Genomic DNA, 44,579 nt, shown 5'->3' on the forward strand with positions numbered 1-44,579 from the left:
CGGCGTGGCGCCCGACAACGAAGCTTGCTCCGCTTCCAGCTTTATGGCCGTAGCGGCTGGCGTGCCTGTGCCCGAGACGACGATGTTTTTAGCGGAGCCGCTTCCGGCCGCGACCTTGACGTATGTCACTTCGCCGTAGATATCGCGCCCCGTCGTCCAGCCTTCGCCGGATGCCGCGCGCAGCGCCGCCAGATCGCCGTAAGAGGTCATCGCGGACCCGCCAAGAGTTACGCCCGTGCCGGCTTTGCCATGGATCTTTACGATATAGCTTTGCAGAGCCGGCGTAAACGTGCCCGTTTTGGCGCCTACCGAGAAGCTGACCCCGCTGCCGCCATTATCCTGCGCCGTCAACGTCTGCTTAAAGATTTCGCCGCTCTCGTAATCGTAACTGCCGCCGTCGTCATCATAATACGTGAAGCTGGTTGCGGCCGTATCCGGGAAAACATCGACATCGACGGTCGTAACCGCGCTTTGGCCGATATAATCCTGGGGCTCTTGCGTCGGAATAATGGCGCCTTTTTTGATGAAGAGCGGGATATCCGACCAGTCGTCCGCGTTTAGCGCGTACTGAATCGTTTGACCGCCCGCATACGTTTTGCCCGTAAAATAATCCGTCCACGTACCCGCCGGCAGATAGATCGGCTTGACCGTCTGGCCCTTGTCCACCACTGGAGCAGCCAGCAGCCAGTCGCCGAACATCCAGCCGTCGACGTAGTTGCTGACCGCCGGATCGTTTGGATAATCGAACAACAGCGGGCGAACCAGACCGTTGCCCGTCTCGTAAGCTTCCCGCTCGTAGGCGTACATGTACGGGATCAACGAATAACGCAGCTTGATCGCCGACTTCGACGCTTCCTCCGCCGTAGGGCCATAAAACCACGGCTGCCGCTGATGGTACAGATTGCCGTGGACGCGGAACACCGGCGTAAGCGCCGCGAATTGCATCCATCTCGCATACAGCTCGGGGCTCGGATTGCTGTCGTTCGGGTTAAAGCCTCCCGTATCCATGCCCCACTTCGGCTGTCCCATGTTTACCGACGAGAGCATGACCGTGCGCTGCTCCTTCATGCCGGATGCCCAGCCGACCTTCTCGCCCATCTCGAACTGTCCTCCGATGTCGCCGGACCACAGCGTCGTCGCGTACCGCTGGGCGCCGGGATAAAACGTACGCGCCGTCTGCCAGACGCGGGCCTGGTTGTTGGTGTAAGCGCGCTGCCCCTCGTACATCGCTTGGGACAGATGGGTCGTCGAGAAGTTGCCGAACCACCATTGGGCCGAGCCCGAGGCGATCTTGTCCGTCTCGTCGTTCCACCAGCCCACGATCCCCTTGTCGTAGGCGTCCTCGGAGTGATCCCAGTACCAGGCGCGCATGCCCGCGTTGTAAGGATCGATGCTTCGCACCTTCACGGGGATAAAATAATCGTTGTATTCGCCATGTCCCGGATACCAATACCCCGCCGCGTTGGCGTCGTTGTATTGCGTCGTCCGGTTGCCGCCGCTGTCTTCCGTCACGATTCTCGGCTTCGTAATGCCGATCAGCTTGATCCCCTTGGCATCCATCGCCGTCTTTAGCGCCGTCGTGCCGGCGCTCGGGAAGTTGGCGGTATTCCAGGCAAACTCGCCGTAATTGCTTGCGCCGTATTGTTTCCAGTCGTAGTCGAGTCCATAGGCGTCGAGCGGAATGTCCTTCGCGCGGTACGTATCGATCATCGAGGTCATCTCCGTCTGGTTGGTATCCCATTCGAAGTTCATAAAGCCAAGCGACCACTTGGGCAGCATGGGAGACTTGCCCGTAATTTCGCCGACGCTGGCCATAATCTCCTCCGGGGAGCCGACCATGGCGTAATACTCTACGTCGGTCTTGAAGTAGCGGCGTCCTTCATCCGGCGTGCCGCCATAATAAAATTCCAGCTTGCCCGTCGTATCGGAGTATGGATAACCGCCATCGCTGTCGACAAGCAGGCCGTAACCGGCCGTCGACCACATGAGCGGACCGCCGGAATCCCCTTGGTTGCCGGCGTGCGCCGGATGGGTGCTGGAGTTGCGAAGTAAATCAGGAGCCGATTCGTTGGCGTTGTAGCTGCGAATGCCATAGATGTTGTCGCCGGAGTTCCGCATAAACCGGACGCCGTCGTAGAAGACGCCTCCGCCCGATGGCTCCCACAGCAGCGTCGTGCCGTCGGCCTTCTTGATCGTGACGCGCGCCGGCGTCTTTGCGATTTCGATCCGAATCTCGGAGGTCGCGATCGTAATGGGGTTGCTCGACGTATTAATCGTCGCCCCGACCGCGCTCCAGGTTTTGCCCGGATCAATCATAGGCGTATCGGGGCTTGGCGATACATCGTTCGGCCGGTACGACACCTTTACGATGTCGTTCTTGAGCACGTCGATAATGAGCTTGTCGTCGTTCGGTTCCGCGCCGTTGTCGATCGTCAGCGTAACCGTGTCTCCCGCTACGGAGACTCCCGTTACATTTCCCAGCGCCCCTACGTAAGCAAGCGTCGTGCCCGGAAGAGCGATACCGATCAGCGAAAAGACCATTGAGAGCAAAACGACGTAAACAATTGCGCGAGACTCTACCCTTAACACATGACATGCCACCTTCCACAATGGATTTAGACCCATGCCCATGTTCGGCTGCCGCACGAATCTATCTCTAGCATAATGGAAGCGCTATCCTATTAAAATTCCATATTATTCCGATTCGGTATCTTTTGTTATGCTCATTGCCTCTATCTGCCGGGGCCCGATCAACGTTCCTTTGGGCACTGTTTCGACAGATTTGCCGAAACTATGATACGATGACCAACATAGAGAATATTTGCAACGCCACTGAAGTTATTTCGGAGGACGCCATGATGAACGACAAGCGAAAGCTGCCGAATTCGGCCCCGGACAAGCAGATCAAATTTCATTTTGACAACCAATACATTCATGACCCCAAGCATTACGGACCCATTACACTGTATCAAATCGGCGATCTGAGCTGCGCGTCAGGCTATGAAGTCGGCGAGCATCGTCAATATTGCTATGAGATCAGCTATATCGTCTCCGGTAAAGGCGTATTTACGACCGACGACACCAGCTATCCCGTTCAGGAGGGCGACTTGATCGTACATGTGCCCGGCCAGCGGCATAACGTTATAGCGGATCGGGAGGATCCATTCCGCTATTATTACGCGGGCTTCGAGTTTCGTCAGGAGCAGACCGACGGCGAGTTTCTTCATATCTCGCGTCTGTTTCAGCAGGTCAAACATCCTGTTGTCGCCGGAAGCCGGGCTGCGGCCCCCGTGTTCACCGGGCTGCTCCAGGAAGTTCTGAACTTGTCGGACTTCTCGCCCCTCATGATCGAAACGTACCTGAAGCAGCTGATCGTGCTGGCTTACCGGGGCTTCTACGAGGACCTGGCTTCCCATTACGCGCCGACCGCCAGTTCGGACGCCGTGCGGGACCTCGTCTACAGAGTCATCCATTACATCGATCTGCATCTGCTGGAGCTGACGGAACTGTCCTCGCTCGCGAACGAGCTTAGTTACAGCTATGCGCATATTTCCCATATTTTCTCCAAAGAGACGGGACTTAGCGTCAAACAATATTACGATCAAAAGCGCTTCGAGCAAGCGACTGTTTGGCTCAGGCAAAGCCGTTATTCGATAACCGAGATTGCCGCCAATCTGCACTACCAGTCCATCCACTCATTCAGCAAAGCGTTCCGCCGCCACTTTGGCATGTCCCCCACGGAATACCAGGCAATTGCCTCCCACCTAAAAAAATGACCAATCATTCCGACAAATGAAAGCAAATCCAGCTCCTCGCGTCCTTGCTATGATAGGGACGAATAAACATATAGGAGCTGATGCGCCAATGAAACCTATGAAAGTCGCCGTAATCGGCAGCGGTCAAATCGCAACCTCAAGACATATTCCCGCTTATACGCGAAGCAAGCAGGCTGAAATCAAATACATCGTTGACCCGATTCTCGAGCGGGCACAAGCTGCCGCAGAGCAATTCGGCATCCCGATAGCGACGGCCAGTCTGGACGATGTGCTAAGCGATCCGGAGGTGACGGCCGTTTCCGTTTGTACGCCAAACCATACTCATGCCCCCGTCTCCATCGCCGCCCTTGAGGCTGGCAAGCACGTCCTCTGCGAGAAGCCGGCCGCGCTGTCGTACGCCGAAGCTTTGCGCATGAAGGAGGCGGCGGACCGGACCGGCAATATCCTGAACATCGGAGTCGTCAACCGCTTTAACAGCGCCGTCAACCACGTCAAACAGCTCATTGACGCAGGGGAGCTCGGCAAGCTGTACCATGTGTATTGCTCCTTCAGGGCGCATCGCTCCATCCCCGGACTCGGCGGACCGTTTACGACCAAAAGCATGTCCGGCGGAGGCGTGCTGATCGACTGGGGCATCCATTTTCTCGATCTCATCTTCTATTGTCTCGGCGAAGACACCAAAGCGCTAAGCGTCTCGGGCGCGGTACACGGCGAACTCGGCAGGCAGATGGAGAATTACGCCTTCACTTCAATGTGGGCCGGACCGCCAAATTACGAAGGAACCTACGATGTCGAGGACTTTGCGGCCGGCATGATCCGCACAAGCGGTCCCAGCTTGACTTTCAACGGGGCTTGGGCGCAAAACATTGCCGAATCGGCGATGTACGTGGAATTTCTCGGGGACAAGGGCGGTATCAAGCTGGAGTACGGCGGCGATTTCACCTTGTATACGTCGCGAGGCGGCATGCTGCTGGAGACGGCTGCGACCTTCAGCAAGGTCGATGCGTTCGACGAGGAGATTGAGGCCTTCCTGTCGTCTGCCGCTGGCGGCGTTAAAAACAGGGCCAACATCGACAATACGCTGACGACCGCTCAGGTCATTGATGCGCTGTACGCCTCGTCTGAGCAGGGCAAGGAAATCGTGCTATGACCAAAAAAATCGGATTAATCGACTATTTCCTTGACGAATGGCATGCCAACAACTATCCCGCCTGGCTGCGCGGGAGCGCCGCAGAGCAAGGACTGGACTGGGATGTCGCGTACGCATGGGCAGATACGGACAAGCCCGGCGGACTCCATACGGACGACTGGTGCATCGCTCACCATGTACAACGGGCAGGCAGCCTCGCGGAGCTTGTGGAACGCTCGGACGCCCTGATCGTCCTGTCTCCTGACCATCCGGAGCATCATCTCCGCCTGTCCGAGCTGGCGCTGCAATCCGGCAAACCCGTCTATATCGACAAGACGTTCGCGCCCGACCTGGCTACTGCTGCAAAGCTGTTCGAGATGGCCGCGGCCGGGGGCACGCCGATATTCTCCACCTCGGCGCTGCGCTACTCCGAGCAACTCGTCGCGTTGCCCGCCGGAATCAATGCCGACTCGATCAGCCATCTGTCCGTGACCGGTCCGGGCGCTTTCGAGAACTACGCCGTGCACCAGATGGAGATGATCGTCGCGCTTCTCGGCACCACCGTCACGCGCGTCAAAAGTTTGTCCGCGCCGAACGGTGGCCGCCAGCTGCTTATCGAGTTCGAAGGGGGCCGCCAGGCGTCGTTCCTCCAAATCAATAACGCTCCGTTCCAGCTCCTGCTTCAGCCCAAAGGAGAGGCGGAGGGTTATATCGTGCCGGAATGCACCGGTTTCTTCCCCGAACTGATGAAGCAGATGCTCCTCTTCTTCGAGAGCGGAGTACCTCCAGTCCCGCGGGAACAGACGCTGGCCGTCATGGCGCTGCTCGATGCAGGCCGCTTGGCCCTTGATCGACGGGACGAATGGATATCCGTTGCGCGATGATATAGAGAATATATGCACGATCTCGGGGACGCGGCAACCGTCTGCGAGATCGTGCTACTCCAACAGCAGTTCGTCAATTTTCCGTGCCGCCCTATCGGTAGCCTCTTCCGCCGTCATCTCGCCGGCCAGGACGCGCTCCACCATTCGTGCGAATTCCTCGTCGATAGCGGTCCAATTCGGGACGGGAGGCCGCGGTCTTGCTTGCCCCAATTGCTCCAGATAAGGCGCCAGCAGCGGATTCGTCACGTTATTCTCGATTCCCTGTATGGTCGGGATTAGACCCGTCTCCGCCATAATCCGCTGCGGTTCCTCCGAAGTCATCCATCTTATGAACTCCCATGCCTCCTGCTTATGCGAGGACTGCTCGAACATGACGAGATTCTCCCCGCCGATAACGGAAATGCCTCCCGATCCCGATTCCAATCCCGGGAACAAACCAATAACTACATCGTCCAGCAGCTCCTTGTTCGGCCCCGTTGCATTGACGGTATGGAACCAGTGCGCGTCGTCGATCATGAGCAATTGTCCCTTCAGAATGCCGTCCCACGTGCCGGGCACCTCTCCCAAAATGGAGCGGCTCATAATGCCGCGGTCCATCCAGTCCTTCATTCGGTTAAGCGCCGCGCGGCTTGCTTCGCCGTTAAGATAGCCGCTTGCCTTGGTGTACTCCGGATTTGTCATTTCTCCGCCAAGGGACCAAAAGTAAGGCAGCATGCCCCAGCCGCCCGAACAGCATACGCCGATGCCGTACGCGTCCGACCGAACGGCGCGAAGCCGCTCCGCCGCCGCCGCCAGTTCCTCGAACGTGGAGGGAGGCGCACTCAGCCCCACCGCATCCAGAAGCTTCTTATTGTAGAGAGCCGCGCGCGTATTGGCGTTGACGGGCAGGCCGTAATAGCCCCCTTTGTACACATTCGTCTGAATAAGGACGCCGATAAACGTATCTTTGATCGCGTCGAAGCCCGGCATGCCGGACAACTCCTCGAGCGCTTCCTTTTTGGCGAATTCGGGCACCCATACGATGTCCATGCGCATGACGTCCGGCTGCTTGTTGTCCGCTACCGCGAACAGCAGCGTATCCTTGAATTGATCCGTTTGGTCTTTGCGCACGGCGTTAATCCGAATATGGGGATATTGTTTCTCGAACAACGGCAGAACCTTCTCCAGGAACACTTCCTGCTCCAGATCGCTATAGGTGTGCCAGTATTCCAGCTCGACTGCATATCTCGAGGTATCGCCCTCAGGCTCCTGCTCCGCGAGCTCCCCCGGCGCAAGCGAAGGTCTCATGCATCCGGCCAGCGTTACTGTTGCCAGTATGAACAGCATCATGGGCACATAAACGGCCCAGCTTCGGGAAGGCTTCCTCGCAGTCCGTGCGTCATCATTCATTTAGACCATCCTCCCCGGGCCATGTCGCCTCCTTGGTTCTCCCCTGCTCGCACTGTTCGCGGAATTCCAGCGGCGTGCAGTTCAGCTCCCGCTTGAACAGCTTCAGGAAGTGCTTGGGACTGTTAAAGCCCGATTCCGCGCCGACATCAATGACCTTCATGCTTGTTTGCTCCAGCAGATGTTTTGCGTAGTGAAGCCGCAGGGAAATCACGAAGTCGATGAAGTTCATGCCGGTTCGCTGCTTGAACTGCTCGCTGAAATAATTTTTGCTCATGTGCACATAATCGGCCACATCCTGCAAAGATATATCTCTGCGATAATGCTCCTGAATATAGGATAACGCGAGCTGAATGACATGCGCGCCGCCGGCGTCGACCGCGACAGTTGGACGATTGTCCGGCTTCCAGAACCGGGACAGCTCCTCCCGCACGGCGCGAATCAGGGAATCCAGCCCGGCCGATTGCTCCAGGCTCCCCAGCCTCCTCATCATCATGCCCATATCCTCCTCCGTCTTCACGCGGAATCGATGCGACCACATAATCATAAGCAGGCTTCTGGCGTGCGCGACGATCTCATCGCGGCCATAACGCCGCGCTTTCCATAACGCGACCATCTCCGCCAACGCCGCCTCGCTGCCGGGTTGATCCGAAAACGCATAAGCCTTCGAGAACTTCTCCCGCAGCCGTTCGAAGCCCGCATCGGGACCGGTAATTTGCCGCCGCTCCTCCCCTCCGGAAGGAATTTGGCCGAGATAACACCGCCCCCTCCCCTCAAAAAAGGCGTTCCCGAGCGCCTTTCGCGCCCATCCGTATGCGTCCTGGGCCGACTGCAATCGGTGTACGACAGGACTGACGCCGACCGTGAATTCTCCCATGCCGTCCTCCTCCGCGAGCAGTCGATGGTAACGCGTAATATCCGAGAGAGCGCTCCCGTTATGATCCGCAAGCAGCGTCACCAGCTCGCCCTCTCCTGACAGAAACGAGTGGCCATGGGGACACCATTCGTTGAGCTTGTTCTTCGCAGACTCAAGCGAGACGATATGCCGCAAAGCTTCACCGCCCGCGGACTCCAGTCGCCAGACGGCCAGCACGATATGGCCGATTGCCCATTCCGGCTTCCATTCGAAATCCTTGCCGATGCCCCCCAAAAAAGCTTTCAGCTCTTCCTCGAACCGATTCTTTCTGCTTTTTTCCTCTTCTTCCCGCAGTCTCAGCTCCTTCTCGCTGCCGGCAAGGTCCCGCGCCAATCGATCCTTGCAAGTCCGGACGACGCGCAGCAGATCCTCCGGTTCCATGGTCGGCTTTAGCAAATAGTCCACCACGACGCCGAGCTTTACCGCCTCCACCGCATAGGCGAAATCGCTGTAGCTGCTCACCAGCACGACCTTCAGCTCCGGACGGAGCTCCTTGGCAAGGCGGATGAGTTCCAGTCCGTCCATGAGCGGCATTTTGATATCCGTTATCAGAATATGGATCTCTTCCGACCGAATGAGCGCCAGCGCCGCTTCTCCGTTCGCCGCTTCGCCGGCCAGCCTGACGCCCTCCTGCTCCCATTCGACGCAGGACGCCAGGCCGAAGCGGATCATCGGCTCGTCGTCCACGATCAGCGCGTTATATACCAATTGCCATCTCCTCCTTTATGAACAGCCTGACCGTTACGATGGTCCCGCCGCCCGGCGGACTGACGATCTCCACGCCGCTTCGTTCGCCATAATACAGCTGCACCGTCTCATGCACGTGATTGAGGCCGATCCCGAACATGCCGGATTTGGCCTCCCCCGTCCTGCCCAGCAACAAGCCCGGCAGACGGTCCGGCGGAATGCCTGCTCCATCGTCTTCGATTCGTAGAATTAATCCTGGCTCCAGCGTATTGGCCGTCTGCTCGATGGTAACCGTCACCGTCCCGCCGTCCTCCTTGGGCGCGAGCCCGTGGAAGATCGCATTCTCCACGATTGGCTGCAAAAGCATCCGCGGAATGGACACGTCCATCAGCGCTTCCTCGCATCTGACATCCAGATGGATACGGAAGTCGTATCGAAACCGCTGAATGACCATATATTTGTCCAGCAGCTCCAGCTCATCCCGAATCGTATAGAACACTCCTTGCTTCTCCATGCTTGCTTCCATTAGCCGGACCAGCGATGAGATGCCGTCATACGCGCCTTCCTTCCGCCCGAACTTGATCATCCAGCGGATGGTGGCCAGCGTGTTATATAAAAAATGCGGATTAATCTGATGCCGCAGCGCTCGCATCTCGGCTTCCCGCTTCTTCCCTTCCACCTCATTTACCTGCTCGATCAACGCCTCGATCTGGCCTACCATCTGGTTGAAGCGGCGGCTTAATTGCCCGATTTCGTCCTGGGACGAGACCGCAGAGAGCGCTTTGAAGTTGCTTCGCTCGATCTCTTTCATTTGCCTCATTAATGATTTAAGGGGTGAAGTAATGCGCTTCGAAAACAAATAACCCGTTACGGAGGCCAGCGCCAGCAAAAGGGTGGCGAACAGCCAGATCTGCTGCTGAATGCGCGCGATATCCCCGATCATCTCGCCCACGGGAACGATGCCGACGATAGTCCAGTCGTTCTTTAGTTTGCGTGTCACCGCATATTGGCGAACACCGTCCAGCTCCAGCTCGAACTCCGACTCCTCAGCCCCGATACGCGGCAGCCGTTCGCCTAACCCCGTTGTCTCAAGCGTGTCGCTCCAGCGCTCCGGCTCCGAAGCGATGACAACCTTTCCGGCTCCGTCGACGACAAAGAAGTCGCCCGTCTTCCCAAGCCGGATCCGATCGATTGCTTGCAGGATAAGCTGGCCGTCGACGTTGACCAAAATCGCTCCCGCCGGCTCGCGCGTGGCGAGGTTGTGCAGCGGCTTAACGAATGTCAACACCAGTCTCGTATTCTCCCCTCCTCCGCTGAAAGGGTCGAATTGGAGCGGCAGCCACAGCTCGTCTTGCCTGCCCCCAAGAATATCGTTGTACCAATCCCGCTCCGTCAGCGTATACCGCATGACCTTCGACGCGTTAAACAGTCCGCTGCCCCAGCTGACGCCCTGCTCCCGGAGCAGGTAGATGCTGTGCACGAACGAACTTGTGTACATGATGTTGTTGAGAATATCGTTAACGGCGTTTTTGTGATCGAACTTCTGGTCGACCGAAAGCCCGCCCTTCGCTTCCTCCTGAATAACGCCCTGAATCCGCGCGTCGCGAAAAATCTGCTGCCCCATGTCGCTGCCGACGGTCAGAATAAGCGACAGGTAGTCGGCGGACTGCTTGGCGGATTGTTTGGTGGAAACCCTTACATTTTGCAGAATAACATCAGAAGAGAGCCAAAAATAAAGCGAGCTGATCATCGCAATCGCGAAGGTAAGCAGCATGAGCAGCAGGAGGATGAGCTTCGTGGACAAGCTGCGGCCAAGTCGGTTGCGAATAAAGGATATCACGGCGCCCCGCCTCCATATTGTTCAAGGTTTCTTTATTATAAACCGGAGCCGGAGCCGCTGCACGAGAAAAAAATGGAGCCGCCGGCGTACACGGGCTGGCGATTGGCTCGCGGGGAAACGTGCTTGACAGCGCTCGGAGTCGTAGGCTCTGCAACCCGAAAAAATCGGGTTACAGAGTAAGTCCATTGTGTACGGACATGTGTGGCATGCGGCCGCTTTCACGAGACAATCTCCGAGGCGCCGCAAACGCGAATGTGTCGGTTGAAAATAAAGTTATTAGATAATAAAGTCCTAGACTGTCGCTGTCTCATATCTTATGGATTTTCATTTTCATTCGTCGTATTTTGATGATTTTCATTTAGCCTCATTAAGTTCTTTTACTTCTATAACCTCTTTATCAAACTGATACGCTACAGTAACATTTTTTATTATCGCAAGATTCTCGTATTGCAGAGAACCCTCAAACTCTAAAGTATCGTTGTCACTCCACACTATGTTATTTACATAGCTATAATTCTCATGGTCTGTGCGAATCCATGTGTCTAATTCTTGTTGTGCACCATATTTGACTCTTGCTGATTCTACTAATTCAGGACTTATCATTCTCTCTTCAGCATCATAAATTTGAACGAATTCACTTTTATTAGAGCATGTTACAATCGCAATTAACTTATGATCTGGTGAAGGAATAATTTTCGTGATATACATAGATGGTGTATCAAAATTCAAAAACTCTTCAAGCACATTGTCCTTTATCCGCCAAAGGACGTTCTGACTCCCATAATCCGAATAATTGTTAAACAACGTAAATATGATACTTCCGTCCGCTGACTTAACAATATAAGGACTCTCATAAGTTTTTGAAAGGATATCTACGGCGAAAGCAGCCGCATCAGCGATTTTTTTATTTTCACTTTCCACAAATGGCTGAATTTCTTTTAACACTTTTTCTCTCATCTTTTGATCATTAAAACTTTCTACTAGCCGATTGATTGCAATATAAACATATTCATTATTATCACTTTTTAAAGCTTTCAGAAATTTTTCCGCATCATAATGTGTGATGGGCTGTAAATCCATGCTTTCAGCTGTTAAATAGCGTATATAAGGTTCTGAATTTTGATTATTAATATAGTCTTTTGCTAATAAAACAGTAGCGATTGAACTGTATAGAACAAGACATGCAACCAAAACAGCCCACTTTTTAAAAATAATTTTCTTCCTTTTCTTTATTCCAATTTGCCCCGCTGCATCAATTAAGTTTTCATCAATTAATCCAATCTCCCTATACAACTCTTCTCTTTTCATAGGTTAACTCCCTCTTTATCTAGATGAGCTCTAAGTTTATTTCTTGTTCGAAATAATATGGACTTCACTTTACTACTACTCATATTAAATCTCATACCAAGATCCGCTATTGAATCTGAGTACCAGTACCTCCTAATAAATAAATTTCTTGCTTGCTTATCTATAGCATATAAAAATTGATTTATTAAGTTGGCTATCTCACCTGCTTCATACTCTGTTTCTACAGTATCTAGGGAAACTAAACATCCTTCTAATTCAGTTAGAATGACTTCAAACTCGCGATTACGCTTTTTCGCTGTATTATAACCATGTTTATCAAGCGCAATATTACGTGTGATCCTCCCCAAAAATACAGAGAACTTCTTAGGCATAGTTGGCGGTATTGCATTCCATGCAGCTAGGTATGTATCGTTCTCACATTCTTCAACATCCGAAATATTGGAGAGTATGCTTCTTGCAATCGCTCTACAGTATGCCCCATATTTATTCTTAGTCTCTAAAGGGGCTTGCTGTGAACGCTGTAAGTATAAGTGAACTATTTCTTGGTCTTCCATCGGTTATTCTCCTTTTGTAAATCTTATCCCCAACTCATTTTAGCTGTTAGATATACTCTTAACTATATAGTAGAAAGTTCAAAGAGCTGGTTGCACTTGCACTATAATTTTTAAATAAATAATCCTAGCCTATAGGAGTTAATAAGCTTCTTATGTGCTAAGATCGGGTACTTAATCACTCAATTATATACTTGTTTCCCCTAAAAAATTTCGCCGTCACCTGACAGAACGAACTCACCAGACGCTATTTTCGCAGCAATCGGCCAAAAAAAACACAACGGACACCAGCAGCGTTAATTGCACATTTTCACACAAGATACTGTGTACAATGGCTAAATAACGAACGCTATGTCCGTTGCAATTTTAAACCTATAATGGAGTAACCTACGCTCCATATGTCCGTTGCGCGCAGTGCAGCTAGCTGCCCGCAGGAGACAACCGCAGCCGCTCGCCCGGCGACGTTGCGATTTCTAACACCTCTCCTGCCGGAGGTGCCAGAAGCTCCTCCCTCCGACCCTCGTGAACGAGAAGCACCGCTTGCCACGGGCTATACACTCGCAGCACGGAGCCGGCTTCGCTGATAATCTCGACCTCTCGCACCGTCCCGCCTTCGAAGGATGCACTCACCAGAAAGCCGCCCACCGCGCGGAGCGTCCGAAACGCTGCCCCCTTCTCTGATGGCCAGTTGGGAAAAAGACGCATGATGCCGTTGTAACTCTGCAGCAGACATTCATTGATGACGGCAGGCAGAGCGAAATTCTCGAACCAAATGCCCATCGGCTGCATGTAGTCAAATGGGGTCGTATCCGAATAACGGCCTCCCGATTCCAAAAGCTTGTCGGTGCACGTACCGTTCGGCAGCAGGCAATATCGGATTTGCCGCTTGAACCGCTCCAGGTCGAGCTTTCCGAGCCGCGCTCCCGCTAAATTCAGAAAGACGAGCTCGTTGCCGCCTTCATTCCGGTGGTTCAAATAGGAGTTTACCGCGATCTCGTATAGTTCCGGCGGCGAATGCAGGCCATGCTCCTCCCCCGGAAAGACGGTCGCCACTCCGTTCGGCACGTTGTAGACGACTTCGGGATTTTCGCCCGGCACGGAGACGAACACGGTACCGCGCCGCGACTCCGCCGTCGGATTGTCCGGGAACCTCTCCAGAATCTCGCCAATCAGACCAAGCAGTTCTCCCTCCTCCGCTTCTCGTCCGAGCGCGGAACAAGCCTCCCCGAACGCGCGAAATAGAAACCTCGTAAGCGTCAAATCCACTATGCAGTCGTAATTCCGGCGAAAACCCGGCGTCAGTTCGTACAGCTCCGGCACGACCGTGGGAAAAATGTGAAAGCGGTCATCACCCCAAGCCTCGCCGCTCGCTTCCGGCCTGAGCATATAGTCCGCCATGAACAACGCCGCTTCCTTTATCGGCGTAAAAGCCCGTTCCTCCAGGAAGACTCGATCCATCGTATACAAATAATGCCACCACAAGCTTTGCACCGTCCAAGGCGTCTCGCACACTTCCCAGCCCCAATGCGGGACGGGATACGGCATGATGTCCATCTCGACGGGATAGGCGGAGTGGGGAAAATAAGCGCCACGCAAGCCGTAATACTCCCGCGCCCACTTTCGGCTGACGGGCAGCACGTGGTCAACCATGTTCGCATACGCCAAAAGTTTGTCTGCGTGATTGCTCGAGAAGGCAACCCAGAACGGCTGCTGCGTATTGTAGTTCATATGGTAGTCCCCGTGCCACTCCGCGCCGATTTTGCCGTAGCTCCAGTTCGCGAACAGTCCGGGGCAGTCCGCCTCCGCCTTCACGGAGCATTGGAAGAAATACAGGTTACGGTACCAAGTCTCTTCCAGCAGCTCGTCCTCCAGCTCCACTCCCGAGCGCGACCAATAGGAATCCCATACGACATCCGATGCAGCCAGACTCTCGCGAAACGCGCCGAAATCGGGATCGCTTAGCCGCAAGAGACGATCCCCCACGTCATCGCCGACCTCTTTCAGAGTTCCCTCTTCCAACCGGACCCGAACATCGAAGCTTTCTCCCGCCCCCAGCGCAAGCTCCAACTGCTTGCCGTCAGTCCAGGCCTCTACATCCGAAGAAAACCGGGCCGACAACCGAAACGCCCGGGACTTGTCTTCCATGTCCTCGGCAGCTTCCAATGAGCGCGGCAGCTTCTGCCGGAACGACAGCCCTCGAATAGCGGCGTCAACCGTCTCTTCCGGGCTCGGCAGCTCCGCCGGCGTCTCGGGATCGGGTATAAGCTTAACCCGGTTAAACAGATTGGCATGAGGAGCGCTTCCGTCCTCATTCCGAAGCGTCGCCAGCAGTTCGTCCCCCCGCTGGTCGACAAATAGCTGCAGCGTAGCAATGCCAGTATGCGTCAGAAAGTCGATCTCGCACAAGCCATTATCGACCGACAGCCGATGGCCCAATACCTCGATCTCTCTCCTGTCGAAACCGAGCAGCAGCGAGCCGCATGGCATGGGACGCGGGTACGGCTTCGCGTAGTTCGCTCCCGTCATCGTTACGTAATCCCGGTACCATGGCTCGTCGCTAAGCGACGCATAGTGCTCCGGAATTTCCTTAATCCGGGCAAACAGCTCGCCGAACGTGCCGATCTCTTCCTTGTGCTCCTCCGCTATGCGGATATCCCATACGTTGTTATGGCCAAAGTGTATGACAACCGCGTCCGGCCGAGTTGTCACGACAGCTCCAAGGCCGCCGTTGCCGAGCAGCGCCCCCTCAAAAAAATTCGCAGCCGGTCCTTTAAATACGATGGCATGCTTCCGTGCCCGTTCTCTGTTGACCATGATTCCGTCTCCTCCTGAATTAGCCACGATGTAATGACAACGCTTACTATATTGCACATCATAGCTCGAAAAGAGAGGTTCCGGGTAGGTACACTTCCTCCTATTCGCGTACGATAGTCCTGAATTTCAGGGACCAATATGCACGCCGCGCGTACGTTCACCAGTACCAAAGGCGCGATGCCGCGCAATACCGCCGGAAAAAGCGTACGTTGCTTGCCTATACGCGGCTCGGCCTGTTCAGTGCTTGGCTGACTCGACGACTGTATGCGTTAAGACAAAAAGCGGGCTACAAATAACGTCGCCCGCCCGTCGCAATTCTCCCACGCAAATTTATTGTTCCGAACCGTACAACTGGCCGCAACCCGCATTAATGTCTGAGCCGAACTGGGTTCTCACGGTCACCCGCATCCCTCTGCTCCTCAGAACTCGTACGAATGCCTCGATGCTCGCTCTCTCGGACTGACTATACCGCTCACCGGTCCCGTCCGTGGCATTGTAAGGAATTAAATTTACGTGATACAGATGTTCCCGCAAGCCTCTTCCCATAAGAAGCCCGGCGATCTCCTCCGCATGCTCCCGAGAATCATTGACCCCTTTAAGCAAAATGTACGCCACATAAACCTTCCGTCCCGTTTGCCGGACATGAAGCTCCAGCTCTTCCAGCACTTCGTGCAGCGGGAAACGGTTATTGATCGGCATTAACGCGCTTCTCTGATCCGGGAACGGAGAATGCAGCGAGAAGGTTAGATTCACTTGAGGGAACTCCTCCCTTAACCGGCGCATAGCCGGCACGATGCCGATCGTGGACACCGTGATCCGCCGCTGGCCAAGAGCGAACAATTGCGGATCCGTCAAAATCGACAATGCTTCGAACAGATATGGATTGGCTAATGCCTCCCCCATGCCCATGAACGAAACGCTGTCCAGCACATGCCCCTGCATAAGAAAATACAACAGCTGGTCGGTAATCTCGTCCGCCGTCAAATTTCGTTTCAGTCCCATCGTTCCGGTCGCGCAAAACGAGCAGCCGAACCCGCAGCCGCATTGAGAGGAGATGCAATACGAGTCCCAGCCCCGTTCGTAGCTCAGCCTTACGGCTTCTACCCGTTCGCCGTCCTCCAGCCCGAACAGCAGCCGATTCGCCTGCTTCGACGTTATCTCCGCCGCTGGCTTAAGTCCGCATACCTCATTACCCAGCTCCATCATCAGTTCGTCCCGCAAACCCTTCGGCAATATGCCCATGTTATTGTATTCGCGTACTCCCTGCTTGAATATCGCATCCGTAATTTGTTTATACCGGTAATCGGGTTGTCCCGTTTTCTTGATAATATCGCTTATTCGCTCGTATCTGTTCCTCTTTTTCATCGCTTTCTCCCTCTGGCCCCGGAGGAAAGCAATACCAAAAAGAAGCACCGGCAAGCCGGTGCTTCAAGCGCTTTTTATCAACCAAAACGATCGTGAAACTACGCCTCCCGGCGCATTAGTCACCGATAGGCGGATTCCGTCATGGTAGGATAAAGCTCCGGCGGCCGTAAAATGTGAACCATGCCCGCTGACTTGTCGTCTTGCCCGTCGAATGGCAGGTTCACGTAATCATCTACAACTTCCGGCATCACTTCATCCTCCTTCTGCCCTGCGGCACTCATGTAACAAGTACCCTAACACGGAACCGGGCTGCCGGTCAAGCTTACTCCCCCGCGCAGGAGGCAGGCTTGCAGGCATGTTGTTGACACGACACCAAAAGGTGTCCTACAATCAAAACGGCACCAAGCAGCATTTAAACCGACTATTAAAAGAGGATATAAATTGACAACTAAACGATAAGGAGTGTTTCCCTTTGACAACTAATCAAACCAATCCCAAGGTGGACGGATTTCTAAGAAAAGCGAAAACATGGAAAGCCGAATTTGAGGAGTTGAGGAAAATCGTTCTCGATTGCGGGCTGACAGAGGATTTTAAGTGGATGCATCCTTGTTACACCCATGAAGGCAAAAACATCGTGTTGATACACGGGTTCAAAGAATACTGCGCCCTTCTGTTCCACAAAGGCGCCTTGCTTAAGGACGATCACGGCATTCTGATCCAGCAGACGGAGAACGTGCAAGCCGCCCGACAAATCCGATTCACCAGCCTGCAGCAAATCGAGGAGATGCAGTTGATCTTGAAGGCATATATCGATGAAGCCGTCGAGATAGAAAAATCCGGCAGGCAAGTAGAGATGAAACAGCATGCCGAATACGTCATTCCCGAGGAATTGGAAAATAAATTCGTGGAAATCCCCGACTTGAAAACGGCCTTCGAAGCATTGACGCCTGGACGGCAGAGAGCGTACATCTTCTACTTCTCCGAACCCAAACAATCCAAAACCCGGGAGTCCAGAATCGAAAAGTACTTGCCGCAAATACTGGATGGAAAGGGACTAAAGGATTAACAGGTTAGCTGGCAAGACCGTTAGCGCCATCCCCTTCAGCAGGGAGCAGATCGCCTCAGCATCCGCTCCTATTTCCTGTTCCTATGAAGTACGTTGGGGGGACCAATCAAAAATCCAAAAGCAACGCTCCTTCCTCCCATCGCCTACCCCGCTTACCTTGCCTACCTTGCCTACCTCGCCTACCTCGTCGCCCCGTCATACGCCTTCTGCATAATTTCCACGTACCGTTCCGCATTCAAATCCCGCAGTCCGTTCACATAACCGTCCCAATCCTCGTTCAAATGTTTGTTGCCGGTAATGAACTGCAGCGAGCTTTCTTCCACATAATTGCGGATGTTCATCTGCAGGAAATTAATTTCGTCGGCAACCTCCGGCTGAATCCACAGCGACTCCACCGCCAGTACCTGCTCCGGCTCGTGTCCGTCGTACAGCTTCGTCGCCTCCATGAGCCTGCGCTCGTAGCCGTCCGGCGCGTAGATATCCGTGCCCTGCACCCAGCTGTCGCGATATTCCCTGGGCATGTAGAAGTGGCCCATTCCGCTCCAGCCGGAATTGTTGCTCTTCTTTCCGCTATCCACCGGTATGCGCGCGAATTGCGGCTTCAGCTCCGGATTTAGCGCCTGCTCTCCCGGCTTCGGCCGTCTCCAGTCGACGCCTTCTTTGCCCGTCTCGGCGAAGGCCTGCCCTTCCGGCGTATACATATAATCCACCATACGAATGAGGGCGATCTGCGCTTCTTCGCTTGCCTTGTTCGTAATGACGAACTTGGCGCCCGGCGAGACGCCGATATTGACATGGGTGGCAAACGACGCATGCGGCCCCGCCAGCGGAGGCAGCGGATTATAGTCCTTCCCGCGCGTATTGCCCGGACCCGTATTGACGAAGATATCGGGATGCATCGCCGTACCCGCGCCCAGAATCGTCGCGTCCGCGTTTTCTCCGATTTGCTTGTAGGCGACGGCGTTTTGCGTAAAAGCTCCGGGATCGATCAGCCCTTCGTCGTTAAGCGACTTGATGTAGGCCAGACCCTCCCGCCATTCCGGTTTATCCGCCGCCATGCTCACCCGGCCGTTCCGAAGCTCAAGATAGGTGCTGTCGTCGTCGTAGATGAATCCGTTCATCAAGAACGGCATGATTCGCACCCCAAAGTCTTCGGTGGAGCCGCTTAACGGAATTTCATCCGCTTCTCCGTTCCCGTTGGGATCCATCGTTTTGAACGCTCGCAGCACGTCTCTGAATTGCTCCGTCGTCCGCGGCATATCCAGATCGAGGGCATTCAGCCAGGACGTGTTGATCCACATTTTGTTCGGAAAGGAGCAATGGTAACATTCGCTATATGCGACCAAACCGTAGATGTTGCCGTCAGGAGCCGTATTGAAAGCGCGCAGCGTCTCGTTTTCCTCCATAGCGGCCTTTATATTCGGCGCGTATTCGTCTATAAGATCGTTGAGCGGAAGGAATACGCCCTGTTGTCCAAAACGGAGTACATCCGCTTGAGAGAACTGATCCACATACGTTGTCAAAATGTAGGCGTCGGGATAATCGCCGCCGGCAAGCGAGATTTGACGTTTCTCCTTGGCGCCCGCCGATGCGACGGCGTTCCATTCGAACTTGACGTTGAACCTGGACTCCAGCTCTCTCGAGAAGTCGTTTGTCGCCAGATCGCCCGACGGCTCCTGCTGGGCGAATACGCGAATAGCGACGGGAGCGGCATAGTTGGCGTCGTCGATGGCGATGTCCGGCTCCGACGTGCACGCGCCAAGAACCAGCGCGAGCATCAGAAACGCCATCGCGGAAGCAAACTTTATTCGAATACTGCTGCGGGCTGCTCTCACGCCACTCTCCCCCTAACCGTCCAATGCGGATTGTCTGAACACGCTCGGCGACACGCCCGTCACGCGCTTGAACGCCCTCCGGAACGAATGCGAGCTGTTGTAGCCTACCTTCGCGGCGATCTCGTCGACGGTCAATGCCTCGTGCTTCAGTAATATCGATGCATGCTCCATTCTAACGTTCTCCAGATAATCCGACAAATTGACGCCGGTCACTTCCTTGAATAGCTGCGAAATATATTTCTCCGGCCGTTCCACTTGCTCTGCAACCCGGTATAACGTCAGCGCGGAATCGCCGTAGGCCGATTGGACATAAGCCTTAATCGCTTCGATCGTACGCATATGGCTGTCGTTTTTCCGGCTGCGCACCACTTCGCACAGCGTCTCCATGACGTCGTCCAGTTCTTCCTGTATAACCTCCAGAGGCTCGGAAGGCTGAATGGCAATAATCCGGTTTTTCGTCTCCTCGAACGATTCGGCCTCCATAAATACCTTCTGGTCGAGCAGCTTCAGAAATGTGCCTTTCATCTCTCCTGCCAGCTGCCCCTTCATCTCGTAAGAAAGCTCCCGCTGTTCCGTATTCTGGGACACAATAGAAGCCAGGATGCGCCTGGCCTCATCCAACTCTCCGGCGCGCACCGTGCCGATCAGGCGAAGCTCCAGCTCCAGCGGATAATGGTAGGTCGCGCTCTCATGCCGCGTATCTTCAAACCAGGTCAGCTCCTTTCGGTTCTGGTGAACGGCCACATCCAGCGTTCCCTTAGCTTGCTCGTAGGATTGGCTCACCTCCGTAATCGTCTGGAACAGCCCGCCCAGCACGACCGTAACGGAGATGCGGAACTCCTCGAACGCACGACGGGACACGCTCTCCAGCGTCTTCGCCACCTCCTCCTTGCCGAGGCCCGACGCCCCCTCCAGATCCGGGAACGCGAACAGGAAGACGATCTTATCCGAGCCCGTGTCCGTCATGCGGACGGAGCTGCCGGAGTCGATAAGCGCCTGCTTCAGGATCAGCCTGGCGGCGTTCAACTCGTTCAGCACCTCGACGTTGTCGAGCAGCGGGTAGCCATTAACCTGCAGAATGCCGACATATCCGACGTCGCCGTTTAACCCCGCGTTCGACTGGACGGCCGCGGCGATAATCTCGTCGCGCGTCTGGAATTCGCCCGCAAGCAGCCGCTTGAAGAACGCATCGCGCACGAGCGGCGCCTGGCGGACGACCTCCGACTCCAGCCGCTTGTGCTGCGTCAGCATTTGGGCGATATTGCCGTGCAGGAAGTCGAACTCGTTGCGATGGGCCCCCTCCTCCTGCCCCGGTCCGAACTGCTCTTTCATCACGCCGATAATGCGAATAATGGGGGCGCTGTTCCGGTACGACAGCAGCAGACCGACGATGAGACCGACGAACAAGGCGATGCCTGTCACCGTCCAGGAGATGAATTTAATTTGGTTGGCGCTTTCCATCAGAGCAGCCTTCGGAATACCCGCGCGGTATACCCAGCCCGTCGTATCCGACTTGATCGTAATGACGAGGTCTTCTTCATAAAATTGGCTCAGCTTCCCGCCATCGAAGTCCCTGTCCTTGGCGAGCGCAGTTACCTGCTCCTCGTCCGCCCCGCGCAGTCCCACCGTGTGCCCGTTTCCGTCAGCGATATGGATCCAGCCCCCGTAACGATCCGTGAGGCCGGACAGCGGGTCGGTGATCATCTTCTGATCGATCAGGACGACGACAACCGCCGGCGAAGCTCCGTTGAAGCTGTCCAGAGGAAGAGACTGCATATAGGTTACAACCGAAGTTTCGGTCTTATTCTCCATGAACGGTCTGAGCGCCATAATTTCGCTGCGGTGGGTCGTCTCCAGCACGCCGCTTTTCCACTCCTCGAACGGCATGCCGGGGTAATGGTAGTTCTCATAATAATGCTCCGGGCGGAAGTAAGCCGAGCCCGGCGTCAGCACGACGTCGTAATTGCTTAAGTACACGTAGAATTGCTTCAAAAAGTCGTTCGTCTGTCCGAACGTCAGGACGTCCTTCATCATCTTCCAGATGCCGTATACGTTGGCTTGGCTGCCCGTGCCGTTCTCGTTCATCAGAATTCCGAGATCCTGGTTGATGGCAAGCTGCCGCGTGAATCCCTCAACCTCGGCCATTCGGCGCTCCAGCAACTCCTTACTCTTTTGCAGCTGCGTCACGCCGTTCTCGATGGAGACGGATTCCGTGACGTTAATGGCCGTTTGATACGACATATATCCCGCAATGCTGGGTATGATCAGGATGATGAGATAGGATACAAGGAACCTCCTGAATACTCTGGAATACCTTGGCAAGACGACTCCCCCTCCCGATGACCATGTACTTGAGAGCGTTATCATAACCGATTGGCGGATTTCCCGCAAGCCTCCGGCCGGCTTCTCCCATTATCTCTTATCCCGCTCCAGCAGGCAAAAGAAAAGCAACTGTCGTGTCGGCAACAGTTGCTTTCCCATGCTGACGTTTCTTCAAGCGAAGACCGTCTTAACCTACATCCGCCGCAACATTGTTGCTTGAAGCTCGCCGTCCAGCTTATACGCACGATCCGTCTCTACTTCCAGCGTCGCCGTCCGTCCGCCCGAGCAGACAACCAGCGTGCCGCTTGCGCCCGGCCGGATTGTCGCCTCCGCCAAACTCCCTTCCTCCCAGCGCATGTTAACGATCGTATTCCCTCTGGCGCGAAGCCCTTCCACCTTGCCCGATGGCCAATTGGCTGGCAGCGCCGGCAGCAGCTCGATGGCGCCGGCATGGCTTTGGAGCAGCATCTCGCCGATCGCCGACGTGCCGCCGAAGTTGCCGTCGGCCACAAATATAGGGGTCTCCGCCCCAGCGATTCCGGGCTTGGAATACGTAAGCAGATTATCGAAGCACAGCTGGCCGATCAGGTACGTCAACTGCTTATGCGCGTTATCGCCATCGCCGAGCCTTGCGAAGCTGGCCGCGAACTGAGCGAGCGTAAACTCCACGTCCTCGAGCCCTTCGCGTCCCATTCGGCGTTGCAGCGTCGTCCTTGCCGCTTCGCTCAGCTCCGGCGTCCCTTGCGGCGTAATTTGCGCCCCCGGGTACAATCCGTATAAATGCGACAGATGGCGATGATCCGGCTGCGCTTCGCCGAAGTCCTCCAGCCACTCCCGCAACTGCCCATTGCTGCCAACCTGCAACGGAGGGAGTTGCTCCATAGCCGACTTCAGTCTCGCCCGCAGCTCCTCGTCAACCGCAAGCGTCGCGGATGCATCCGCGCAAAAGTCGAACAAATCCCGAACCAACATCATATCCATTGTTGCCCCCATGGACAGCGCGTATTCCGGACCTTCCGTCCGCCCATTTGGATAGAAGCTGTTCTCCGGCGAATTGGACGGCCCTGTGACAAGCCAGCCATGCTCCGGGTGCACGACCATATAGTCCAGGAAAAACAGCGCCGCTTCCTTTAAAACCGGGTACGCCGTCTCTTTCAGGAATACCCGGTCGAGTCCGAACTCGTAATGCTCCTTTAGCTGCATCGCAATCCACAGGCCGCCCGTGACATTCATGCCCCAGTTCAATCCCCAGCCCGGCGAAGAGAAACCCCATGCATTCGTGAACACATGCGCAACCCAGCCCTCGCTGCCATAGAAGGTTCGCGCCGACGAACGTCCCGCCTCGGCCAGCTTCGCCACGAACCTCGTCAACGGCACTTGGCATTCCGCCAGATTCGCTGCCTCCGTCGGATAATAATTCATCTCCGTATTTACGTCGAGATGATAATCGCAGCTCCACGCCATCCGATTCGCCTCGCCGTCATTCCATAACCCCTGCAGGTTCAGCGGCAGCGGCGAATTCTCGCGTGACCCCGCGATGGTCAAGTAGCGTCCATACTGATAAAACAGAGCATATAAAGCAGGGTCGTCTCCCTCCCCGCTCCGAAGCAAGCGAAGCCGCTCGTCAGTCGGCAGCGCGGATTGGCCGTTATCGCCTTCGCCGAGGTCCAGGCTTACCCGTGCGAACAACTTGCCGTGATCCGCAATATGCTCCGCTCTCAGCGCCTCATAGCTTTGACCTGCTGCAAGCTCTATCGCTTGCACGCTTTCGGCTTCCCAATCGGAATCCGTCTTCCCATAGTCGGTCGAAACAGCCACATAAATAATGGCTTCGTCGGCGCCCTCGATGCGAAGCCCGTTACCCTCGCAGGCAATCGCGCCTCCCTTCGCCGCCACATGCACGATGCCGCTGGCGAAGACGCCGCAGGTGCCGTCGCTATGAATATCTTCCGTCGCCTGGCTACGGAAGCGGATATATCCCGAGGCGTCGGCGCCGGTCGAGAACAAAGACGTCCGCCCGCTCAAGGCAAGCCGGAACGACAACCCACCCGTCTCCCCCATCGTGAGGCGCGTGACTAGAACATCGGCGGCATGCGTGGCGAAAGCCTCACGTCTGCAAAGCGATCCGTTTCGGCTGTAGGCATGAGAGACAATGGCCTTCTCCAAGTCCAGCTCCCTGGAGAAACCATCCGCCCCTCCCCCTTCATCGAACAGAATCTCCAAATCCGCCAGCGTCAGATGCGTCCCGAAGTTGCCTTTCGGCGGCTCCAGCGTCGCTCTTGCCAGACGTTCGCCAGTCTCATAGTCTCCCGCGAAAAACCGTTCGCGCATTTCGGCCAGAGCCGCCTTTCCCCCTGTCGCGCTCTGCGGCTCCTCGGCACGGCCCGACCAGTATGTGGCCTCCGTCAGGCTCCAGATTTCCTTATCCGCACCGCCTTGAATGACGGCTCCCAATCTTCCGTTCCCTATCGGCAATCCCTGCTGCCAACCGGCGGCAGGACTCGTATATTGCAGCTTCATGTCTCCCATATCGCACCATCCTGTCTACACTCTATGTTAGCGCTTTCCACAAGAAAAATGGTACCGAGAATGACTCCTTCCCGTAAAGGTACAATTCCGGTTCCAATGGTACGATTCTCCACCTGTCTGCTTAAAATCCCTTGCGGGGCGCGGCATCCAGCCTTCACATCCCACAATGTCGCCCTGGCGGAAATTTCAATTCGCTTATCTAATAGTTGAAATTCTTATCCGCAAAATCCATAAAGCAATGCCAGTCGTACTCCTTCAAGTCATGTTCGCCTGTACGCAGATGATAACCAAGCTTTTTGCCGTGTATCGGCGTCTCCGGCTGCGGGAATGAATGCGTGCCAAGCCCTGGAGCGCTTAATAATCGATACGCCGGCTCAGCAAGTTTCAAGGAAAGAAATTCGGACTGCGGATCTGCCCAAGTATCTTCTGTTGCACTGGATACATAAACACAGCGAGGAGCGATTAATGAGAGCAGCATGTGCTGATCTACCGGAAGCTCATTCTCTCTGTCATTATATTTTTTGTAATTTTCCGCAAACCAATGGGGGAATCGTGTATTAATATGATAAATCGTTTCTCCTTTTTTCCCTCTGGAAATAGCGGCGCCCGTGCTGCCGGAATTATTGCTTACGATCATGGCGAATCTTTCATCCAACGCGCCAGCCCATAAAGCAGTTTTTCCGCCTCTGGAATGACCGACCACAGCAACCCGATTCGCATCAAGATCCGTATCCGTGTCCAGGTAATCCATAACCCGGCTGGCTCCCCAAGCCCATGCCGCAATTGTTCCCCATGCATCGGAAGGACGCTGCGCATCCGGCGTACCCGGTGCTTCGAAGATGCCATGAACGCCATTGCGAAAGCCATCATGCTCATCCGGGTCCACATCCTTTACATGGAATACAGCTGCCGCATACCCTCTGTCAACAATAGCCTTTGCAGGCCAAAACTCATCCTGTTCCTCTTGATCGAGGTCCAAATAATCATTATCTCTATTGTTGATCAGCAGAAATACAGGTGCCGGCTTATCGGTCTCGATGGCGTTTGGCACAAATAACAGCAGCGGAATGACGCCCTTGCCGTACGGACCTGTAAACGTAATATCCACTTTCTTGCGAGTGGCTTTGCCGCCCATATAACCTTTTTCCTCTGCCACATGAAATCTTACCGATAGTGGCTGAGGCTCTCTGCCATACACATGGGTCCGAAATAGCTCCAAAATCTCTGGGCGCCTTTTCCGTATCCAATCTGCTGCGGTTGTCACTTGAATTCCATTTTTGCACATCAATAAATCAGGCAAAGTTGCTAATCTATTGTCCATGATTAATCCCTCCTCATCATGCACATGGTAACAAGGAAGCTCCGTAGATGCCAGCCCTACTGTAAATTTCGATCCAATTTAGAGTGCATGTTAAAAAACGACAGGATGCCGCCCCTACCGTAAAGGGCGACATCCTGTCGTTTTGGTGCTATAGCGGGAGATCCCCCTACTTCACAATGCTTGCCAGAATATGGTCGATCATCTGGTTGTTCGCGATCGGCCCCGTGTACAACCAGCTCGTGTCGGCTCCGAATTCGTGAATGTTGCCGTTTTTCACGGCCGGAATCCCCTCCCATACCGGATCCTTCAGCGCCTCGGCACCGTCGCCGTCGCTATTAATAAGAAAGATATGGTCCGCGTCAAGCTGCGCTAGCTTCTCTAGCGAAATCGAGTTCCAACTGAACTCCGATGCGTCTGCAATCTCTTTTACCGTGGCCGGCACTTCCAAGCCAAGCTCCCCATACAGAACGGCTCCGCTGGATTGCGTGTCGCTCACCACGAAGAAGTTGTTCCCTGTCAGCCACAGCGCTGCCGCGGACTGGCCTGCCGCCTTGCTCTGGATTGTTGCTTTGGCCTCCGCCGCCTTCGTCTCATAATCGGCGAGCACTTGCTTCGCCTGCTCCGTCTTGCCCAACACTTCGCCGACTTTCAGCAGCGCTTGGCGCCAGTCGCCATTTACTTCGTCGCCCAGCGTGAAGGTTGGAGCGATCTGCGAGTATTGTTCGTATTTGCCGCCTTCCACCGTGCTCGCCATCCCCGTAATGATCAGATCCGGATCGAACGACAACACGGCTTCGTAAGGGAGATCGAACGGTATAGCAGGAATGTCGGCCAGATACTCTTGCAAGTAAGCTTGCGTTCCTCTTGTCACTGACCACTGCGCTACGGGCTTCACGTCCAGCGCGACAAGATAGTCTTCCAGGTAAGAGGCGATGATGCGTTTAGGCTCGGCAGGAATGGTTACCTCATGCCCTAATCCGTCCGTCAGCTTGAACTCTGTCGGTTGATCCGAAGCTGTTGGCGCATTTGTTGCTGTATTTGTTGCGGTCGCCTCTGCGCCGGTATCCGCCCCGTTATCGTTATTCGCCGAACCGCATGCCGCCAGCAGCAAGGAGAGCAATAGTATTCCGGCTAGTGTACTTGTGGATCGTTTTGTTTTTCTAACGTTCATGTTGCAAATTCCCCTTCGTTAAACATGTCCCGGTATGTATTCGTCTCCTATCCGAGCTCATTAATGATAACAATTATCATTATCGTTGTCAAACATTCTTTTAATAGTTATACAAACCTTCTTTAGAGCAAGGCTGGCGGACGCAAAAACAGCCTGCCCGTTTACGAGCAAGCCGTTAATGCCTTTGTTTCGGTGATCATCTAGCTTGCATGTTGGCCGACCAGCGCCCAGTCAGCCGCCGTGTAATTGCCCATATGCCACAACGATACGCCCTTCAGCCCGTAGTACTTGGCGAGCCATATCTTTTTGGAGATGCTTTGCGCATCCTCGTAATAGACCAAATGACTGCCCCGCTCATCCGTAAATTCCGCTTTCTTGAGCAAGTGCGGCGTAGACCAGGTCGTCTTCACGCCAGGCATGGCGAGCCGTTTTTCGACATCCGCGATCCTCGGCTTGTACACGGGTCCGGTAACGCCATTTGGCGCCGTAATCCACTGATTGGCCTGCTTGGACACGCCCAGCACCAGCTTTTCCTTCGGTATTGCCTTCAGCGCCGTCACGACCGTGTCATTGACCAGCGGAAGCGGCGCCGATGGCAGCTTGCTCTCGGCATGTGTAAAGTCGTACGCCATCAGCACCACCGTATCCGCCAGCTTGCCGATCGCCCCCAGATCGTAACCGCTATAATAATGAATCGGCGGAACTGCGACCGACAAGGTTAACGTGCCTAATTGCTCCTTCAATTCCTTCAAAAATGAAGTAAAATCCGCCGCGCTTCCCGCTTCTCTTAACCCTTCGAAGTCAATTTGAACGCCGGTGAAGGAGTAGGCCGGATTACTTAAGGTCGCTAACAAGGAATCGATAAACGCTCCTCTCGCCGGTTTGTCCCTAAGGAAGTCCTTGAGATCCGAGCCTGCGTAGAACACCATTAATTCCTTCGACGCTCCCGCTTTACCGGCCGCCTCCACTACTTCTCCGAAGCCGTTCGGCACTTTATAATCCCCCGAACCGGTGTTCAGCTTGGCCAATCCAGCCCCGTCATACTGCAAGCTGGACCAGCCCATAATGACGTTCGACAGCTTGTCCATATGTCCGATGGCCGGATAAGATTCTATCGCATAATAGCCCGTAAAATCGATTTTCAGCCCTGCGATCCGGCTGTCCAGCAAGCGATAAATGACCGCCGCGGCCTGCTTGCGAATGAGCGGCTGCTTCGGCTTGAAACCGGCAGCGTCGCCTTCCATAATTCCCAGACGCGACGCGTAATAGACATAGGGCTGCATATCGGCATCAATGGACGCAACGTCTTTAAATGCACGGGTATCCCGTTCCTTCATCCATTCCGACGACAGCCATGCCTCTCTTTGCTCAACAGGAAGCTTCTCCAGCTGCGACACGCCGATCAACATCGCGACCTCTTGTCTAGTAATGGTTTGGGACGGAAGAAATCGTCCCTCGGAATCTAGCAAGCTCTCAAGCCAGGCTCTATCGAATGCGGCGGCAATATAAGACGCGGACCAACGGTCCTTGGCCACATCCGCGGGTATACTCCCGATTGGCTGTCCGCTTTCGACTTGCTCTGCTACAACGAGCAGCTTCACAAATGCCTCCCGCGACAAATCCATTCTTGGCCTGTATGTCAAATCCTCGTAACCGTTAATGACGCCCAGCGCAGCCAACGTATAGATCGGATCCAACGCGTAGTCGTTCTCTTCGTCTTTAAACGGCTTCAGTTGGACATCGTAGGCCATTGCGGGGCTCGCGAATAACATCATCGCTATCATCGTTAACAACAGCGTTACTCTCAATTTCATTTCCAGTATCTCCTCCCCGGCGGCTTCATAGAGAAGCCACCAAGAGGTTAGACGCTGATTGGAGGCGGATAGTTGCTCTTACACATGGTTTCGCACCCCTATGATTTCTGTGTGCTTGCCGGCACCCAACACTTAAACATGCTGCCCTTGCCCGGCTCGCTGGTTACCGTAACGTGTCCGCCCATCATGGCAAGGTAGCGATGGCTGATGGCGAGGCCGAGACCCGTGCCGCCGTACTTGCGGGTCGTCGAGGCGTCGGCTTGCGTAAATGGCTGGAACAGCTTCTTCTGCTGCTCCTCGCTCATGCCGATCCCGGAATCGGCGATGATAAAGGCAAATCCCGCCTGTCCGTCTGACGTTTCCGAACAAACCTCGAATCTTACGTTGCCCTTACGCGTGAACTTGCCTGCGTTGCTGAGCAGATTAAGCAAAATTTGGCGCAGCTTCGTAATGTCCGTCTCGAATTCGCCACTCGCGGCGACCGTCTCAAGCACATTGCCGTTGTTCTCGATAAGCGGCCGGATCGTCGCCGCCACTTCCTGCATCAGATCCCCGATTTCTACCTTCTCGTAATACATCTCGACCTTGCCTGCTTCAATCTTGGAAATATCCAGAATATCATTAATCAGCATCAGCAGATGGGTGCCTGCTTTCCGAATCTTGTCGAGATCGTCAACGAACGTTTCCGCTCCCATCTCTTCTGCTTCTTCCATCAGCATCTCGCTATAACCAATAATAGCGTTTAACGGCGTCCGCAGCTCATGGCTCATATTGGCCAGAAATTGGCTTTTGATCTGATTGGCTTGGATCGCTTCGTCCCGTGCATGCGACAGCTCCATCGTCCGCTCCTTGACCAAGCTCTCCAGATGGTCGTTAAGCTCGCGCAGCTCCTCATTCATCTTGAGGATCTCCGCCGACTTGTCCTCGATCTCCGAATCCTTATAGGTGAACTTGTTGGAGATGAAGATCCCGATTAATGAAAGCCCCAACGTAAACAACGTGCCGCCCGCAATGAAATACGCCAGCCACTTCTGATCGAGAACAAGGCCGGAGCTCTCGCGCCCGCTCATCCCGTCCAGCGGGAACGACGCAGCGACCATGCCCACATAATGCATGCCGGCGACCGCTGCTCCCATGATCATGCCGCTGCCGACTTTTTTGAACCAATACTCGCGATTCTGCGTCCCTTCCCTCCGAAAATAAAACGAAAGCCACAGCGCCGTAATCGCCGCGATCAGCGCGATCAACACCGACAATCCGACGTACAACGGCTCGTACACAATATCAATCAGCATGGCTTCCATGCCGATATAATGCATAGCGACGATGCCCGCCGCCAGCAGCACGCCGCCCGACACGATACGCTTGATCCCGGGCTGTGTCCGTCCCACAATATGCAGAGCAACAAACGATGCCGCGATTGCGACGATGACCGACAACACTACGGTAGGCATATGGTAGGCGATCGGAACCGGCAGCGAGAACGCCAGCATGCCGACAAAGTGCATCGACCAGATCCCGCTGCCCATCGCACACGCGCCGAACGACAGCCACAGCCATCTTCGCGGTCCGAACGTTGTACTGATCCTATTGACCAAATCCAGCACGGTATAGGAAGCCGCGATCGCTACTATATAGGAGAACAACACAAGCAGCATGTCGTAAGTGCCGTGGTTATGGTGTTGCATCGAGTTCCCTCTTCCCGTTCCTAGTATCCCTGGCAGATAAATCCTTACTCTCATTCGACACAGAGCGAATTATTTCCTCCTAAAGTTCCACAGGTCATCCTCTATATCGCTTGTCATGACTTTTAACCTATGTCGAAAGCACAAGAATCTGGTCGTAAAATATCGAATTTACATTTATAATAGTGAGAGAATGGCAAGATTAGGATGGACAGACGGGAATCCTCTCCATTCCCCTATTACATAAGCAAATGAGGCCTACCATGGACGAGTGGAAGCAAAATGCCAAATTCCTGATCGTAGACGATCAGGAATTCAATATCAGCCTGCTGCACCGCATTCTGACTCGTGCGGGATATACAAATCTCGTGACAACTACCAATCCGCTGCAACTGGAGGCCTTGTATCGGGAGCACCGCCCTGACATCGTGCTGCTCGATCTTCATATGCCGGAGATGGACGGTTTTACCGCTATTCGATGTCTGCGTAACTGGAACGAAGGCGAATATTTGCCTATTCTGGTACTGACAGCCGACGTGACGCCCGAGGCGAAGAAACGGGCGTTGCATGAGGGTGCGAACGACTTCATCTCCAAGCCGTTTGATCGGACGGAAGTTGTGCTGCGCATTCAGAACTTCCTGGCCACACGATTCTATCATCTGAAGCTGCAAGAGCGAAACCAGGATTTGGAGCAACGCGTACGTGAGCGAACACGAGAGCTCGAGCTCGCTCAGGCGGAAATTCTCGACGTGCTTGGCCGCACGGCGGAGTACCGCGACGATGAGACGGGCCAGCATACGAAACGGGTCGGAGACTTGTCCGCTCGTATCGCTCTGGGGTTGGGACTTTCTCCCGATGAAGCTGCACTGATCGGCAGGGCCGCGCCGCTCCATGACATTGGCAAGATCGGCATTCCGGATGATATTCTGCTTAAACCCGGACGCTTCACTTCCGAGGAGTTCGCCAGGATGAAGGAGCATGCCGATATTGGATCCAGCATTCTGCAAGGGAGCGTCTTCCCCGTTCTTCAGGCAGCCGGCACGATCGCATTAACGCACCATGAAAAGTGGAACGGAAGCGGCTATCCAAACGGATTAAGCGGCGAGGACATTCCGCTCTACGGGCGAATCGTGGCAATCGCCGACTTCTACGACGCCCTCACGCATGAGCGACCGTACAAACGGGCATGGACAAAAGAGGAAGCCATCTCGGAAATTATAGCGCAGTCCGGGCAGCATTTTGATCCGCGCGTGGTTGAAGTATTCCTTGACATCATCGGAAGCGAAGCGCCGTTTAATATTGCCAGGGGGGATTAGGTGGATGAAAGAACGGAACGGGGTTAGCGATAATAGGAATGAGATAGATGTACTCCGCAAAGAGCTGGAGCTCGAGCGGCAAGCACGGCAGGAAGCCGAGCGGATCTCGGAGGAGAAGTCGCACGCGATCCATGATCTCAACCAGGAGCTTCATCAATTGAACGAACAGCTGGAAGTGCTCGTTCAAGAGCGAACGATGGAGTTGTCCCAAGCGCGCGATGCAGCCGTCGAAGCGAACAAGATCAAAAGCCAGTTCCTCGCCAACATGAGCCACGAGCTTCGTACGCCGCTTAACGCCATCATCGGCTACAGCGAGATGCTGGGGGAAGAAGCCGAGGAAATGGGAGAAGCCGCCTTCTCGGACGATCTGCACAAAATACATAAAGCGGGGCAGCATTTGCTCACGCTGATTAATAGCATATTGGACCTATCCAAGATTGAGGCCGGCAAAGTAGAGCTTTATCTCGAAACCGTCGACCTTCATTCCCTCATCGCCGAACTGGTTGCGACCGTGGATCCTCTGATGGCGGCCAACCGCAACCATTTGCTGCTGGAGGGGCTGGACGATTGTCCGGATTCGATCCGCTCGGACGCGACCAAGCTTAAGCAAATTTTGCTCAACCTGCTCAGCAACGCTGCCAAATTTACATCGGACGGCACGGTTACCTTATCCCTCGCCAACGAGCAGGAGCTGGACGTGCCTGGCATAGTCTTCCGCGTCCAAGACAACGGGATTGGCATGACTCCGGAGCAAGCGGAAAGCGTATTCCTGGCGTTTAAGCAGGCCGATGCCTCCACGACCCGCAAATTCGGCGGAACGGGGCTGGGACTTGCCATCAGCCAAAACTTGTGCACCATGCTGGGGGGCAAAATCTCCGTCGAAAGCGAGCTCGGAGAGGGTTCGACGTTTAAGGTCTGGCTGCCTCTGCAAAGTAATGGCGAGTCAATGCCCGGGGTGTCTTTGGCGTCGGATATTTCCATGCTGACTATACCCCAACCGGAGGTTCCGGCTGGATATGCCAGTGAGACTACCGATGAGGGCTCCGGCTTAACGAATCTCATCGCTGCCAATGGAGTCGGCACCGTCCTCGTCATCGACGACGATCCCGCAATGCTCGGATTAATGCAGCGTTATCTCGGTCAGGAGGAATGGACCGTTACGCTTGCTCAATCCGGCCGGGAAGGCTTGCGTCTGGCTAAACAGTTGAAGCCTGACGTCATTTCGCTGGATGTGCTTATGCCTGGCGTTGATGGCTGGAACGTGCTCACCATGCTCAAAAACGATCCCGAACTGGCGCATATTCCCGTCGTCATGATTTCAATGATGGACGAGCAGCGACTCGCTTACGCCATGGGCGCCGCGGAATACGTAACGAAGCCCGTACAGAGGGATCGGCTCATCGGTATTATCGAGAAGTATGTGCAGGAACGACAGTCCCATTCGGTGCTGGTCATAGAAGACGACGCGATTACCTCCGACATGATGACAAAGATGTTAAGCAAGGAAGGCTATAACGTGATCCAGGCCGATAACGGCCATCATGCGCTTAGCCTGCTGGAGCAGGATGCGCCGCATCTCATTCTGCTTGATCTCATGATGCCCGAAATGGACGGGTTCGAATTTTTGACGGTGCTGCGGCAGCACGACGCATGGCGGGACATCCCGGTCGTGGTCGTTACGGCCAAGTCGATTACAGATGAGGATCGCGAGCGGCTAAGCGGCTATGCCAAAAACATACTCAGCAAGAGTCAATTGGAGCGCGAATCGCTGTTGACCGAAATTCGAAGACTCATTGAGCTATCCGGCGGGTCTGTAAAGGGGGTTGCGGAGGATGGCTAGAATTCTCCTTGTGGAGGACAACGAGATGAACCGGGATATGCTGTCGCGCCGGCTCATCCGCAAAGGTTTTACCGTTGACATGGCTGTTGACGGCCGGCAAGGCGTCGAGCTTGCTTCGGCGATCCAGCCGGACCTCATCCTGATGGACCTCAGCCTGCCGGTCATGGACGGCTGGGATGCCACTCGCGCGCTCAAGTCAGATCCCGGCACAAGGAACATCCCCGTCATCGCGCTTACGGCCCATGCCATGACGAGCGACCGTACCCGAGCCTTCGAGGCAGGCTGCGACGACTTTGATACCAAGCCGGTGGAATGGATGCGGCTGCTTGGCAAGATCGAGGCGCTGCTTTCTTCTTCGCGGGCTTAGACGTTCGCGTGCTTCAGGGCCCATGCACCGCAATTAAGAAAAACCGTCAGGATAGATCGTCCTGGCGGTCCTTTTTGTGCTAGCGCCAGAAAGAAGCAACGTCGTCACCCTGTCTGTTCGGCCTCTCGAATAAGAGGAAAAACTCCCTCTAATACCCTCGTCTCCGCCCTTGCTTGCTCTTTAGAGGGAAATCCTACCTCTAATTCTGGCCGAATCACTGTTTTCGGGTCGAACCACCCCGATTAAAGGGCAGTTTTCCCTCTAAGAGGAGCCGATTTTCCGATTTTTCCAGATTAAAGGGAGATTTCCCCTCTATTTTCCGATGCGATGTACGGTGGGCCTCTTGGAGATGAGCGGCCTTAAGCTTTGCAAAGCCCTATGCAACAAAGAGTGAACAAAACGGGCTTATTGACCAAACTAAACAGGTGTGCGGAACTGAGCGACGTTATTCTCGCCAAATCAACGGTTTCGGGTACCCTTACGGAACTGAGCGTGCTTATTCCAACCGAATCGCGCTCCATCTCCCTTGTCATCAACCAATAAAGTCTCTGAGTTCCGTAAGCCCTGCCTTTCCCCCTCCATACGATGAAATAAGGGCTCTGAGTTCCGTCCCTCGCTATCGCACACGTACGCACGCCGTAGCGACAACGACTGAACTCTCGTCCACTCAGATTTCCGACAAGCTCGGGAACTTATAAATTCTATTGTGGTAAATAAAACCGCCGGACGAATCGCCCTGGCGGTTTTATTTGCTGTAGCGTTCGCGTACTATGACAGCGAAGCCCGTTATGCGCTACGACTTACACGTTTGTGTCAATTTGATAATACTGCAGGGTGTACAACGCTTCCGGCAGGGTGCTGTAGGAGTTTGTGCGTAGATATCCCCACATCCCCTGGCCGGATTGAAGTATTGCTGCCGGCGGGATACCTATAAACTCCAATATGGATTCGAATTCAGGCTTTACCGCGTTATAATCGCTCGCAGCCAAAAATTCATTTAAATCCGCCAGCTTCGCATTCAGCATGTCCTCGTAAGCCGTGATGGAGGAGTCGTATCCGCCATACGGCTCACCATTTGTTAATAGATTTAGTACTTTTCCGCCGTTGTCAATCAAACGAATACGACCTGCATTGCTGTATACGCTCATATTTTCAATGACAGCTCCCTCGGAAAGGTAGATATCCCGATAGGAAGGCGGCATCTCCTCGTTGCCCATCCACTGAGTCTCATCGTACAAATCAACGGCCTTGGATGCTCCAGCCAATTCCAACACACCCGGTCCGTTCACGTATATCATGGTGTTCTCTCCCGCCGGCAAAGTCTGCAACACTAGTCTCGCTTCATTCGGGTCGCGAACATCGATTTTAACCTTAACAGTCAAACCGTTCATGATCAGGCCTCCGCCATCGCCGGAGCTCACATCTCGAACGATGATCCATGGGGTCCCTTCTTGTTGCCCGCCTTCAAAGCGCACGCCGTCGCCCAACACAAGCGAGCCATTTGGGATATCGACAGTCAGTTCTCCAGCAATGACGACATTTTGTAAAGTGTATGTTCCGCTGCCGCTTCCCCGAATAGTCAAGGACCCTACCGTTGCCGGCTGCTCAGGATCGGTTGGACCTAACATTTTGTTCTCATTGCCGTACACGAATTGCGTTACATACCAATTATCGTTCCACTCCGCCTGGACAGGCTCTTCGATCGTAAAGGACAGATCCGCTACGTCTTCGTATAATCCAACGACCCCGCTCTCCCAATTTTCCCCATACTGGAAGCCGCCATGGACGATTACGCTGGCCTCTCCCGGATGGAAGGCGGTCATGTCCCAATCGAGCATTTCTCCACACTCGTAAGGCATTTCGATGATGCAATCAAGTCGCTGATTGATCGGATAATAACGCTCGATGACTTCATCTCCGAATGTCTGACGGATCGTAACGCCGCTGGCCTGGCGGAACCAGTCCGGCCAATCGAACCGTTCGTAACCTTCCGACCAATCGCCTTCTCCTTCACCGCCTTGTACTGGAGCAGGAATAAAGCCGCTATATACAAAACGGAATGGCTGCCCATAAGGCGTATCCTCAATCGCGAGCTCCTCTTCCTCGAAGCCGGGCGGAATGTTCGGCAGTTCGTTCCAGCTCCTCATCAAGTCTCTAATATCGAGCAGGGAGTTGATATAGCTGCCTTCACTGTAGAATTGTCCTTCCAGGAACAGCAAGTACAAATACGACAGACGGTGGGCCAACTGAAATCCCGCCGCTTCAAGCGCCTGCTTGAATTCGGACAAATCGTCGACATCATTAAATCTGATGTTATTGCCTGCGTTAATAATATCTTCCTTAATCTGTTCAATTTGATCCTGCGCCGCAAAAACCGAATCGGTTGCCCCCACCTCCTGGCCAAATCCGATGTCTAGCAATATGCCCTGCAGGTCCAGTTCGACTCCTGGGGCGTTAATCTGAAGCCGTGCCATCACTTTGGCATCAGGGGCAATACGCAGCGAAGCAGCCGTAGCATTCGGCGTAACAATTACATCTTCTTGGTACACGCCGCTCAACAGCACTTCGCCGCCGCCGGATATCTGCAAGCTGCCGGCGCTCGCCACCTCTTCCAGACGAATAGCAGCCCCGTCGGAATCTCGCAATTCAATCATGCCGTCATGCTGCGCGGAGCTGGCAAAGCCTGCGCCCGCCGCTCCCGGCGGATCCTCGTCCGGCTCCGTCACTACAACCAATGGCCTAACCCCGCCGCCTGTCGCAAAATTTCCCGAAATGCCGTCAATGTACGTATTTCCCGTTACCGTGACCGAATCCTCCAGCACGACGCTGCCAGCTGGCAAATCAATAATCAGGTCACCCGCAACGGACAGATTACGCAACGTATAGGTCCCGCTGCCGTCTCCGGCAAACCTCAGATTTCCCGGCACCTTCAGCAGCAATTCGGATTCGGACGAAGGACCGAACTCCCGATCCTCCGTGCCCATTACCGCTTGCGTAACCAATTCCATGTCGGTTAGATCTGTCTCGCCGTTCAGCCAATCCGCAGGCGACAGCACAAACGAATGGATGACATCGTCGAATCGTCCGTTTGCTGTCAGCCTCAAGGTGTAGCTGCCTGCACCTGTTTCCTCAAAGATGGAGCCGTCCAGCTCGAGACGACCTGCGTTGAGCGTCGCCAGACCGAAGTCTTGTCCTTCCACCGCATTTACGGCAACCGTGCGCAGCGGATCGCCTTCTGTTGATGATTCATGGTAAATACGAACCTCGTATACTCGCTCAACCCATTCCTGATAGTCCGGGTCTTCTCCGTCAAAAGTGAAGGACATGATCGGCATCTCGACATAAAGCTCGCCTCCCGTCTCCAACACCGGGCCTGGTTCTTTCAGCTCCAGCACCTCGGCAATCGCTGCCGACGCCAGCTCCCATGTAGCGAAACCGGCGCTGCCCTGCTGATTATTGCGCCTTGAGAGCAGTTGCTCGGCATGCCATAAATACGCGCCCGTATATTCGCCTTCTTGCAGGAATGCAAGAACAGCCTCGGCATCCGCTGCCTGGTTCAGACGGCTGAGCTTCGCATTGTCCAGAATGTCCTGATCCACCTCAATACCGGGGCCCGGCACGATTTGGCCGACTTTGTTCGATGCATCGGCAAGCGTGAATCCGTCCGCGTTTATTTCTAACGTTCCGGTAAAGATGGCGGTGGAATCTACCGTCATTGTCACATTCGGCACATTGACTTGCACCGTGCCTGTAAATTGTCCTTTCAGGACAATCGACGCGGCGTTCCCCTCAATAATCACTTCTCCATTGTAGCTGCCTTCGAGCACGATCGTTCCGGAGCCCGTAATGCGAACCGTGCCTCTGCCGGCATTCCCCTGCAGAATGACGCGAGCGCCATTATTACTGTCCTGCACCTCGATGGCGCCTTCATGAAACGCGGAGCTGTCGAATGTGTTCGACGCCACATCCACAATCGTCGTTGTGCCTGCTACAAAGACCGAATCCAGCAGCACGACGCTGCCGTTCGGAACCGTGACGGACAAGTTGCCCTCAATCCTCATATTGCGAAGCGTATAGACGCCGGTCGCCGTGTCGTCACCGACAATCGTCAGATTGCCTTCAACCGTTACTAAACCTTCAACAGGTCCGTAAATGGCGTCCGCACTCCCGCTAACCGCTTGCTCCAGCGGACCCGTTATCTCTCCCGGCTGATTAATCGCCGGAGGCGTAGGGGTCGGCGCAGGCGTGCTCGGAGTTCCGGCATTGGTCGACGCCGGCGTTGGCGTAGGTACGCCTGCCGCTTCCTCCAGCTTTTTCTTCGCCTCCAGGAAAGCCTTGAGCTTTTCTTCCTCAAGCTTCTTCAGGTACTCTTCCTCCGCTTTTCTCTTCTGCTCCTCCAGTATCTTTTGATTGGCCTCCTGCTTTTGGCGCGCCTGCTCAGCCAGCTTGGCCAGCAGCTCCTGCTGCTTCTTCTGCTGCTCCGCCAAAGCCTGTTCCTGCTGCTGCTTTAACCGATCCCGCTGCTGCTTCAATTGCTCGGCCAGACGCTGCTGTTCTTTCTCCTTGTCCGTCAGCACGGGCTCCTTTGCATTGTCGAGATCGATTTTTTTGTCGAGGCTGCGATTGGCTTCCTCCACCAGCTTCCGAATGGCGTCCGCATCGACCTTATTCTGCTTGATCGCTTCTTTAACCGCGTTCGCCACAAAATGTTCGAGATTTTGGCGGACGCGTTCCAGGTCATCTATCGACTTGATATTTAAGCCGTCCGCTTTCTCCGGATCAAGACTGTTGTTGGGGCCAAGTCCTTGGCGCAATCGCTCCAGAAGCTCTTCATTCTCCTTGTCGATCGCCGCCTTGTTCCTGATAATCGCCTCAATGACGCCGGGTCCGGCACCCTGCACAAACTGCTCCAGATTGACGAATACAACCTCATCCTTCTCGGACTGTTTCTTCTCGTCGAAATACGTATTCAACATCTGGCTCGGATAGATGGTAGACGGCCTATCGTCATTCTTGCCGTTGTTTTTAGAGAATACCTCTCCGACCCCCGAAGCGATCATGAACATCGATTCTCCGGTTAGCGGATCGACCGTCACAAACAGGTTGGTGCCGCGCACGCCCATGACCGCCGTCGGCGTCTCGACCTCGAATTCATCCTCGGTAGAGACAAGCGTGCTTGCCTTTACCCACATACTGCCCGTCCACAGCGTAAAATTGGATTTTTTCTTGCCGCTCGCATCGCGCAGCTCGGATATGTACAGCGAAGAGCCTCCGCCTAACGTCGCTTCGTCCGAGCGATCCTGCACCCTGATCGTCACGCTCGATTTATCGCCCGTTTTCAGATGATCTCCGGCATTAAGCGGCATATCCTTGTACGCCTTAAAATATTTTTTGCCCCCTGCTTTCTTGACCTCGACGGTGCCCGAAACGGACACGATGCTCGCAATGCGAACAGAAGCCGCCGCGGCGCGCTCGCCTATCGGGGCCAGCGCCACGCTCGCCAGCAAGGTAAGAAACAGGACGACTGCAACAAAGGAGACGCCCCTTCCAAAGGAATTCCTTACGCCGGCATGGACTGATCGTTCGCTTAAACGCATAACCTACAGCTCCTCTCCATCTGTTATCGGACTGCGAATGATGACCGTACGCGACGCGGCATGCCATTGCACATCCAATTCTATCAATTCGCTAATATAGCGGACCGGAATATAAGAGACGCCGTTCTGGACGAACGGAGCGGCATCCAGCATGACCGCCTCCGCTTCTCCGCCATTCCTGCGAACTTCGGCTTCCTTGCTGTCCAGCTGGAGCGTGATGTCCAGTTGCCCCTTCCGCAGCAGTACCTCGCGGGTATCCGGCTTATAGTCGACCTCGTAGCCAAGCGATTCGGTGACCGCCCGCACCGGGGCGAATGTTCTGCCGGCCAACAGTTTGGAAGGCGTCTTGAGCTCCTCCGCTGCCGCGCCGGTCACGATCCGTACCGACGTATCGCCCTCCCGCCGCTCCGGCAGACGAAGAAGCGATATGGAACGAATGCGGTTATTGTAGCTGTCCGCCGCCAGCAGCTCGCCGCCCGGAGCAAGCGCCACCGCGGAAGGCGCCTGCAGAGCATGGCTGCTCTCGATGCCGTCCAGCCAGCCGCGCACCGAGTCGCCCGCTCCCGCGATCGTGGATACTTTGCCTTCATATAAATAACGTATCGCGTGATTCAACGAATCGGCGATGATCAGCCCGCCCTCTGGCGTAACCGCTAGACCTCGCGGAAAGCTAAAGCGCGCATTGGCCGCCGCTCCGTCTGCATACCCTGCGGTCGCATAGATACTTCCCGCCTCGAAATCCGGCGTGCCGTCCGGTTTGCCTCCGGCTACCGTGGACACTGTGTTGCTCGAGAAATCGATATAACGGATCAATTGATTGCCGGTATCGCTGACATACAGATTGCCTTTGGCATCCAGCGCAAGGCCGGAAGGTTCATTAAACAGTGCCTGTGCCAGCTTGCCGTCGCGATAGCCGCCGCTCTCAACCAAGAGCCCCGGAATAATCTCGCGCCCCGCTGTCGGCGACTCGTTTAACGTCGTTACGTTGCCGTCCGGCGCGATGCGGCGAATGAGATGATTAAGCGAATCCGCGACGTATATGTTGCCGCGATCGTCAACGGCCACCGCCTGCGGGTAGTGGAACGCCGCGTCCTTGCCGCGGCCGTCCGCATCGCCGATCACGCCGTTGCCCGCCAACGTCGTCAGACGGCCTCCGGGCGAAAGCTTGCGGATCGCATGATTGCCGGCATCGGCAATATACAGATTGCCAGAGGCATCCGCCGCAAGCCCGACCGGCTCGTTAAGAGCCGATTCCCCGGGGAGCCCATCGTTATATCCCCCGATTGGCCGATACAGCTCGTTCGTCAGAAACTTCAGTCCGGCTGCGGTGCTGATCTTGCCGCCCGTCAACTTCCTTATCTGATGGTTGTCCGTGTCGGCTATGTATACCGTCCCGTCCGGCAGCGCGGCCACGCCTTGCGGGGCTCGCAAAGAAGCGATATCCGCAGCGGCGTCCCCGTCGCCCGGCTCTCCCGAGCCTGCCAACGTGCCGACCTGAAGCAACAGCTGCCCTTCCTCGCCTCGCACTCCGTCCTTAATGCCGAACGGCTGCTGTCCCGCCGCAGACGCAGCAGCAGGAGCCATCGACAGCCCCCAGGCCAGCGTGACCCCAAGCAACGCCGTTCCCCACTTTCGCGACATACGGCTAAAGTTCTCTGCCCTATCTCTCATATGCATTTCTCACAACCTCCAGACTCTTATCTACTATCCTTATTGAAATCTATCGCGAAATAAACAGGATGACATCTATCTAGGGCGTGTCTGAATACTCCTGAGCGGGTTTTCAGACATGACCTAATTGTACAACAAATTTCGACGTTATTTTCGAAAAATATCTTTAAGCATTCCCGAATTATACCACCAATGCGCTACCCCTGACTGTAACCCCGATTACAATATTGAAGCTTCAAAAGATTATTGGGCAGACTTCAAATCTACCACCTCATAAAGCTTGACGGGCACGCTTTTGCCTTTCATCATCCGCTCGCCGATGCAGTTGTACACGAAGCTCCCCTTCGTTCGCTCGTACGTCTCCTCCGATACCAGAATCTGGTTGGGCTGCGTATTGGACTCGATTCGCGCGGCGATGTTGACGTTGTCGCCAATCGCCGTATAATCAACCCGCAGGAAGGAGCCGATATTGCCGACTACGACCATCCCGGTATTGACGCCGATGCCGACGCTCACCGTGATGCCGTGTTTCTCCTCGATCGTGCGCCGTACTTCCTTCATCGACTCCTGGATATCCCATGCCGTCCGCACGGCGCGATACTCATGATCCGGCACATCAAGCGGAGCATTAAAAATAACCATCGCGGCGTCGCCGATAAACTTGTCAATCGTCCCCTTGTTGTCGAGCGCCTTGCGCGTAATCATATCGAACATCGTGTTCAGGAAGTCGAGCACCTGCTCCGGCGGCAGCTTCTCCGACAATGTCGTAAATCCGCGAATGTCGAGGAACAGAATCGAAAGCTCCTTGTTAATGCCGCCCAGCTTGATCTCCTGGTCGCTGCGGGCGATTTCGCGGACCAGATCCGGCGAGAGGTAACGCCCGAATTGCTTCGTAATAAAGTTTTTTTGCTTGTTCTCGAGGAACGACTTCAAGGTAATATTGACCAGGTAACTTAGCAGCAGCACGACCAGCGGCTCCACGGCGTTAAAGTGCCAATCCAGCCATTGGAAGGAGGCGTATTGCGCGGCCAACAGAGCTAGCGCCGTTCCTGCGGCCAACAGGCTTCCCGTCATCGTGCGGAAACGCCACGCCACCAGCGGCATAAGCGCAAACATCAGGAGCGAGATCAGCGAAATCCAAAGGCCGTGCAATTCCCGGATCGTCTCGCCTTGAAGCAGCTGGTGCAAAATATTGCCGTGCACGTACACCAGCTTCATCTCGCTCTCCACCGTTGTTGCGCCCGTATCGTAGCCGACCGCCGTAAAGCCGACCAGCACCAGCATGTCGTCGAAATTTTCCGCAGGGAAGTTGCCGTTATACACATCGACAAACGGCACCGTCCAGAAATCACCGGACACCATGTTGTAATCGATCAAAATTTCATCTCTTGCATTCATATCAAGGAAAGGCTCGACATCGGCTTCGGCCATGCGGGCCATCTGCAGCGCCAGCGACGGCATCGGCCCGTCGTCCGGCTGTCCGAGCTGCAGCAGCGTGCGGCGTATAACGCCGTCCTTGTCCAGCCGCGCGTTAATATGCGCCCGATCCGTATGCTCGGCGAACATCGGAATGGGATGCACCCATTCCTCGGGTTGCAGCAGCGACTTGTCGGACGCCCCCTCCAGCGAACGCGAGAATTCACTCTCCGTATTGGCGTAGGATGGCAAAATAATGCCGTCATGCCGTTCCAGAGCTTCGGCGAACGCCGCATCCGCCTCCGGCGCGCTCTCCGATGTAAACAAAATATCGAAGCCCACAGCGGCAGGTTCCGTCTCGGGCGTATACATATGATCGAGCAGCGTTGCATATTTATCTCTCGTCCACGTATTAAAGGCGCCCAGTTCCTGCAGCGTATATTCGTCTATGGCGACGACTATAATACGCTCGTCGGGCATCTGCGACTTCGACTGCGTCATATTGTAGCCGAATAATGCCCGGTCGAGGGGCAGCAGAAACTCCATAAGCATCAGCAGGCACATGACGAGCAGCACCCCCGCATTGCCGATCAGCGCCAGCTTGCGCGCCGTTTTTTTCATAGAAACGCACTCTCCCTGCCATTGTTAATATTCTATCTATCATTGTAAACTAGTTTTACATTTTCCGACATTCCCCAAAGTTAACTTGTTGCAAGCTTTTACACGAACTTACCAAAGATGACATCTTTGTCGAAAGTCCTCGAATAAACAGAAATTTCGCTGCAAATAAACAGGAATTAACCCCTTCGGGAGCGAATGTCTATGGAACAAAAAATGGAACAAAAGCGGAAGGAATGAGGTGAGCCCTCGTGAACGTGGATAGACGGCCCGCCGGAGCCTTTAAGGAAGAGCTGACCCCTGAGCAATTATTGAAGGTGATCTTCGAATTTACGGCAAAAATCGCAACCGCCGACCGGCTCGAAGCCGTGTTGATTCTTATGGCCGACATGGGGCGCGAAATGATCGTGGCAGACCGCTGCGCCGTCTGGCTGCTGGACGAAGAACGCCGGGAGTTGTTTACCGTCGTCGCCCATGGAGCAGGAGAGATCCGCATCCCTTATGGAAGCGGACTGGTCGGAACCGCCATCAGCGAAGATCAACCGATCATTATCGACGATGCCTACGAGGATCCGCGCCACAACTCGGACAACGACAAGCGGACCGGCTATCGCACCAAGGCGATCATGACGATTCCGTTCCGCAATAATGAGGGTCATGTCATCGGCGCATATCAGGCCGTGAACAAGCTGACCGAGTCAGGCGTCTTCTCGGAGAAGGATATGGAATATTTGTCGCTTGCCGCCTCGTATTCCGGCAAGTCGCTGGAAGCGTTTATGCTGCGCGAGGAAATCGTGGAGACACAGCGGGAAATTATTTTCTCCATGGGGGAGATCGGGGAGAGTCGTTCGAAAGAAACGGGCAGCCATGTCAGACGCGTGGCTCAATATTCGTATTGGCTGGCGCTCGGCCTCGGCATGAGCGAGAGGGAAGCGGCGCTCTTGCGCGACGCTTCGCCCATGCATGACATAGGCAAGGTCGCCATTCCCGATGCCATACTACATAAGCCGGGGGCTCTTACGGATGAGGAATTCGATCAGATCAAAGGGCATACGCTGATCGGTCACCAGTTGCTTCGGCATTCCAAGCGCGAGCTGCTGCGCGCCGCGTCGATTGTGGCGCTGGAGCATCACGAGAAATGGGACGGAAGCGGTTATCCGCAGAGGCTTAAGGGCGAGGAGATTCATATCTACGGACGCATTACCGCCGTAGCCGATGTCTTCGATGCTTTGGGCAGCGCCAGAGCGTACAAGCAGGCTTGGGAGCTGGATCGCATACTGGCGTTGTTCGAGGCGGAACGCGGCCGCCACTTCGACCCGCGGGTCGTCGACTCGCTTATCGCCCAGTTGCCGCGC

27 protein-coding genes are annotated in these 44,579 nt (G+C 54.8%); 8 read left to right on the forward strand and 19 right to left on the reverse strand.

The window, feature by feature from the left end:
- On the reverse strand, positions 1-2,589 hold a 2,589-nt coding region (locus PAT3040_RS25915), incomplete at its 3' end, for a glycoside hydrolase family 31 protein (RefSeq protein ID WP_219930320.1).
- Between the two features lie 269 nt (positions 2,590-2,858).
- Here PAT3040_RS25915 and PAT3040_RS25920 point away from each other — a divergent pair.
- The 3 genes from PAT3040_RS25920 (at position 2,859) to PAT3040_RS25930 (ending at position 5,789) form a co-directional block, all read left to right on the forward strand.
- Positions 2,859-3,776: a helix-turn-helix transcriptional regulator gene (locus PAT3040_RS25920; protein ID WP_181376832.1), complete on the forward strand. Its 918-nt coding sequence runs from the start codon at positions 2,859-2,861 to the stop codon at positions 3,774-3,776.
- Positions 3,777-3,864: 88 nt separating this feature from the next.
- On the forward strand, positions 3,865-4,926 hold the full coding sequence (locus tag PAT3040_RS25925; protein ID WP_087569147.1) for a Gfo/Idh/MocA family protein: 1,062 nt from the start codon (positions 3,865-3,867) through the stop codon (positions 4,924-4,926).
- Complete coding sequence (locus tag PAT3040_RS25930) at positions 4,923-5,789, forward strand: Gfo/Idh/MocA family oxidoreductase (RefSeq protein WP_108994958.1); 867 nt, start codon at positions 4,923-4,925, stop codon at positions 5,787-5,789. Before PAT3040_RS25925 ends, PAT3040_RS25930 begins: the two co-directional genes overlap by 4 nt.
- A 54-nt stretch (positions 5,790-5,843) precedes the next feature.
- On the opposite strand, the gene PAT3040_RS25935 is transcribed toward PAT3040_RS25930, so the two are convergent.
- The 8 genes from PAT3040_RS25935 to PAT3040_RS37425 all read right to left on the reverse strand — a co-directional run bounded on the left by PAT3040_RS25935 (position 5,844) and on the right by PAT3040_RS37425 (position 16,937).
- Positions 5,844-7,178, reverse strand: coding sequence for an extracellular solute-binding protein (locus tag PAT3040_RS25935; RefSeq protein ID WP_108994959.1), 1,335 nt, complete (start codon positions 7,176-7,178; stop codon positions 5,844-5,846).
- Positions 7,171-8,799, reverse strand: a complete 1,629-nt coding sequence (locus tag PAT3040_RS25940) for a response regulator (protein WP_108994960.1) — start codon at positions 8,797-8,799, stop codon at positions 7,171-7,173. The genes PAT3040_RS25935 and PAT3040_RS25940 overlap by 8 nt, the downstream gene beginning before the upstream one ends.
- Positions 8,789-10,618, reverse strand: coding sequence for a cache domain-containing sensor histidine kinase (locus PAT3040_RS25945; RefSeq protein WP_108994961.1), 1,830 nt, complete (start codon positions 10,616-10,618; stop codon positions 8,789-8,791). The genes PAT3040_RS25940 and PAT3040_RS25945 overlap by 11 nt, the downstream gene beginning before the upstream one ends.
- A gap of 354 nt (positions 10,619-10,972) precedes the next feature.
- The gene (locus tag PAT3040_RS25950) at positions 10,973-11,926 is read right to left on the reverse strand and encodes a hypothetical protein (protein ID WP_108994962.1); all 954 of its coding nucleotides are present in this window, start codon (positions 11,924-11,926) and stop codon (positions 10,973-10,975) included.
- Positions 11,923-12,480, reverse strand: coding sequence for an RNA polymerase sigma factor (locus tag PAT3040_RS25955; protein WP_108994963.1), 558 nt, complete (start codon positions 12,478-12,480; stop codon positions 11,923-11,925). Before PAT3040_RS25955 ends, PAT3040_RS25950 begins: the two co-directional genes overlap by 4 nt.
- A 417-nt stretch (positions 12,481-12,897) precedes the next feature.
- Positions 12,898-15,291 (reverse strand): glycosyl hydrolase family 95 catalytic domain-containing protein, encoded by a 2,394-nt coding sequence (locus PAT3040_RS25960; protein ID WP_108994964.1) that lies wholly within the window; start codon positions 15,289-15,291, stop codon positions 12,898-12,900.
- 330 nt (positions 15,292-15,621) lie between these two features.
- A complete protein-coding gene (locus PAT3040_RS25965) occupies positions 15,622-16,656 on the reverse strand; it encodes a Cfr family 23S rRNA (adenine(2503)-C(8))-methyltransferase (protein WP_108994965.1) in 1,035 nt (344 codons plus the stop codon).
- 119 nt (positions 16,657-16,775) lie between these two features.
- A complete protein-coding gene (locus PAT3040_RS37425; protein WP_181376833.1) occupies positions 16,776-16,937 on the reverse strand; it encodes a hypothetical protein in 162 nt (53 codons plus the stop codon).
- Between the two features lie 191 nt (positions 16,938-17,128).
- Between PAT3040_RS37425 and PAT3040_RS25970 the strand changes: the two genes are divergently transcribed.
- Positions 17,129-17,722, forward strand: a complete 594-nt coding sequence (locus PAT3040_RS25970; RefSeq protein ID WP_108994966.1) for a YdeI/OmpD-associated family protein — start codon at positions 17,129-17,131, stop codon at positions 17,720-17,722.
- Between the two features lie 179 nt (positions 17,723-17,901).
- Here the strand turns inward: PAT3040_RS25970 and PAT3040_RS25975 are convergent, their stop codons facing one another.
- From PAT3040_RS25975 to PAT3040_RS26005, 7 genes are all read right to left on the reverse strand, one after another.
- Positions 17,902-19,512 carry an extracellular solute-binding protein gene (locus PAT3040_RS25975; protein WP_108994985.1) on the reverse strand — a complete coding sequence of 537 codons (1,611 nt, stop codon included), beginning with the start codon at positions 19,510-19,512 and terminating at the stop codon, positions 17,902-17,904.
- Between the two features lie 57 nt (positions 19,513-19,569).
- Entirely contained in the window at positions 19,570-21,879 is a 2,310-nt protein-coding gene (locus PAT3040_RS25980) for a helix-turn-helix domain-containing protein (RefSeq protein WP_108994967.1), read from the reverse strand.
- 192 nt (positions 21,880-22,071) lie between these two features.
- On the reverse strand, positions 22,072-24,408 hold the full coding sequence (locus PAT3040_RS25985; RefSeq protein WP_108994968.1) for a glycoside hydrolase family 95 protein: 2,337 nt from the start codon (positions 24,406-24,408) through the stop codon (positions 22,072-22,074).
- Between the two features lie 199 nt (positions 24,409-24,607).
- Positions 24,608-25,729 (reverse strand): alpha/beta hydrolase family protein, encoded by a 1,122-nt coding sequence (locus tag PAT3040_RS25990; RefSeq protein WP_108994969.1) that lies wholly within the window; start codon positions 25,727-25,729, stop codon positions 24,608-24,610.
- A gap of 166 nt (positions 25,730-25,895) precedes the next feature.
- A complete protein-coding gene (locus PAT3040_RS25995; protein WP_108994970.1) occupies positions 25,896-26,900 on the reverse strand; it encodes an ABC transporter substrate-binding protein in 1,005 nt (334 codons plus the stop codon).
- Positions 26,901-27,100: 200 nt separating this feature from the next.
- Complete coding sequence (locus PAT3040_RS26000; RefSeq protein WP_108994971.1) at positions 27,101-28,714, reverse strand: glycosyl hydrolase family 18 protein; 1,614 nt, start codon at positions 28,712-28,714, stop codon at positions 27,101-27,103.
- 98 nt (positions 28,715-28,812) lie between these two features.
- Positions 28,813-30,402 (reverse strand): sensor histidine kinase, encoded by a 1,590-nt coding sequence (locus PAT3040_RS26005; RefSeq protein WP_181376834.1) that lies wholly within the window; start codon positions 30,400-30,402, stop codon positions 28,813-28,815.
- 260 nt (positions 30,403-30,662) lie between these two features.
- Between PAT3040_RS26005 and PAT3040_RS26010 the strand changes: the two genes are divergently transcribed.
- The 3 genes from PAT3040_RS26010 to PAT3040_RS26020 are packed head-to-tail and all read left to right on the forward strand — an operon-like array spanning position 30,663 to position 33,922.
- Positions 30,663-31,715 (forward strand): HD domain-containing phosphohydrolase, encoded by a 1,053-nt coding sequence (locus PAT3040_RS26010; protein ID WP_108994973.1) that lies wholly within the window; start codon positions 30,663-30,665, stop codon positions 31,713-31,715.
- 4 nt (positions 31,716-31,719) lie between these two features.
- Positions 31,720-33,555, forward strand: a complete 1,836-nt coding sequence (locus PAT3040_RS26015) for a hybrid sensor histidine kinase/response regulator (protein WP_108994974.1) — start codon at positions 31,720-31,722, stop codon at positions 33,553-33,555.
- Positions 33,548-33,922 carry a response regulator gene (locus tag PAT3040_RS26020; protein WP_087569164.1) on the forward strand — a complete coding sequence of 125 codons (375 nt, stop codon included), beginning with the start codon at positions 33,548-33,550 and terminating at the stop codon, positions 33,920-33,922. Before PAT3040_RS26015 ends, PAT3040_RS26020 begins: the two co-directional genes overlap by 8 nt.
- A gap of 800 nt (positions 33,923-34,722) precedes the next feature.
- On the opposite strand, the gene PAT3040_RS26025 is transcribed toward PAT3040_RS26020, so the two are convergent.
- The 3 genes from PAT3040_RS26025 to PAT3040_RS26035 all read right to left on the reverse strand — a co-directional run bounded on the left by PAT3040_RS26025 (position 34,723) and on the right by PAT3040_RS26035 (position 43,227).
- Positions 34,723-39,519, reverse strand: a complete 4,797-nt coding sequence (locus tag PAT3040_RS26025; RefSeq protein WP_108994975.1) for a FecR family protein — start codon at positions 39,517-39,519, stop codon at positions 34,723-34,725.
- A 3-nt stretch (positions 39,520-39,522) separates the two neighbouring features.
- Positions 39,523-41,196, reverse strand: a complete 1,674-nt coding sequence (locus PAT3040_RS26030) for a stalk domain-containing protein (protein WP_108994976.1) — start codon at positions 41,194-41,196, stop codon at positions 39,523-39,525.
- A 237-nt stretch (positions 41,197-41,433) separates the two neighbouring features.
- Positions 41,434-43,227, reverse strand: a complete 1,794-nt coding sequence (locus tag PAT3040_RS26035) for an adenylate/guanylate cyclase domain-containing protein (RefSeq protein ID WP_108994977.1) — start codon at positions 43,225-43,227, stop codon at positions 41,434-41,436.
- 248 nt (positions 43,228-43,475) lie between these two features.
- Between PAT3040_RS26035 and PAT3040_RS26040 the strand changes: the two genes are divergently transcribed.
- A partial coding sequence (locus PAT3040_RS26040; protein WP_108994978.1) for an HD-GYP domain-containing protein occupies positions 43,476-44,579 on the forward strand: 1,104 nt, incomplete at its 3' end.

This window comes from Paenibacillus agaridevorans (assembly GCF_003112455.1).
Lineage (GTDB): Bacteria > Bacillota > Bacilli > Paenibacillales > Paenibacillaceae > Pristimantibacillus > Pristimantibacillus agaridevorans.

Coding starts and splice junctions, on each gene's coding strand:
- PAT3040_RS25920 (WP_181376832.1), top strand. CDS start 2,859: ATGAACGACAAGCGAAAGCTGCCGAATTCGGCCCCGGACAAGCAGATC.
- PAT3040_RS25925 (WP_087569147.1), top strand. CDS start 3,865: ATGAAACCTATGAAAGTCGCCGTAATCGGCAGCGGTCAAATCGCAACC.
- PAT3040_RS25930 (WP_108994958.1), top strand. CDS start 4,923: ATGACCAAAAAAATCGGATTAATCGACTATTTCCTTGACGAATGGCAT.
- PAT3040_RS25935 (WP_108994959.1), bottom strand. CDS start 7,178: ATGAATGATGACGCACGGACTGCGAGGAAGCCTTCCCGAAGCTGGGCC.
- PAT3040_RS25950 (WP_108994962.1), bottom strand. CDS start 11,926: ATGAAAAGAGAAGAGTTGTATAGGGAGATTGGATTAATTGATGAAAAC.
- PAT3040_RS25955 (WP_108994963.1), bottom strand. CDS start 12,480: ATGGAAGACCAAGAAATAGTTCACTTATACTTACAGCGTTCACAGCAA.
- PAT3040_RS25960 (WP_108994964.1), bottom strand. CDS start 15,291: ATGGTCAACAGAGAACGGGCACGGAAGCATGCCATCGTATTTAAAGGA.
- PAT3040_RS25965 (WP_108994965.1), bottom strand. CDS start 16,656: ATGAAAAAGAGGAACAGATACGAGCGAATAAGCGATATTATCAAGAAA.
- PAT3040_RS37425 (WP_181376833.1), bottom strand. CDS start 16,937: ATGAGTGCCGCAGGGCAGAAGGAGGATGAAGTGATGCCGGAAGTTGTA.
- PAT3040_RS25975 (WP_108994985.1), bottom strand. CDS start 19,512: ATGGCGTTTCTGATGCTCGCGCTGGTTCTTGGCGCGTGCACGTCGGAG.
- PAT3040_RS25985 (WP_108994968.1), bottom strand. CDS start 24,408: ATGGGAGACATGAAGCTGCAATATACGAGTCCTGCCGCCGGTTGGCAG.
- PAT3040_RS25990 (WP_108994969.1), bottom strand. CDS start 25,729: ATGGACAATAGATTAGCAACTTTGCCTGATTTATTGATGTGCAAAAAT.
- PAT3040_RS25995 (WP_108994970.1), bottom strand. CDS start 26,900: ATGAACGTTAGAAAAACAAAACGATCCACAAGTACACTAGCCGGAATA.
- PAT3040_RS26000 (WP_108994971.1), bottom strand. CDS start 28,714: ATGAAATTGAGAGTAACGCTGTTGTTAACGATGATAGCGATGATGTTA.
- PAT3040_RS26005 (WP_181376834.1), bottom strand. CDS start 30,402: ATGCAACACCATAACCACGGCACTTACGACATGCTGCTTGTGTTGTTC.
- PAT3040_RS26010 (WP_108994973.1), top strand. CDS start 30,663: ATGGACGAGTGGAAGCAAAATGCCAAATTCCTGATCGTAGACGATCAG.
- PAT3040_RS26015 (WP_108994974.1), top strand. CDS start 31,720: ATGAAAGAACGGAACGGGGTTAGCGATAATAGGAATGAGATAGATGTA.
- PAT3040_RS26020 (WP_087569164.1), top strand. CDS start 33,548: ATGGCTAGAATTCTCCTTGTGGAGGACAACGAGATGAACCGGGATATG.
- PAT3040_RS26025 (WP_108994975.1), bottom strand. CDS start 39,519: ATGCGTTTAAGCGAACGATCAGTCCATGCCGGCGTAAGGAATTCCTTT.
- PAT3040_RS26030 (WP_108994976.1), bottom strand. CDS start 41,196: ATGCATATGAGAGATAGGGCAGAGAACTTTAGCCGTATGTCGCGAAAG.
- PAT3040_RS26035 (WP_108994977.1), bottom strand. CDS start 43,227: ATGAAAAAAACGGCGCGCAAGCTGGCGCTGATCGGCAATGCGGGGGTG.